Source organism: Ideonella sp., assembly GCF_035254525.1.
Lineage (GTDB): Bacteria > Pseudomonadota > Gammaproteobacteria > Burkholderiales > Burkholderiaceae_C > Ideonella.
In genome coordinates this window covers 1-54065 of record NZ_DATFAN010000183.1, presented here as the reverse complement: position 1 = coordinate 54065, position 54065 = coordinate 1, and the positions used below count along the sequence as shown (strand labels likewise).

Below are 54065 nucleotides of genomic sequence, written 5' to 3'. Positions count from 1 at the left end.
GTCCCAGTTGCCGTTCAGGATCGCGCCGCCGGGCAGCTGCTGGGTGCTGTGGTCATAGGCGACCTTCTCGTAGGTGCCGTAGTCGCTTACGTTGGTGGCCGACAGGCCGCCGCCGTAGAGCCAGCCGGCCTGCTTGTAGAGCGTGCCGATCGCGAGCACGTCGGGGATGTAGACGTTCTTGTTGAACTCGATCATCTCGTCGATGCGCGACTTGATGAAGTTCAGTCGCTCCATGTTGATCGGCGCCCCGGCGGCGCCGTCGCCATCGAGGTTGATCGCGCAGGCCGCGCCGCCCACGAGGTAGTTCGGATGCGGGTTCTTGCCGCCGAGGATGGTGTGCACCTTGACCCAGTCCTTCTGCAGGTCCAGCGCCTCGAGGTAGTGGGTCACCGCCATCAGGTTGGCCTCGGGCGGCAGCACATAGGCCTTGCTGCCCCAGTAGCCGTTCATGAAAGGCCCGAGCTGGCCGCTCTCGACGAACTTCTTGAGCCGGTTCTGCACGTCGCGGAAGTAGCCCGGGGAGGACAAGGGGTGCGAAGGCGACACGAGCTGCTGCAGCTCGGAGGTCTTCTTCGGGTCGGCCTTCAGTGCCGAGACCACGTCGACCCAGTCCAGCGCGTGCAGGTGGTAGAAGTGGACGGCGTGGTCGTGCACCTGCAGTGTCTTGGCCATGATCTCGCGGATCAGGTGCGCGTTCTTCGGGATCTTGATGCCGAGCGCGTCTTCCACCGCGCGCACCGACGTCAGCGCGTGGCAGCCGGTGCACACGCCGCAGATGCGCTCGACGAAGGCCCAGGCATCGCGCGGGTCTCGGCCCTTGAGGATCACCTCGAGCCCGCGCCACATCGTGCCGGTGGAGACGGCGTTGCGGATCACGTTGTTCGCATCGAGGTTCACCTCGCAGCGCATGTGGCCCTCGATGCGGGTCACCGGGTCGACGACGATGCGGCGGCCGCTGTCGTCGAGGTTGAAGCCTTGGGTGGCGTAGGCGGTCATGAAGCTGGTCCCCTCTTCCCGAGATGTCTCGATGGTTCAGCGGCCGGAATGGGCCGACGTGTCGTTCTTGCCTGGGTGCGTGGTTGTTCGCTTGATCGCCGAGACGGCCGCGTGGGCGGCGACGGCAGCGCCCACCACGCCGGCGGAGGCAAGGCCCACCTTGTCCGCATTGGCTTCAACGCCGAACTGCGGGATGTTGGTCAGCCGCTCGTAGAACGAGCCCTTGTCCCAGAAGCCGTCTTCCGAGCAGCCGATACAGCCGTGGCCGGCCTGGATGGGGAAGCTCGTGCCCTCGTTCCAGCGCGTGGTCGAGCAGGCGTTGTAGGTGGTCGGGCCCTTGCAGCCCATCTTGTAGAGGCAGTAGCCGCGGCGCGCGGAATCGTCGTCCCAGGCCTCGACGAACTGGCCCGCATCGAAGTGCGGCCGGCGGTAGCACTTGTCGTGGATGCGCTGGCTGTAGAACATCTTCGGCCGGCCCTGGCGATCGAGCTCGGGGATGCGGTCGAAGGTCAGCATGTAGGTGATCACGCCCGTCATCACCTCGGCGATCGGCGGGCAGCCCGGCACCTTGATGATGGGCTTGTCGGTAATCACCTTGTGCACCGGCGTGGCCTGCGTCGGGTTCGGCTTGGCCGCCTGCACGCAGCCCCAGCTCGCGCAGGAGCCCCAGCTGATGATGGCCTTGGCGTCCTTGGCCGTGCGCCGGAGCTGCTCGATGAAGGGCCGGCCGCCGATGATGCAGCTCATGCCGTCCTGGTTCAGCGGCGGGTTGCCCTCCACGGCCAGGATGTAGTTGCCCTTGTACTTGGCCATGATCTCTTCGACGATGGCCTCGGCCTGGTGGCCGGCGGCGGCCATGATGGTGTCGTCGTAGTCGAGCGAGATCATCGACAGCACGGCATCCTTGGCCAGCGGGTGCGCCGAGCGGATGAACGACTCCGAGCAGCAGGTGCACTCGAGCCCGTGCAGCCACAGCACGGGCGTGCGCGGCTTGGTCTCCATCGCATGTGCGATCTGCGGCACGAACGAGGGGGCCAGCCCCAGCGACGTGGCGGTCAGCGAGCAGTACTTCATGAAGCTGCGCCGCGAGATGCCCTGCCGCCGCATGACCTCGTAGAAGGTTTCCATCGTCCGTGTCTCCTCAGCATGTTGGATGCGTGTGGCATGACCTGTCTCAAGAGCCATGCCCGGCGCGCACCAGCCGAGGGAAAACCACAAGGGGCACTCGCAAGTGCTTGTCGGCAAAGGGCTTGTGACGCGGCGGCGGCGCCGCGGCAGGCCACCACGGCGGCGCGCTGGTCAGCGCGCTATCAGCGGCACGGGCGAACCGCCAAGTGGCTTTGCGGCGCGGGCGCCGTCGCGCCTGCCGTCGGTTGCTCTCGATCAACGCGCGCCTCGCTGTGGCGCCCACACTGCCCGCCAAACCGCCAGGCGCCGGTCATGCGCCTGATCACCCAAGGAGGATTGCCATGATCGAACGCCGTTCTGTCGTCCGCTTGCTGGGCGGTCTGCTGGTCGCAGCGTCGAGCGCCATGTCGCTCGCAGCATCACCCACCAGGCCGGTCTCGAACCGCTCCGCCGACCCCGACGCGCCGTACGGGCGCTGCCATGAGGCCGGATCCGCTCTGGGCAGCAAGTGGACGCTCGTGGCCTATGCCGGCGAGACCGCCGAGAACGTGATCGCACTGCAGGTGCTGCACTGCCGGCAGTGGACCGGCGGCCCCAACGGCAAGGTCAACTGCGACAGCGTCAACGCGGGCGGCGTGCCTTACGCCTATTGCGCTCGCTTCTTCAACGACGGTGCCGGCAATGACATTGCCATTGGCGTGCTGCGGCGAGATGCCGTCACCGACGCGCTAGGCAACTACACCGGTTGCCCGAAGAACCAGACGCCGCAGTCGAAGCTGGCGCTCGCGCAAGCCGCCGGCGTGGACCCGCGCAGCATCGACGGCATCGTCACGCTGGGCTGTGCGCCGTCGGTCGGCACGACCGCGCAGGTGCCCGTGCGCGTGGCCTGCCCGGCCGAGCCGAGCCCCTATGCGCTGTGCCTGGGCACCCGCAACGACGGTCACGGCAACGCCGTCGTCGTCGGTATCGTGCGTGCCAACGCCCCGGGCGACCCGAATACGCTGTACGGCGAGTGCAACAGCGCCACCGACATCCAGCCGGGCTTCTTCTACAAGGCCGACGCGCTTCGGCAGGCCGGCGTGTCGATGCAGGACGTGCGCAGCGTCGACGTGGCCGCCTGCCAGGTGCCTTGGGGCATGGGCAGCTGGCTGCCCGACCACCTCGAGAGATGGGACTGCCGCGCCATTCCCGGCATCCTGCCGCTGATAGAGCGTCGCTACGACTTCTGCGTCGTCGGCACTGACGCCCACGGCAATGGCCTGGTCTTCGGCGTGCACAGCCGCTGAGGGGAACGCCGGGTGAGCCTGGTCGGGTCTCACCCAGCGGCTTCTTCGCTCTCGAACTCGATCGGCCGCGAAAACAGCTCCGACGCGGCGCGGGCGACCTGCGCCGTGTCGTAGTAAGCGTAGGCCGCGACGCCGATCGCGCCGACCACCGGCAGCCAGCGCGACGCGGCCTTCGACACGCCCTGCTGGCTCAGGCGCATGCCGATGCGCCGCGCCACCGCCTGCAGCGCGGCGCCGCTGGCCGTCTTGACCAGCCAACGCTCGCCGGCGCGCACGACCAGATCGCGCACCGCCTGCGAGGCCGTGTGCTTGAACAGGCAATACAGCATCTGCTCGCGCGTGACGGCCCCCTGCTTGCCGTAAATGGCCGCGATGTCGGCCACGAGCTGGGCCTGGATGCGCCACACGGCCAACAGCTCGGGCAACACCGTCAACCAGCCCAGCGGCCCGGGCGGCAGTGCGAGCGCGCCGGCGGCCGTGGCCGCCTTGGCAGCCGCAGCTGCGGTAGCGCGACGCACCGCTTCGCTGGGGTGCGGGCTGCTGGGCTGGGCGGAAGTGGGCGCGGAGCCGAGCATGTCCAGCACGGCGGTCGCGAGCCGGCTCGCCACCATGCTCGAGGAAGGTTCGTCGCCGCTGCTCACGGCGCGGGAAGTGCTGGGGGGCTTGGGCATGGTCTGGGGATGCTAGCGCCGCCGTCGCTTGCCCCTGCCGCTACGCCCCACCCGCCGCCGTGACCAGGCACCCGCGCCCCGCCGCCTTGGCATCGTAGAGCGCCCTGTCGGCCCGGCGGATCACCTGCTCGAGGCCGGCGTCTTCCCCGCTCAGCAAGGCCAGGCCGCTGCTGAAGTCCAGAACGATGTCCGGCCCGAACGCCGGGTGCTCGTGCAATGAGCGGCGAAGGCGCCGGTCGACCTCCTGCGCGGCCGGCACGCCGCCGCGGGTCACCAGCACGCAGAACTCCTCGCCGCCGTAGCGGCACACGATGTCGCCGCGGCGCACGGTATCCATGAGCACCCTGGCGACCAGCTGCAGCGCGCGGTCGCCGGCCTCGTGCCCGCCGTGGTCGTTGATGCGCTTGAAGTGGTCGATGTCCAGCAGCAGGACCGCGAGCGGCTCACTGTGCCGACGCGCCAGCGCAAACATGTGGCCGGCCCGCTCGTGCCAGGCACGGCGGTTCAGCAGGCCCGTCAGGCCATCCGTGTCGGCCTGGATGCGCAGCGCCCGCTCCGCCTCCTCGTGCCAGCCGGCGAGCAGGCCGATGGTCGTCAAGGTCAGCGCGATGTGGTTGAGCGCGGCGCCGAACACGTTGACCGGGTGCGGCGTGCGCAGGCTCGGGTACAGCTCGGTGTAGAAGCCGCCGAGAACGCCGCGCGCGAAGGTGACGATGGCCAGCGCCCCCAGGCACACGATGATGAGGCCGCGCCACCGGCGGTTCGCGCCGGGCGCCGGCCAGGCACAGGCCAGGCAGACCATGCCCATGAGCAGGCCCAGGCCGAAGTTCGACCAGGCGACCCGGAACGCGTAGTTGCCGAAGCCGATGCCGTAGCCGATGGGCAACAGGGTGCAGACCACGAGCAGCACCGGGCCGCCGGGCCGGGGCCCCAGCCAGCCGCGCACGGCCAGCCACATCAGGACGAAGCTCGCCCCGAGAAGCCCGATCCACAGCGTCGAGAAGGCGCGGTCGTGCACCGGCAGCGCAAGCAGGAAGCTGCCCCACGCCAGGGCCTGCATCACCGCGCTGCCGACGACGAAACGCGCCGACGAACTGACGCGCCAACCCATCACCACGGGCACGGCCACGGCCATGGCGAAGACGTTGACCAGCATCAGGGTCAACAGCGTGTTGACGTCGAGGTTCAATTCAGTCTGCGGCGGCTTGTGCCACGTGATGCAGCCGGCGGATGCCCAGCCACACGCCGAACGCGATCAGCGGAATGGCAATCGCCACGGCGAGGTCCGGCGACACGCCCAGGCCGGCCGACTTGGCGCCCTTCGCGAGATAGCCGACGAGACCCGCGCCGTAGTAGGTGACGGCAAAGACCGACAGGCCCTCGACGGCGCCCTGCAGCATCAGCTGCACCTTCTGCCGGCGGTTCATCGCATCCAGCAGCTCGCGGCTGGACTGCTGCTGCTCGATCTCGACGCGCGTGCGCAGCAGGTTCGACACGCGCGAGATGCGCTCGGACAGCGCCTGCTGGCGGCGCGCCGCCCAGGCACAGGTCTGCATCGCGGGCTGCAGGCGACGGTCCATGAACTCGCGCAGCGTCTGCAGGTTGTGCACCCGTTCCTCGCGCAGCTCCTCGATGCGCCGCTGCACCAGCTCGAAATAGGCGGCGCTGGCCGAGAAGCGCGCATGGGTGCGCGCGTACAGGCCCTCGACCTCGGCGGCGAGCTCGGTGAGCCGCCGCAGCAACTCGGGCTCCTCGCTCGGCTGCGCGTGGCGGATGCGCTCGGCCACCTCGGCCAGGGCCTTCTCCGCGCCGACCAGCGCGGCGCCGACCTCGCGTGCCACCGGCAGGCCGAGCAGCGCCATCATCCGGTAGGTCTCGACCTCGAGCAGCCGCTGCACGAGCCGGCCGAGGCGGCGCGGCGTCGACACGTCGTGCACGATCACGACCCAGCGCGCGAAGCCGTCGCCTTGCAGCCGGAAATCGGTGTAGACCTCGGCGGCACCCTCCATCACGCGCGCGCCGACCAGTGTCTCGTCGTCCAGGCTCTGGCGCACCAGCGGCGGCAGCTCGGCATGCTCGCCCATCGCGGGCTTGACCAGCACGTGCAGGCCGACCAGCCACTGGCCCGGCTGCGACATCAGCCAGTCGTGCGGCACATCGCGCAGCGGCGCATCGTCAAAGCCCGTGGGCATCTCGGGCAGCTGTTTCCAGAACGTGCAGGTCTGGAACTCGCCGTGCAGCTCCCAGCGCAGCTGCACGCCGCCGATGTCGGCGCTGACATGGTTCAGGTCGCCCGCCGGCACCGGCAGGTGGCGCTGCGCGAGCAGCGCGCTCAGGTGCTCTCGAGAGGCCCTGCCATCGCCATTGACCATGGCGACGTGCGACAGCACCAGCGGTGCGGCCAGGCGCTCGTAGGGGCGGGCATGGACTTCGTGGTGCAGCGCTTCGCGCAGGGGGTGGACGGCTTGCATGGCGGCTCGGGGGAGGAGCGGCAGATTATCGGCGGATGGCCTCACCGCCCACGCAGGCTCGGGCAGGCATGCGATGCTTGCCGCCATGCCACACGCCGGGATGCCACGCCGCCGATTCCTCGCGGGCTTCGTCGCGGGCGTGGCTGCGCCGCCCTGGGCGGCGCTGGCGGCCGGACCGCCCATGCCGACGCGCACCATTGCGTCGACCCGGCAGGCCATCCCCATCGTCGGCCTGGGCAGCTGGATCACCTTCAACGTCGGTCGCGACGAGGCCCTGCGGGCAGAGTGCACGCGCGTCGTCCAGGCCTTTCTCGACGGCGGCGGCCGGGTCATCGACTCGTCGCCGATGTACGGCTCCGCTCAGGAGGTCATCGGCCACGCGCTGCGCGCGCTCGACGCCACCGGGCCGGTCTTCGCCGCCGACAAGGTGTGGACCAGCGACGGCGCGCAGGGAGCCGCCCAGGCCGAGGCCTCGCGGCGGCTCTGGGGCGTGCCGCGCTTCGCGCTGCTGCAGGTGCACAACCTGCTGAACTGGCAGGCGCACCTGCCGATGCTGCTGCGGCAGAAGGCCGAGGGCCGCATCGGGCATGTCGGCATCACCACATCCGAAGGGCGGCGGCATGCGGAGTTCGAGCAGCTGATGCGAACGCAGCCGCTGGATTTCGTGCAGTTCACCTACAACCCGGTGGACCGTGAAGCCGAGCAGCGCCTGCTGCCGCTGGCCGCCGACCGCGGCATCGCGGTGCTCGTCAACCGGCCGTTCCGGCAGGGCGCGCTGACGCAGCGGCTCGCGCGCCACCCGCTGCCGCCCTGGGCCGCCGAAGCCGGCGCGGCGAGCTGGGCGCAACTGGTGCTGAGATTCATCGTCGCGCATCCGGCCGTCACCTGCGTGATCCCGGCGACCTCACAGGTCGCCCACGTGCGCGAGAACCTGGCGGCCGCGCACGGCCCGCTGCCCGATGCCGCGCTGCGCCGCCGCATCGCCGAGCATCTGCAGGCCCTGTGAGCGATGCCCGAGTGGTGGAGCTACGGCCTCGCCGACGCGCAGATCTTCTCCGCACGGGCCTACGACCACCTGGTCGAGCGCTGCATGCGGCAGGCCTGGCCTGCGCAGCCGCTGGCGACCGTGCTGGGCCTGATGGTGCTGGTGCTGTTGTGGCGGCGGCCGGTGTCCGGCACACGCGCGATGGCGGCCACCGCGGCGCTGGGCTGCGGGGCCGTGGCGGCGTGGTGGCTGCCGCACTGTTATGCCGAGCTCCATTGGGCCACCGGCTGGATGACCGCCGGCTTCGCGCTGCAGGCGCTGCTGCTCGCGGCGGCGGCTGCCTGGCCTGGTGCGCTGCAGCGCGCCGACTCGGCCGGCGCCCGCACCTGTGCCACGGTGATGCTCGCCTTCGCCCTGACCCTGTTGCCCTGGCTCTCGATGCCGGCGGGCAGCAGCGGCTGGCGCGCCGAGTTCATCGGCCTGATGCCGGCGCCCAGCATCGCGGCCAGCCTGGCGGTCGTGCCGCTGGTCGCGCCGCGCTGGCGGCTCCTGCTGCTACCGCTGCCGCTGGCCGGCACGCTGCTCGAGGCGGTGACGCTGGCCTCCATCGACCGCGCCCAGTGGATGCTGCTGCCGCTTCAGGCCATGGCGCTGGCCGCGATACTGCTGGCCCTGCGGTGCCGCCGGCCGTCTGGGCGCGCGCAGCCACGCCGCGGCTGAGAACTCAGTGGGCGACGCTGCCGCGAGCGGCCCAGACGCGCGCGGCCAGCAGCAGGCTGCCGTCGGCTTGCACCGGAATGCGCTCGCGGATGAGTTCGCGCAGGCGGGTTCGCTGATCCTCGTCCAGGCTCATCGCATGCCCCGGCGCGGGCCCCTGCCCGCCGAGGAAGGGTTGCCAGTAGTCGTCGAAGTCGGCAAAGCGCATCTCGATCTCGAGGCCCGAGACCTCCACCTGCTGCAGGCCGGCACCGGTGAAGGCGGACGCCAGTGCATCGGGCTGGCACAGCGGAAAACGTTCGCCTTGCACCTTCCCGGGCGGGACGAGGCCGAGTTCCTCCGCCGTGTCCCAGTAGTGGCGGATCAGCGCCATTTTCCCCGCGTAGTCCCACACGCAGGCGGCGACCTGCCCGCCCGGGCGCGTCACGCGGCTCATCTCGCGCAGCGCGGCATCGGTGTCGGGCACGAAGTTCAGCACCAGCGCGCTGACGGCCCGGTCGACGGCGGCGTCGGCCAGCGGCAGGCGGTCGGCCGCGGCGCAGTGCAGCGTCACCTCGGCCGGCAGGTGGCGCTGCGCCGTGGCCAGGAAGCCCGCCGAGGGGTCGACGCCGGTCACTTCCGCCGGCGCGCAATGCTCGAAGATGGCCGCGGTGAGCGCGCCGGTGCCGCAGCCGACATCGAGCCAACGGCTCGACGTCGGCGCCTGCAGCCACTGCAGGAAGGGCGGCGCGAGTTGGCGGCTCCAGCGGCCCATGTAGCGGTCGTAGGCATCACCCTGGTGCCAGGCTTGGGGCGTCGAGGTCTGATCCATGGTCGTTCCTCCGGCCGGCGCTGGGCCGCCGGCGTACCGAAGGGTACTCCCCGTGCATCGGCGTGGCGATACCCGAATGCGCCAGGCCGCCCGCTGCGCTGCGGCGCTACGGCGCTTGCAGTCGTCCCAGCAGGTCCAGGTCCGGATAGCCGTCGGCCGGCAGCCCGATGCTGCGCTGGTACCGGCGTATCGCGTCGCGCGTGGCCGGGCCCATCCGGCCGTCGGGCGTGCCGCTGTCGAAACCGCGCTCGTTCAGCGCCGTCTGCAGCGCCGTCAGCTGGCTGCGCGTGAGCGCCTGCAGCTCGCGCGGCCAGGGGGCCTGCACGCCGGGGCCGTCGTTCAGGGCCTGGGCGAGCAGGCCGACGGCCAGGGCATAACTTGTCGAGTTGTTGTAGCGCAGGATCGCGCGGAAGTTGGGGCCGACGAGGAAGGCCGGGCCGCGCGCGCCGGCCGGCAGCAGGAGGCTGCCGTCGGTGAACGCCGGCAGCGGCGTGCCGTCCATCGACTGCACCCCCTCGCCTTCCCACTGCGCCGTCGATTGCTTCAGCTTGTCGTCGGCACGGCCATGGTCGAAGCCCGCAGGCAGGCGGACCTCGGCACCCCAGGGCTGCCCCGGCTGCCACCCCGAGCGCGCCAGGAAGTTCGCCGTCGAGGCCATCACGTCGGCCATGCTGCCCCAGATGTCGCGCCGGCCGTCGCCGTCGGCATCTTCGGCGTAGGCGAGAAAGGCCGACGGCAGGAACTGGGTCTGGCCCATCGCGCCGGCCCAGGAGCCGATCATGTCGGCGCGGGCGATGTCGCCCGCCTGCAGGATCTTCAGCGCCGCCAGCAGCTGGCCGCGGGCCCAGGCCTCGCGCCGGCCCTCGAAGCCCAGCGTCGCGAGCGCATCGATGGTCGGGATGTCGCCGTAATTGCTGCCGTAGTTGCTCTCCATGCCCCAGATGGCGACGACGATGGCCGCCGGCACGCCATGGCGCGCGGCCGCCGCGTCGGCTTCGGCACGATGCTGCTGCAGCATGTCCTTGCCCTGCGCGACGCGCTGCGGCGACACCGCGCTGTCGAGGTAGGCCCAGACCGTGCGGGTGAACTCGGGCTGCGCCCGATCGCTGTCGACGACACGTGGCCGGTACTGCACCGCGTCGAACGCGGCGCTCAGCGTCGCCTCGTCGATGCCGGCGGCGCGCGCGCTGTCGCGGAAGTTCGCGATCCACTGGGCGAAGGCCCGCTGCACGGCCACCTCATCCGCTGCCGGCGCTGTTTCCGCGTTGACCGGGGCGGGCGCTTGCGCTTCAGGCGCCGTCGCGGGCGCGGCGGCGCAGCCCGCGATGACGGCGGCTGCCAGCGCGACGGGTGCCAGCTGCCGGCGGTACCGTCGTGCAGAGCGGATGGGTTGCGTGCTTTGGCTCATGAGGTGATCCCTTGCGGGTATCGCGGCGCCCGATCAGAGAGCCAGCGTCAGATCGATCTCCGAGTGTGCCAAACGATGCAGGCGCGGTTGGAGCACCTGGTTCTTGCCTTCGAGCGCGCACACCACGACGTGCACGGGCCACACGCCCGAGCCCGCCAGCCGGGTCACGATCTCGTCCGACGTCTCCAGCCGCGGCGGCGCGGGTTGGAGCTCCAGCGCGAGCACATAGGTGGCGACGCTGGAGTCAACCGGCAGCACGCGGCGTGCCAGGAAGGCCCGGGCAATGCCCGCGCGATGCGCACGCACCAGCGCCGCGATGGTCGCCGCCTGTTCGGCCGTCAGGTCGGGGCTTTGCAGTTCATGGCTCACATCGATCTTCCGAAGCTGCGGGGCCACCGTCTGCTCCCATTGGTCGCGCTCCTTCCAGCGTTGCTGGTAGCGCTCGGCGCGTGGGTCGTTCCGTTCCTGAAGGAATGCGTAGGCCCGCTCGCAGGCCGGCTTGATGGCGTCGGCGTCCAGGGCCATGGCACGCTCCAGGCCATCGAGCCCGCCGTCATCATCGTTCGACAGCCGCCACGTGCCTTCGAGATAGGGACCGAGCGCATTGCGCGGGTGCGCCGCACCGAAGGCCGCCACGTCGTCGGCGAAGTCGGCCGTGGCCTCGCAGGCCAGGCGCAGGCGCAGGCGCTCGGCGTGCTCATCCTCGGTCGGGCCGGCGATGGCGCTCAGTTCTTCAAGCCGCTGGCGCTGTTTCTGGGTCTGTTCGTACTGGCTCCTCCAGGGCTCGGCCACGCGCTCGCGCCATTGCGCCTGGATGGCCAGCCTCACGGCAAGGGCGCTCTGGCCAAGCCACGCGTCGGCTGCGCAGACCCCCTCGATGGGCGCAGGCACCTGCGCCACGCCCGGGGCCGTCTCGCCCTGCAGGGCGCGCAGTCGCTCGCGCAAGGGGGGATGCGTATCGCCCACTCCGCCCTGGGCCTCGAGCGCGCGCTGCAACCAGCGCTGCGCCTCGCCGGCCGGCACCTCCTGGGCCACCGTCGCCCAACGGGTCGCGAAGTCCTCCGGTGGTGCAGCCACCGCGCTGGCTTGCCGGAAGGTCCGCTGGACGAATTGGCCGTAGTGGGCGCCGCTCACGTCGACCCGCTTGAGCGCGCTCGCGGTCACCTCAGGCCCGACGAGCTCGGCCGCCGCCGCGTCCGCCTGGTATTCGTTGGCCCGCGCGAGCACGAAGGAATAGGCGTTGAAGTAAGGCGCATACCAGCCGATCAACCCCTGCAACAACCGGCCGACGGCGCCGGTCCACTGCTGCGAGATGAGATGGACCGTGCCCCAGGCGATGCGCAGGCGGTAGATGAACGCAGCAAAGTGGCTGTGCGAGCCAGCCAGGTGCCCGTATTCGTGCGCCACAACGGCCAGCGCCTCCTGCGGCGAAAGGCAGTCCAGAAGCGGCAGCCCCAGGATCAGGTAATTGCGTGGCGGCCCGAACAGGCCCAACAGCGGCCGCTGCACCACGGCCGCGTTGAGCTCCTCGCTGATCAGCACGTGGTGGAATCGCGGCCCTTTCATGCGGCGACGCATGTCGTCGATCGCCTCGAACAGCGCCGGCGCCTGCTGGCGGTGCAGCTCCAATCCCTGCGGCGTCGGGAATCGCGTCAGCAGGGCCGACACCGCCGACTTCACCAGCAGCCACAAAGGCAGCGCGAGCAGCAGCAGCAATTTGCCCAGCCCCGCGAGCAGGCCGATCGAGTGCAGGCCGCCCCACCACAGCGCGAAGGGCACGGCCACCAGGATCAACATGCCCACGCCCGCCATGCCGATGATGGACGCGAGGATCGCGAAGCCCAGCAAGGCCAGAAGGGCCACGTTCGCCTGGTACACCGCCGGAGACTGCCGACTCTTGTTTTCCAGCCGCGCCACCATGCGCTCGAATTCGGGCAATTCCATCGCCATCTCCCTCCCTGATTTCTTGACGATGGCGACATTGTCGAGCGCGCCGGCAAGGCGCTGCGTCAGGGCATCTGCGGAGCCACACTAAGCTCCCACCCAGCCCGCCCGTCAGTGCCAACGCCATGCCCGCCCTGCTCGACCTCGCCCCCACCGTCGCCGCCGCCCTCGCCGCCCGCCAGCCCGTCGTCGCGCTGGAATCGACCATCATCTCCCACGGGATGCCGTGGCCGCAGAACGTGGAAACGGCACTGGCGGTGGAAGCCGAGGTGCGCGCCCATGGCGCGGTGCCGGCCACGGTGGCCATCGTCGACGGGCGGCTGAAGGCCGGGCTGTCGGCCGGCGAAATCGAGCGGCTCGGCCGCGCCGGCACGGCGGTGGCCAAGGCGAGCCGGCGCGACGTGCCGGTGCTCGTCGCGCGCGGCGGCACCGGGGCCACCACGGTCGCGGCCACGATGCTGATCGCGGCGCTGGCCGGCATCCGCGTCTTCGCCACCGGCGGCATCGGCGGTGTGCACCGCGGCGCCGAGACCAGCTTCGACGTCTCGGCCGATCTGCAGGAGCTGGCCCGCACGCCGGTGGCCGTGGTCTGCGCCGGGGTCAAGTCCATCCTCGACATCGGGCTGACGCTGGAGTACCTGGAGACGCACGGCGTGCCGGTGATCGGCTACGGCACCGATCGGCTGCCGGCCTTCTTCTGCCGAGACAGCGGCTTCAGCGTGGATGCCCGCTTCGACACCCCGGCCGAGATCGCCCGCGCGATGCAGGCGCAGTGGGCGCTCGGCTCGGGCGGCGGGATGGTCGTCGCGAACCCGATCCCGGCCGAACACGCGCTGCCGCGCGACGTGATGGACGGCGTCATCGAGCGGGCGCTGGCGGACGCGGCGGCGGCCGGTGTCAGCGGCAAGGCGGTCACGCCCTTCCTGCTGGCGCGGGTGAGCGCGCTGACCGGTGGCGAGAGCCTGGCCGGCAACATCCAGCTCGTGCTGAACAATGCGCGGCTGGCGGCGCAGTTGGCCGTGGCCTGCGCGGCCCTGGCCGCGTGAATGCTGCCGGCAACTGCGCTGCCGCTGCGGCAGCGCGGCTGGCAAGCACCCGCCCAGGGGTATTCCCGCGCCTGGCCGCGCGGCCTGCTGCGGGCCGGTGCGTCCACCCGGGCAGGCACGCATCTTGAGTGGCCCATCCCATGCACGACCTTCCGACCGACTGGAGCACGCTGTGCGCGCTGGTCTTCCTGCTCGGCCTGCGCCACGGGCTGGACGCCGACCACCTCGCCGCGATCGACGGCATGACGCGGGTCGCCGCCCGCGCCGGCCGGCCCCATGCGCGCTATTGCGGCGCCCTCTTCTCGCTCGGGCACGGCCTGGTCGTCGTGTCGATCGCGCTGCTGGCCGGGGCGCTCGGCACGCGCTGGGCGCCGCCGGCGTGGTTCGAGCCGGTGGGCAGCGTGGTGTCGATCGCCTTCCTGGCGCTGGTGGGCGTGGTGAACCTGCGCGCCGTGTGGCAGGCGCCGGCCGATGCGGTGGTGCCGCCGGTCGGCGTGCGCGGCCGGCTGGTCGGCCGCCTGCTGGGTGAGCACCGCCCCGGCCGCGGCCCGGCCGGCGTGATGGGGGTCGGCCTGCTGTTCGCGCTGTCGTTCGACACGCTGAGCCAGTCCGCGCTGTTCGCCGTGCTGGGCCTGCAGTTCGGCGGGGTGGCGCAAGCGCTGATGCTGGGGCTGCTGTTCGTCGCGGGCATGCTGACCAGCGACGGCGCCAACGGCTGGTGGATCTCGCACCTGATCGACCGCACCGACCGCCTGGCCGCCGTGGCCTCACGCACGATGACGCTGGCCGTCGCCTGCGTGAGCCTGCTGGTCGCGGCGATGGGCGGCGCGCGCCTGGCCTCGGCCGGCTTCGCCGGCTGGTCCGAAGGCAAGGAGCTCTACGTGGCCGGCGCGGTGATCGCGCTGATCGCGCTGAGCTACGCCGCCGCCGTCAAGCATGCGGCCTGGCGGCGCCGCATCGCCTAGCTGACCAGGCTAGCGCCTCGTCAGCACGACGTGCGTCGCCAGCGGCATGGCGGCATGCTCGGTGCACTCGAAGCCCATCGCGGCCAGGTCCAGCCCCGCGAAGAGCGCTTCGCCGCGGCCCAGCAGGATCGGGGCGATCGCGAGGTGCATCTCGTCGATCAGCCCGGCCTGCAGGTACTGGCGCACGGTGGCGACACCGCCGCCGATGCGGATGTCCTTGCCGGCCGCCGCCTCGCGCGCACGCTCGAGTGCGGCGTAGATGCCGTCGGTGACGAAATGGAAGGTCGTGCCGCCTTCCATCTCCAGCGGCGCGCGGGCGTGGTGGCTCAGCACGAACACGGGCACGTGGTACGGCGGGTTCGGCCCCCACCAGCCTTTCCACCGGTCGTCGGGCCAGGGGCCGCGCACCGGGCCGAACATGTTGCGGCCCATGATCCAGGCGCCCAGGTTCACGAAGCTGCGCTGCGCGTAGTCCTCGTCGGGGCCGGTGGTTCCGTCCGCCTGGCCCTGCATGCGCCGGAAGGTGCGGGTCGGAAGGAACCACTCGTGCAGGCGCTCGCCGCCCCCGCCCAGCGGGTTGTCCAGGCTCTGGTCGGGCCCGGCGCCGAAACCTTCGATCGAGACCGTGAAGGCGGCCACCTTGACTTTGCCGGCCATGCGCGCGCCCCTCGTGTCAGCCCGCCGTGCCGGCGTGGGCGGCCTCGAGCGCGGCGATGTCGAACTTGATCATCTTCATCATCGCCTCGGCCGCTCGCCGGGCCTTCGCCGTGTCGGGGTCGGACATCAGCCTCCAGATCACCGTCGGCACGATTTGCCACGAGACGCCGTAACGGTCCTTCAGCCAGCCGCACGCCTCGGGCTGGCCGCCGCCTTGCAGCAAGCCATCCCAGTAGCGGTCCAGCTCCTTCTGGGTGTCGCAGTTGACGACCAGTGAGATCGCGTGGTTGAACGGGTCCATCCGGCCCGCGCTCATCGCGACGAACTGCTGGCCGAACAGCAGGAAATCGACGACCTTCACCGAGCCGGGCGGGCCGCTCGGCGACTCCGCCTGCATCGCGGAGACCTTGGTGACCCGCGAATCGGGGAAGATGGTGGCGTAGAACCGCGCAGCCTCTTCGGCCTCGGTCGCATACCAGAGGAAGGGAGTGATCTTCTGAATCGCCATGCCAGGCTCCTTGGGGTTGGGGTGGAATGGGCCGCGGGCCATTCGCGGCTGCCAACGGTACGACGAACGAGGCCGCCCGGGATCGACAACCCTTCGTGCAACAACCCATGGACCTGATCGTCCAGCGCCCTGAAGGCCTGTACTGCCCGCCGGGCGATTTCTTCATCGACCCTTGGCGGCCGGTCGCGCGCGCCGTGATCACGCATGCCCACGGCGACCATGCGCGCATCGGCCACGGGCATTACCTCGCTGCCGCCTCGTCAGCCGGCGTGCTGCGCGCGCGCCTGGGCAGCGAGATCGCGCTGCAGACGCTGGCCTACGGCGAGGCCCTGGTGCATGGCGGCGTGCGCGTGAGCCTGCACCCTGCCGGGCATGTGCTGGGCTCGGCGCAGGTCCGCATCGAGCATGGCGGCGAGGTGTGGGTGGCCTCGGGCGACTACTTCGTCTGCGGGGCGGGCGACGACAACACGACCTGCGCCCCCTTCGAGCCGGTCGCCTGCCATTGTTTCGTCACCGAATCGACCTTCGGGCTGCCGATCTACCGCTGGCCGGCGCAGCGCGCGGTGTTCGGCGAGATCGACCGCTGGTGGCGCGCCAATGCCGAGGCCGGCCGCGCCAGCCTGCTGATGGGCTACAGCTTCGGCAAGGCGCAGCGCATCCTGGCGGGGGTGGACGCGACGATCGGCCCGATCGTCGTGCACGGCGCGGTCGAGCCGCTGAACGCCGCCTACCGCGCCGCCGGCGTGGCGCTGCCGCCAACCCATCACGCCACCGAGCTCGACAAGGCTGCCCTGCCGCGCGCGCTGGTGATCGCCCCGCCCTCGGTGCAGGGCTCGCCATGGACCAGGCGTTTCGGCGACTACAGCGATGCCTTCGCCAGCGGCTGGATGCAGCTGCGCGGCGCCCGCCGTCGGCGCGCGGTGGACCGCGGCTTCGTGCTGAGCGACCACGCCGACTGGCCGGGCCTGCAGCAGGCGATTGCCGCCACCGGCGCCGAGCGCGTAATCGTGACCCACGGCTACGAGGCGATCATGGTGCGCTGGCTGCAGGAGCAGGGGTTGCAGGCAGGCGCGTTCCAGACCGAGTACGACGACGAGCGCAGCGATGTCCAGAAGCCGGCCGGCGACGTGGTGAGCAACGAGTGAAGCGCTTTTCCCAACTTTTCAACGAGCTCGACGCCAGCACCGCGACCCACGCCAAGGTCGATGCGCTGGTGCGCTACTTCGCCCAGGCGCCCGCGGCCGACGCGGCCTGGGCCGTGTACTTTCTCGCCGGCGGAAAGCCGCGCCAGGTGGTGCCCACCGGCGTGCTGGTGGCGCTGGCGCAGCAGCAGGCCGGCATCGCGCCATGGCTGTTCGACGAGTGCTACCAGGCGGTGGGCGACCTGGCCGAGACGATCGCCCACGTGCTGCCGCTGGCCGCCGAGGCCAGCCCCCTCGGCCTGGCCGATTGGGTGGAGCAGCGCCTGCTGCCGCTGCGCGGGGCGCCGCTGGAGGCCCAGGCCGAGCGCATTGCCGCCTGGTGGCGCGAGCTGGATGCGACCGGCCGCTTCCTGCTGACCAAGCTGATCGGCGGCGGTTTTCGCGTCGGCGTCAGCAAGCTGCTGGTGCAGCGTGCGCTGGCGCAGCATGCCGGCATCGACGCCAAGCTCGTCGCGCACCGCATGATGGGCTACACCGACAAGGCGGCGCGGCCCGGCGCCGCGGCCTACCGCGCGCTGATCGCCCCCGAGGCCCACGAAACCGCCGCCGACTCGGGCCAGCCCTACCCCTTCTTCCTGGCCCACCCGGTCGATGTGGCGCCGGCCGATTTCGAGGCCTGCCTCGGCCCGCCGGCCGACTGGCTGGTCGAGTGGAAGTACGACGGCATCCGCGCGCAGATCGTCCGCCGCGCCGGGCAGATCTGGGTCTGGTCGCGCGGCGAGGAGCTGGTCACCGAGCGCTTCCCGGAGCTCGTCGCCCTGGCCGGCCAGTGGCCCGACGGCACCGTGCTCGACGGCGAGATCCTGGTGTGGAAGGACGACAAGCCGGCCCCCTTCAACCTGCTGCAGCAGCGCATTGGCCGCAAGACGCTGACCAAGAAGGTGCTGGCCGACGCGCCGGTGACATTCATCGCCTACGACCTGATCGAGTGGGCCGGCGAAGATTGGCGCGGCCGGCCGCAGCGCGAGCGGCGCGCGGCGCTCGATGCGCTGGCCGCGCGGGCGCCGGGCCTGATGGTGTCGCCGCTGGTGGCCGGCCAGAGCTGGCCCGAACTGGGCGCGCTGCGCGAGCAGTCGCGCAAGCGGGGCGTCGAGGGTTTCATGCTCAAGCACCACGCGGCGCGCTACGGCAGCGGCCGCACCAAGACCGACGGCACCTGGTGGAAGTGGAAGATCGCGCCGCTGTCGGTCGACGCGGTGCTGATCTACGCCCAGGCCGGCCACGGCCGGCGCGCGAGCGTCTACACCGATTACACCTTCGCGGTGTGGAGCCGCACCCCGCGCGACGCGGCCGAGGCGCGGGCCGTCGTCGAGGCCATCGCGCGGCGCGAGCCGGCGCAGGCCGGCGCATTGCAGCTCGTGCCCTTCGCCAAAGCCTACTCAGGGTTGACCGACGAGGAGTTCCGCGAGGTGGACCGCGTGATCCGCGCGACCACGCTGGAGAAGTTCGGCCCGGTGCGCAGCGTGAAACCCACGCTGGTCTTCGAGCTCGGCTTCGAAGGCATCAACCGCAGCACACGGCACAAGAGCGGCATCGCGGTGCGCTTTCCGCGCATGCTGCGCATTCGCCACGACAAGCCGCTGCACGAAGCCGACACGCTGGCCGGCCTGGAAGCGCTGATGTCGCCGGGCGCCTGAGCGGCCGGCAGGGCCGACTCGGCCGCCCGCTCAACCGCGAGCCAGCTGCGGCGGCGCGGTGGCCTCGTCGTCGAGGCCCGCCACGCGGTGGCGCCCGCGCGCCTTGGCCAGGTACAGCGCATGGTCGGCATCGGCCAGCAGGTCGTCCGGGCCGGGCATGGTGGCGGCGGGCCCACGCTGGACCGCGACGCCGATGCTCAGCGTGACGTGCGGGCCGACCGGGGAATCGCCGTGCACGATGGCCGCCTCGTCGACCGCCGCGAGGCAGCGCTCGGCTATCAGGCGGGCCTCGCGCAAGGTCGTGTGCGGCAGCAGCAGCGTGAACTCCTCGCCGCCGTAGCGGGCCGCCAGGTCGCCCGTCCGCTGGGCGCAGCCGTGCAGGACCGCGGCCACGCGCCGCAGGCATTCGTCGCCAGCCGGGTGGCCGTGCAGGTCGTTGTATCGCTTGAAGTGGTCCACGTCGACCATCAGCAGCGCCAGAGGCCAGCGGTGGCGGCGGGCGCGCGCACACTCCTCGCGCAGCCGGCGGTCGAACTGCCGCCGGTTGGCGATGCCCGTCAACGCATCGGTCTCGGACAGCGCCTCGAGCCGCTCGTTGGCCTGGCCCAGAGCCTCGGCGAGGCTGTCGCGCTGCGCCACCATCTGCTCGAGTTCGCGCTCGCGCTGCACGAGCTCGGTCACGTCGGTGCTGAAGGCCAGCAGGCTGCCATCGGGCAGGCGCTGCTCGATGATGCGGCGCCAGCGGCCGCCGGGCAGCTCGCGCTGCATCGGCGCGTGCGGCGCCGCATGCTCGGCCAGCCGCTCGCGGATCCAGGCCTCCTCGCGGCCGGCAGCCTCGGGCACCAGGCCCGCCTGGACGGCATGGCGCAGCAGCTCCTCGAAGCGCATGCCCGGCTGCAGCAGCGGGGCAATCGGGCCGTAGAGCTTGCGGAAGTCGTCGTTGCACAGCACCAGCCGGTCGCCGGCGTCGTAGAGCACGATGCCCGCGTCCATCGCGTCGAGCGTGGTGCGGTGCAGGCGCTCGGAACGTTCGATCGCCTGTTTCTGGCGGCTGAGCTGGCGCGACAGGCGGTATGTCGCCAGGCCGATCGTCAACGGGTAGGCCACCAGGAACGGCAGACAGGCCAGGATGGTGGGCAAGGTGGCCGCCGGTTCGAGCGCCGAGCCCAGCAGCAGCGCGCCGAGACCGGCACCGGCCGCCAGCGCGAGCAGCCCGCGCGCGAACAGGCGCTGCCCGCCGACGGCCAGGTTGTTCATCGCCAGCATCGTGGCGATGAGCACCGAGGGCAGTACGTTGAAGCCCATGGCCGGCAGCCAGAAGCCGCCCCAGGCCGAATCGATCAACAGGTTGCGGCGCTCGGCCTCGGAAGGCCGGGGGCTGCGCAAGGCCAGCCACAGCGCCAGGTGCGGCCACAGCAGGCCGTCGAAGGCCAGCGCCGACCAGACCCACGCCGACGCGGCGCCGTGCTGCCGCAGTGCCGCCCCGACTGCGATGCCGCCCAGGCCCAGCCCGATCGTGCGCGGCAAGTGGATGCGCCGCGGCAGGCTGCTGCGTGTGGAAGGCCTCGGCGTCATCAGCGCCCCTCGGTGAAGCCGCCGACTGTAGGCCCAGCCGGGCGACGAGGCGAGCGCCGTTACGGGTTGCCCGCGACCTTCAGGTCGGCGCTGGGCAGCGGCGCAGCCCGTTCGTCGTCGGGCAGGATGTAGACCACGCCGCGCTCGTGCCCGAGCGTGGGGGCCACGACCTGGTCGAAGAAGCTGGGCGGGACGACCACGCAGCCTTGCGAGATGCGGTTGTCGTCGGGCGACTCGGAGGCCAGGCGGTCCGGACGGCGCTCGGCCGCCGGCGCCGGGCGCAGGCGGTGGATGGCCAGCGCCGCGTCGTAGTCGATCCAGACGATGGCCTCGCCCTTGTTGTTGCGGCCGGGCTCCGAATCGAAGCGGCCTGCCGGGGTGGTGCGCATGCCGGCCGGAATGTAACCGCCGGCCAGCTCGCCCACGCCGGGCGCGCTGTTGTCGCCGCGGGCCAGGCCCAGCAGCACCGGCGTCGTGCCGCGCAGGCGGCCATCGGCGCCGAAAACGTAGATGCGTGCGTTCTTCTTGTCGACCACGGCCACCGGGCGGCCCTGGGCGTCGCGACTGTCGAAGGCCCACTCGGCCACGCGGCGCGCGCCGAGCGACGGCTGTGCATCGCGGAAATCAACCTTCGGCTGGGGCGGCGCCACTGGCACCATCGCGGCCTGAGAGACCGCTGCCGCCAGCCACAAACCGACCCCCAGGCACGCGGCACGCGTACCGACCCAAGCTGCCCGAACCATCTGCCTTCAGCCCTTCCGCCCGACCACACGGAGCCGGGCGCGAAGCCGGGCTCGGAATGGGCGTCATGCTAAAGGCAACGGACGTAAGCAGTCTTGACAAAAGTCCGGTAACCCCACCGCTTTTCCCCGAATCGGGGCGGCTTCACACGCCAGAAACGTGGGGGCCCGATACGCCTGGTTTTCGCGCGAGCTGCAGCGGCCGCGCCACCCCCGGAAAGACCTCGGCCAGGGGCTTGACCTCGGGCAGCACGTAGACCACACCGGTGCGCTGCTCGAAGCGCGGCCAGAGGACCTTCTCGAAGAAGCTCGGCGGCAGGTTGATGCAGCCGTAGCTGATGCGGTTGTCGCGCGAGGTCGGCGACGCCAGCCGCTGCAGCCGCCGCTCGACCGGGTTGGTGGTCAGCACCCGGTGCATCGACACCGCGGCGTCGTAGTCGACCCAAACCACGTCTTCGTCGCGCGCGTTGCGGCCGCGCTCGGCCACGAAACGGCCGGCCGGCGTGGTGCGCTCTTGCGGGCGCACGTCCTCGATCGGCCGTTCGCCGATACCGGGCACGGTGTCGTCCCCGGCGGCGTAGCCCAGCAGCACCGGGCTCGCGCCGGCGAGCTTGCCGCTGGGCTCGAACACGTAGACGCGCGCATTGCGCTTGTCGAGGATGACGAACTGCCGATCGCCGTTGTCGGCCGCGTCGACCACCCACTGGGCCACGCGGCGCACATCGCGCGAGGCGCGTTCACGACCCAGCTCGAGCCGGCGCTGCAGCGGCGGTGCCGGCGTGGCCTGGGTGCCGTCCGGCGGCGAGCCGGCTTCGGGCGCCGGCGCCTGCAGGGCGGAAGCAACCGTCGGCGACATACCGGCAGGCGCCCGCCACGCGTGCTGGCGCACCTGCGGCAACACCAGCACCAGCACGGCGGCGCCCACCAGCACCCCCTGTTTCAGGCCGTCGACGACCTCTCGGCTTGCGATCATGCTGCGCTCCCCTCACCTGCGGGCGGGCCCGGCGCTCGACTTCCCACGGTGCGCCGGGCCCTTGGGCCACCCTGCTGGCATGCGGATGGCGTCAGTTGCGGTCGGCGCGCGGAGCGCGTTGGCCGCTGGCGGCGTCGCCGGAGGCGCCGCCCGACGCGCCGTTGACGATGGCGTCGTTGCGCTGGCGCAGGCGATTGCTCTCGAGGTTGTAGGGCTGCTCGTTCGGCGAGTTCAGGTCGACATAGGTGCCGGTCGAGCTGGTGTCGGCGGCGCTGCCAGTCGACGGCGCGGTGGCCGCGCTGCTCGTCGTGCTGCTGCTCATGCCGCTGCCGGTCGTGTCGGTGCGCGTCACGTCACCGGTGGGCGAGGCCGTCGGGCTGTTGCTCATGTCGGTGTTGTTCTGCGTCGTGCCCGGTGTCGGGTTGGCGACGTTCGGGTCGGTCGCGCTGGGGCTCGTGCTCGGGCCCATCGTGTCGCTGCTGGGCGCGCGCTCGTCGGCCGCTGCCACGCTGCCGTACTGCTCGCTGGTCTGCGCCACCGACTGATCCGCGGCGGTGGTGCTGGTCGCCTCGGTGCCACCCGGCACGGCGGCGGCGGCCGCGGCCGGCATCGCCGGCGGGCCGTTCAGCGTGGAGTCGGCCGAGTTCTGCGCACCGTTGAAGTTGCTGTTGGCCAGCGCGCTGTCGTCACTGCTTTGCGCGAAGGCATAGCTGATGGTTGCCACCAGCGCCGCAGCGGACAGGCCGGTGATCACGGATTTCGTACGTGTGGGCATCTGGAACTCCTGAAGTGGTGAAAAGAGCGAACCGGAGGGTTGCCGGCCGTGTTCACTCTAGGCGTGCGGCCGCGGGTGGCGAGTCCGCCTCCAGCGGGTCCGCGTGTAGGAAAACATCCCGCAAGACGGGGTCATCGCCGGCTCCCGCCCCCGGCGCGCTCGACGTGGCCGACGACGAAGTCGCGCCAGGCGGCGACCCAGCGTTCGATGAACGGGCGCACCTTGTCGTCGGTGATGTGGCCGGCCGCATCGACCAGGCCCTCGCGGTAGTGGATGTAGGCCTCCGGCTGCCCGAGCACGGGCACGTCGAGGTAGGCCAGCACCCCGCGCAGGTGCGATTGCGCGACGGCCGTGCCGATCGCGCCGATCGAGGTGCCGATCACGCCGGCCGGCTTGCCGGCGAAGGAGTTCTTGCCGTAGGGGCGCGAGGCGATGTCGATCGCGTTCTTCAGCACGCCGGGGATCGAGCGGTTGTACTCGGGCGTGACGAACAGCAGCCCGTCGGCCGATTCGATGCGCTGCTTCAGCCGCAGTGCCACGGGCGGCATCGCGCCGTCGTGATCCTGGTTGTAGAGCGGCAGCTCGTGGATGTCGATGTGCTCGTACACCCAGTCCGGCGGGCCGAGCTGGGCGATCGCGCGGGCGAGTTGCAGGTTGAACGAGTCGGCGCGGATGCTGCCGACGAGGATGGCAATTCTCATGTCGAGGAACCTCCAGGCAAGGAATCGAGCGCCGCGCCGGGGTCTTCCTCGCCGGCCGCCGATTCCTCGGCGACCGACGCGGGCATGGGCACGGCACGGGGTGTCGGAACAGCCGGCAAGGCCGGCTCGTCCGTGGCGACGCGGCCGCTCCACCATTGGCGGGCGGCGGCCACCACGGTGGCGATGCCCTCGCGGTCGCCCCGGAGCAGCGCCGCGGCGCAGGCGCGCAGCTGCTGGCCGCGCAGGTGCGGCGGCGCGGGCGGCACGTTCGGGTCGGTCACCATTTCCAGCAGCACCGGCCGGTCGGCGGCGAGGGCCGCGTCCCAGGCCGTGCCGACGCCGTCCGGCGCGTCGATGCGCACGCCCACCAGCCCCAGCAGCTGGGCATGTTCCGCATACGGGACGTCGCCGCTGCGCAGCAGCATCACCACCAGCCGCGGATCGGCCCACTGGCGCCAGGTGTGGGCGATGGTGATCAGCGCGTTCAGGCCGTTCATCTGCATCGCGCCGTCGCCGAGCAGCGCGATCACCGGCCGCGCGGGGTGCGCCAGCTTGGCGGCGATCGCATAGGGCAGCGCCGCCCCCACCGAGGCCAGCCCGCCCGACAGCGAGGCCATCATCCCGCGCCGCAGCTTCAGGCCGTGCGCAAACCAGAAGGCGGCCGCGCCGGCATCGCAGGTCACGACGCACTGCTCGGGCAGGCGGGAAGAGAGCTCCCAGAACACGCGCTGCGGGTGGATCGGCTCGGCCGGCGCCATTGCCTGCGCCTGCGTCACCCGCCACCAGTGCGCCACGTTGTGCTCGACGCGCTCGCGCCAGCGCCGGTCCGTCTGCACCCGCAGCCGCGGCAGCAGCGCACGCAGCACCTCGCGGCTGTCGCCGACCAGGTTCACCTCCATCGGGTAGTGCAGCGCCAGGCGGCGGCCGTCGACGTCGATCTGCACGCCGCGCGCCTGGCCCTCCGGCGGCAGGAACTCGGGGTACGGGAAGTTCGAGCCGACCACCAGCAGCGTGTCGCAGTGGGCCATCAGGTCCCAGCTCGGCTGGGTGCCCAGCAGGCCGATCGCGCCAGTCACGCCGGGCAGGTCGTCGGGCAGGCAGGCCTTGCCGAGCAAGGCCTTGGCGACGCCGGCGCCGAGCCGCTCGGCCACCTCGGCCAGCTCGTCGCCCGCCTGCAGCGCGCCCGCGCCGGCGAGGATGGCCACGCGCCGGCCGCTGTTGAGCAGCTCGGCCGCGTGCGTGAGCTCGGCATCGGCCGGCAACGCCACGCGCGGGCCGTGGCCGGCGCCGCCGTGCGGCGTGCCATGCTCGCTCGGCGGCTCGTCCGGCGCGGGCAGCTCCTGCACGTCGCTCGGCAGCATGATGCAGCTCACCGAGCGGCGCTCGATCGCCATGCGGAACGCCTGGTCGACCACATGGCGCAGCTGCGCCGGCACGGTGACGGTCTGCAGACAGTCGCTGGCGACATCCCGGAACAGCGCGGCAAGGTCGAGCTCCGGCCGGTCATCGCCGCCCAGTGCCGAGCGCGCCTGCAGGCCGACCAGGGCGACCACCGGCTGGTGGTCGAGCCTGGCGTCGTACAAGCCGTTGAGCAGATGGATCGCCCCGGGGCCCGGGGCGGCCAGGCACACGCCGACCTCGCCGGTGAACTTGGCGTGCGCGCAGGCCATGAAGGCGGCCAGCTCCTCGTGGCGCGTGGGGACGAACTGCACGCCCGCGCCCGCTCCGACCTCGCCGGATGCGCGCCGCAGCGCGCGGACGAGGCCGTCGCTGCCGTCACCCGGGTGGCCGAAGACGCGCTGCACCTGCCACTGGTGCAAGCGCTCGACCAGATGGTCCGCGACCGTCTTCGACATGCGGCTGCGGCGGCAAGCGGCGTGCCCGTTCCGCGCGCGCCGGGGCCTGCACCCGGGGGCCCCGGGCACGCCCCGTGCCCGTCCGACAGTCCCATCCCTTCTTTCTTCCCTGACGACAGAGAGGCCACCATGGAACACAAGGACCTGATCGATACGCTGAACAAGCTGGTATCCACCTGCAAGGACGGCGAGTACGGTTTTCTCAGCTGCGCCGAACATGTCAACGCCGATGACCTGCGCCGGACCTTCAATGCCCGCGCCGAGGAGTGCCGACAGGCGGCGGCCGAGTTGCAGTCGTTGATCCGCCAGAACGGCGGCACGCCCGACGAGGGCGGCACCGCGACGGGCGCCGTGCATCGCGGCTGGGTCGCGGTGAAGGGCACGCTGTCGGGCTACAGCGATCTCGCGATGCTGGAAGAGTGCGAGCGCGGCGAGGACACCGCGGTGGCGCGCTACCGCAGCGCCCTGGAAGAGTCGCTGCCGGCCGACGTGCGCCCGGTGATCGAGCGCCAGTTCGACGGCCTCAAGCGCAACCACCTGCAGGTGCGCACGCTGCGCGACCAGCTGCGCGCAGCACAACACTGACCCTGGTGCTACCCCGGCCCTGACGGCGGCGCCGGCTCGGGCTGGGGGATCTCGGGCGGCAGGTCGCCGGGCTGCGCTGGCAGCTCGGGCGGCGGCGGGGGCGGCATCGTGTCCGGCGGCGGCGGCTCGACGTGCGCCGCCACGATGCCGGGGCCGTTCACTGGCTCGCCGCCGAGGCGGGCGGCATCGCGCCGGCCGGGGCCGTGTCCGTGGTCGCCGGCGAGCTCGTCGTGCCGCCGGTCGCGGTGTCGGTCGTCGTGCGGCGCTCGCAGCCGGCCAGGCCGAGGGTGGCGGCGGCCACCACGGTGGCGGTAAAGAAGGCGGTCGCGAGGCGCGGCCAGGTCATCGGGCTCATGAGGTGCTCCTGTTCGAGGGGTGGAAAGGCACGCGGCCCGTGGGGCAACTTTCGTGCGCGGGTCACGCGGGCGCCGGGCCAGGCGCGGCCGGCGTGCGACGGGTCGGCCAGCGACCGCGGTCATCAGGCAACCATCTGCGGCATCGGCGGCTGCGCCGGCGGATCCTGCACGGGCGCGATCGGCTGCCACGGATCGGGGTCGTGGATGTGGCGGTGCGGCGGCTCGGGCGGGGGCACCGGATGCGGCGGCACTTCGGGGTTCGGGGTGGTGGGCACGGGCATGGTGATGCCGACCAGCAAGCCATGTTCCCACCCCGGCTTCACCCCGCCGGCGGGCGGCGGCGAGAACGCGAGCGCCGGTACGAGCGCATCACCGGCGTGGCCGAGGTGCCGTGCAGCAGCACCGACAGCGTGATCGTGACCAGCACCGCGTCGGCCACCCAACCCAGCTGCGGCCCGCCCGCGCCATGCGCCGCGGCGAAGGCCAGGTAGTACATCGAGCCCACGCCGCGGATGCCGAACCACGCGGCCAGGCCGCGCTGCGAGCGGCCCAGCGTGAGCCGCCAGGTCGTCGCGTAGACCGCCAGCGGCCGCACCACGAAGAACACCACCAGGGCCGCACCGATCGTCTGCGCCGTGAACGCCTCGCGCGTCAGCAGCGCGCCGACGACGATCATCACCACCAGCTCGGCCAGCTTCTCGAGATCGAGCGTGAAGTCGAGCACCGCCCTGGCCATGTAGGCGGCGTCCTCGGCGGGCAGCTCGCGCCGCTCGACCTGGCGCATCGCCAGGCCGGCGGCGAACACCGCGAGAAAGCCGCCGACCTGCAGCAGCAGCGCGAGGCCGTAGGTCAGCGCGATCAGCCCGAGCGTGAGAAAGCTTTCCATGCCCAGTGCCTGCTCGCGCTCGCGCCGCAGCCACACGACCAGCCGGCTGAACGCGAAGCCCAGCGCCCAGCCCACGGACAGCCCGCCGGCCGCGCCCCACAGCAGGTCCACCAGACCCCAGCGCCAGCCGCCGGCGCCGAGCTCGTGCAGGCCCATCAGGCCCAGCGCCAGCAGCACCATCGGCAACGCGGTGCCGTCGTTGAGCCCGGCCTCGGCGCTGAGCGAGAAGCGCAGCCGGTCGCGGTCGCGTTCGTGGTCGACCTGCACGTCGGAAGCGAGCACCGGGTCGGTCGGCGCCAGCGCGGCGCCCAGCAGCAGGGCCGGCCCGATCGCCAGGCCGAGCGTGAGCCCGGCGGCGCACAGCAGCGCCACGCTGGCCAGCATCGTCGCGGTGGCCATCACCAGCGGCGTACGCCAGATCGGGTCGGCCAGCGGTGCGCGCAGGCGCAGGCCGACGGCGAACAGCGAGATCAGCAGCGCAACCTCGGCCAGGTGCTCGAGCAGCACCGCGTCGCGCGCGAGGCCGAGGTCGATGAAGCCGGCGAATTCCGGCCCGAGCAGGTGGCCGGCGATGAGGTAGATCGCCGCCGCGGTCACCGGCAACTCGCGCCGCCAGGTGTCCGTCAGCCCGATCAGGATCAGCAGCAGCCCGACGACGACGAACCAGCGGGTGGCCAAGGTGCGCTCCCCAAGGCGCTCCGCAGGAGCCGCCGCCCTTCAAGCGGCGCGCGCGGATCCGGCTCTGCCGGTCCGCTGCGCGAGCCCCCCCGGGGGGCCGAGCCCGGACATGAACAGTCCAGTGGACTGTTCGTGCCTGGCGAGGGGCCGGGGTGAACGCGGACACAGACAGTCCAGTGGACTGGCTGTGCCAGTGAACGGCCCGGCGCGGCCTGCAAGGCGCCCCCCGGAAGGGGGCGTGGGGGCCTCATTTCCGCCGCCGCTCGATCGGGTCGATGCGAAGGAGCTGGCGGTACTTGGTGACGGTGCGGCGCGCGAGGCGCACACCCTGCTGCGCGAGCTGGCGCGCGATGTCGGCGTCCGACAGTGGCGCATTGGCCGATTCGGCCTCGATCATGTCCTTGATCAGGCTGCGCAGCGCGGTGCCCGAGCAGGTCTTGCCGCTGTCGGTGGTCAGCGCGCGGGAGAAGAAGTGCTTGAGCTCGAACACGCCCAGCGGGGTCATCATGAACTTGTTGTTCGTCACGCGCGAGACGGTCGATTCGTGCAGGCCGAGCTCGTCGGCGATCTCGCGCAGGCCCATCGGCCGCATCGCCATCGGGCCGTGCTCGAGGAAGCGCTGCTGGCGCGCGACGATGGCCTCGGCCACCTGCACGATGGTGGCGAAGCGCTGCTCGACGTTGCGCAGCGTCCAGCGCGCCTCCTTCAGGTGCTCGGCCAGCGCCTGGTCGTCCGCGCGGCGGTGGCGCTGGAACAGGTCGGCGTAGACGCGGTTCATGCGCACGCGCGGCACGATCGCGCTGTTGAGCTGCACCGCCCAGCGGCCGCGCACCTTGCGCACGATGACGTCGGGCACCACGTACTGCACCTGCGAGGGCCCGCAGCGCCAGCCGGGGCGCGGGTCGAGCCGGCGGATGCGCTCGCACACCGCCTCGATCTCCTGCTGCGGCCGGCGCAGCTCGCGCGCCAGGCGCGCGACATCGTGCCGCGCCAGCGCCTCCATGTGCTCGTTGACGATGCGGTGCGCCAGGCCGCGCATGTCGGGGCAGTCGATGGCGGGCAGCTGCAGCGTCAGGCACTCGGCCACGTTGCGCGCCGCCACGCCGGCCGGCTCGAGCGATTGCACGCGGCACAGCGCGATCTTCAGCTCGGGCAGCGTGGCCGGCGGCGTCAGCTCGGCCAGATCGACGATCTCGGCCAGCGCCAGGCGCAGGTAGCCGTCGTCGTCGAGCGATTCGACGATCGCGCGGGCCAGCGCGGCATCACGCTCGGGCAGCGACAGCAGGTCGAGCTGTGCGTGCAACTGGGAGGCCAGGGTCGGCTCGGCGGCCATCAGGTCGAGCGCGCCGATGTCGCCCTCTTCCGCGCGGCGCAGGCGCGTCAGGCCCTCGCCATGCCAGATGTCGCTGTCGAAGGGCTCGGGCCCGCCGTCGGCCATGGCGCCGAATTCGCCCAGCTCCGCCCCATCGGCCGTCGTGGCCGCGGCCGGCCCGTCGGCGGCCAGGCCGGACGCGAGCTCGGCGGCGGGGCCCGGCGCGGCGGTGATGCTGTCGAAGCTGTCCAGGCCCTCCAGGCCGTCCAGGGGGCCCGCGGACGTGCTGCCGTTGCTGCCATCGGCCCCGGCGACGCGGTCGGGCCCGAGCGCGGCGACGACGGGCGCCTCGGCGCCGCCTTCGGCCTCGTCGCCCTCGAGGAAGGGGTTGCGCCCGAGCACCGATTGCACCTCGTGCGCGAAGTCGGTCGACGACAGCTGCAGCAGCCAGACGGCGCGCTGCAGGCGCGGCGACAAGGTCTGCTGCTGGCGTTGTTCGGTGTGGCGCTGGATCGTGAGCATGCGGAGTCTCCTTGGGCCTGCCTTTCATGCATCGTTCGTGCCGATTCGGCGGCAGCGTTGCAGCCTGTCACAGGCTCGACGCCGCGCCTGGCCCCCTTCCTCGCGGGCCGCCGTCACGACTGGGAACAAAAGCTGCCCCCACCGGGCACGGCAGCGGCCGGCTGCGGGACGCCCCGCCGGCCGGCGGGTGGCCCTGCCGCGGTGTCGCCGGTTCTTTTTTCCGGCAAGTGGTCAGGTTTACCGACGCCGCATGCCGCTCAGCGCCCGCCCTGCCCGCCCGGCCGGCGAAACGCGTACAGCGTGGCGCCGGGGGCCGCCCGGCCCCGCGCGATCAGCTCGTCCAGCACCGTGGGGTCGATCGGCTTGAGCAGGTGCTCGTCGAAGCCGGCCTCGCGGCCGCGTTGGCGGTCGGCGGACTGGCCGTAGCCCGTCAGCGCGATCAGCAGCACCTCGCGCGTGGCCGGCAGCTCGCGCAGGCGGCGGGCGACCTCGTAGCCATCCATCACCGGCAGGCCGATGTCCAGCAGCACCACCTCGGGTTGGAAGGCCTCGGCCTGCGCCAGCGCCTCGGCCCCGTCGTGCGCGGTGCACAGCGTGTGGCCGGACAGGCCGAGGATGGCGGCCGTCGTGTCGGCCACGTCGACGTTGTCGTCGACGACGAGGATGCGCCGTCGCACCACCGGGCTGGCCGGCACCGGCTCGGCCGCGTGCGGGCTGTCGGCGGCCTGGGGCTGCAGGGGCAGGTAGACGCGAAACTCGGCCCCCTGCCCGGAGCCGGCGGACAGCGCCTCGACGCGGCCGCTGTGCAGCTTGACCAGCAGCTGCACCAGCGTCAGCCCGATGCCCAGGCCGCCCTGGCTGCGGTCCAGCGTGCGGTGGCCCTGCTCGAACAGGTCGAACACGCGCGGCAGCAGGTCGGGCTCGATGCCCATGCCGTTGTCGCGCACGCTGATCACCGCCTGGCCGTCGTCGGCGGTCACGGCCACGTGCAGGCTGCCCTCGTCGGGCGTGTACTTGATCGCATTGCTGAGCAGGTTGCTGACCACCTGCTGGATGCGCGCCGCGTCGGCATGCACCCACACCGGCTGCGGCGGCAGCGCCTGGGTCAGGGTCTGGCGCCGGCTGGTGATGAAGGGGCGCTGCGTCTCGACCCACTCGGCCATCGACGCGCACAGATCCAGCGCCGTGCGCTGCAGCACGATCTTGCCCTGGCTGATGCGCGCGACATCCAGCAGCTCGTCGACCAGGCGGGTGAGCTGGCGCACCTGGCGGTCGGTGATGTCGGTGGCCCATTGCAGCGTCGCGTCGCGCGGCGCCAGGCGGCGGATGACCTCCACCGCGTTGCGGATCGGCGCCAGCGGGCTTCTCAGCTCGTGCGACAGCATGGCGATGAATTCGTCCTTGCGCCGGCTCGCGTCCTCGAGCCGCGCCTCGGCCTGGCGGCGCTCGGCAATCTCGACCTGCAGGCTCTGGTGCAGCTGGGCGGCGGCGAAGGCCACGGCCGCGCGCGCGGCGACCTCGTCCAGCAGCACGTCGCCCAGCGCGGTGGGCTGGCCGCGGACGAGCAACGCGCCCAGCAGGCGGTCGCCGTGGCGCAGCGGGTAGGCGCGCACCGTCGCCGGCACGGGCACGGGCTCGGCCAACGGCGCCAGCGAGGCCAGCGCCGCAAGCTCGTCCCCGGCCAGGTCGTCGGGCGCCAGGTCCACCGTCCGCGCCGCCGCATCGCGCCGCTGCACCACCCGCCCGACCCGCAGGTGCTCGTCCAGCAGCACCGCACTGGCGGCCCCGCACAGCGCGGGCACCGTGTTCTCCAGCAAGGTGTGCAGGCCGGTGTGCACGTCGAGCAGGCCGGACAGCGCGTGGCTCAGCTCCGACAGCGTCGCCGAGCGGCGATTGGCTTCCTCGGCCACCTGCAGCGCGGCGGCCGAGGCGGCGAGCGCGACGCGCTCGTCGGCCTGGCGCGCGATGCGCTTTTGCAGGACGTGCAGCTCGACGAACACGCGCACCTTCGAGCGCAGCACCTCGGGCACGACGGGCGAGAGGATGTAGTCGACCGCACCGAGCGAGTAGCCGCGCGCGGTCTGCAGCTCATCGGCGTACGAGGTGATGAAGATGATCGGCGTGTGGGCCGAGCGCCGGTGGCGGCGGATCAGCGCAGCGGTCTCGAAGCCGTCGATGTCCGGCATGTTGACGTCGAGCAGGATCACCGCGAACTCGCGCGCGAGCACTTCGCGCAGCGCCTCGGTGCCCGACCGCACGAAGACCATGTTCTGCTGCAGATCCTCCAGCACGGTGCGGAAGACCAGCAGCTTCTCCGGCAGGTCGTCGACGACGAGGATGTTGACGCGATCGGTCGCCACGGCGTCGGCAGCAGGCTCGGGCAGTGCCACGGCGGTCACCTGCAGAGCCAGCCGCGCAGCGCGGCGAGCAGGTTGGTCGAGTCCACCGGCTTCGACAGGTAATCCCACGCGCCGGCCTCGATGCACTTGCGCCGGTCGCCCTTCATCGCCTTGGCGGTCACGGCGACCATCGGCAGCTCGCGCCCGCGCGGCAGCTTGCGGATCTGCTGCATCGTCGAGATGCCGTCGATCTCCGGCATCATGATGTCCATCAGCACCACGTCGATGGCCGGGTCGGCCTCGACCAGGCGGATCGCCTCGCGGCCGTTGTCCGCCGTGACGATGAGCATGCCGACTTCGTCCAGCACGGTGGCCAGCGCAAAGATGTTGCGCATGTCATCGTCGACGATCAGCGCCTTGCGGCCCTTGAGCCCGTGCTGCTCGGCCAACCTGAGCTCGAGGTCGCACAGCTCGTGGTCGGCCATCAGGTCCGGGCCGCGGTGCAGCCAGAAGGCGATCTCGTGGCGCAGGCCCGTGAGCGTGTCCGCCTCGCCCTGGCCGAAGCCGCCGCGGCCACGGCGCCAGGCCGGCCCGTTGCTGCCCGGCGCGCGCCTGACCACCACCGGCAGCTGGCAGACACCGCGCCGGTCGGCGACCGCGTCGAGGATGTCCTCCGGCCCGAAATCGGGCAGCCCCGCGTCGACCACCACGCAGTCGGCCCGCGCCAGGAGCTGGCGCGCCTGCACGGCGTCGTCGGCCACCAGCAGTTCGGTGTCGCCATCGAGCGCGGTCAGCAGCTGGGTGCGCAGCAGCGAGCGCGGCATCACCACCGCCAGCCGCTTGACGGCGCGGTCGGCGTAGGCGAGCAGCTCCTCGATCGCCGCGCGCGCCACGTCGGCCGATTGCAGCGGCTTGGCGAGGAAGCCCAGCGCACCGGCCTGCAGCGCCCGGTCGCGCGCATCGTCGGTCGACACGACGCAGATCGGGATGTGGCGGGTCGCCGTGTCGGCCTTGAGCCGGTCGAGCAGGCGCCAGCCGGCCATGTCGGGCAGGTGGATGTCCAGCGTGATCACGGCCGGGTGGAACTCGAGCGTCATCGTCAGCGCGCTCGCGCCGGTGCCGGTGACCAGGCCCTTGAAGCCGCTGGCGCGCGCCGCCTCGAGCATCACCTTGGCGAACCCGACCTCGTTCTCCACGATCAGCATCACGCGGTCGCCGGCCGCGATGTCGTCGCGGTCGTCGTCGGCATGGTTGGCGAACAGCACCGGCGCCGCGGCGGGCGGCGCCTCGGCCGACGCCAGGGCGTCCAGCGGGGGCGGCAGCGGCAGCGGCTCGACCACGGCGGCGGGCGGGGTGCGCCCGTGGCGCCCGCTGCGCACGGCGTTGTAGCTCTGCGGCAGGTACAGCGTGAAGACGCTGCCCTGGCCCGGCGCGCTGGCGAGGTGGATCTCGCCGCCCAGCAGCCGCGAGAGCTCGCGGCTGATCGCCAGGCCCAGGCCGGTGCCGCCGTACTTGCGCGAGGTCGAGCCGTCGGCCTGCTGGAAGGCCTCGAAGATGATCTGCTGCTTGTCGGGCGAGATGCCGATGCCGGTGTCGGCCACCGCGAAGGCGATCACCTGCCCTGCCCGGTTGAGCTCGTCGTTCTCGGTCGACCAGCCGCCGGCCGCCTGCGAGATGCTGAAGGTCACCTGGCCGACGTGGGTGAACTTGAACGCGTTGGACAGCAGGTTCTTGATGATCTGCTGCAGCCGCTTGACATCGGTGACGATGCTCTTGGGCAGCGGTGGCTCGATCTGCACGACGAAGTCGACGTGCTTGGACTCGGCGAAGTGGCGGAAGCCCCGCTCGATCGAGCGGTGCAGCTCGTCGATGCGCATCTCGCTGACATCCACCGCCACCGTGCCGGACTCGATCTTCGACAGGTCGAGGATGTCGTTGATCAGCATCAGCAGGTCGTTGCCCGAGGCGTGGATGGTCTTCGAGAACTCGACCTGCTTCGGGCTCAGGTTGCCATCCGGGTTCTTGCACAGCTGGTCCGACAGGATCAGCAGCGAGTTCAGCGGCGTGCGCAGCTCGTGGCTCATGTTGGCCAGGAACTCGCTCTTGTACTTGGAGGTCAGCGCGAGCTGCTCGGCCTTCTCCTCCAGCGCCTGGCGGGCCTGCTCGACCTCCTGGTTCTTGCGCTCGACCTCCTGGTTCTGGTGGGCCAGAAGGCGGGCCTTGTCCTGCAGCTCCTGGTTGGTCTGCTGCAGCTCTTCCTGCCGGCTCTGCAGCTCCTGCGCGAGCGACTGCGACTGCGTGAGCAGATCCTCGGTGCGGGAATTGGCCTCGATCGTGTTGATCACGATGCCGATCGATTCGGTGAGCTGGTCGAGGAAGGCCTCGTGCACCGGGTTGAAATGCTCGAGCGAGGCCAGCTCGAGCACGCCGCGCACCTGGCCCTCGAACACCACCGGCAGCACCAGCACGTCCATGGCCGCGTGCTCCGCCAGGCCCGAGGCGATGCGAAAGGCCTGGCTGGGCGTGTTGGTCAGCAAGATCCGTCGCTTGTCGATCGCGCACTGGCCCACCAGGCCCTGGCCCAGCTCGACCACCTTGCCGTGCGTGGCCTGCCCGCCCGAGGCGTAGCTGGCCAGCAGCTTCAGGCGCGGCAGCTCGCCGGCGCCGCTCATCACGTAGAACTCGGCCTGCTGCGCGCTGACCACCGGCGCCAGCTCCGACAGGATGAGCTGGCCGACCGTGACCAGGTCTTTCTGGCCCTGCAACATGCGGCTGAACTTCGCGAGGTTGGTCTTCAGCCAGTCCTGCTCGGTGTTCTTCTGCGTGGTGTCCTTCAGGTTGCGGATCATCTCGTTGATCGTGTCCTTCAGGGCCGCCACCTCGCCTTGCGTCTCGACGGTGATCGAGCGCGTCAGGTCGCCCTGCGTCACCGCGGTGGCGACCTCGGCGATGGCCCGCACCTGGGTCGTGAGGTTGGCCGCGAGCTCGTTCACGTTCTCGGTCAGGCCCTTCCAGGTGCCGGCCGCACCGGGCACCTTGGCCTGGCCGCCGAGCTTGCCCTCGACGCCGACCTCGCGCGCCACGGTCGTCACCTGGTCGGCGAAGGTGGCCAGCGTGTCGATCATCGAGTTGATGGTCTCGGCCAGCGCGGCGATCTCGCCTTCGGCCTCCACCGTCAGCTTGCGCTTGAGGTCGCCGTTGGCGACGGCCGTCACGACCTTGGCGATGCCGCGCACCTGGCTCGTCAGGTTGCCGGCCATGAAGTTCACGTTGTCGGTCAGGTCCTTCCAGGTGCCGGACACGCCCTTGACCTGCGCCTGGCCGCCCAAGCGCCCCTCGGTGCCGACCTCGCGCGCGACGCGGGTCACCTCGGCCGCGAACGACGAGAGCTGGTCGACCATGGTGTTGATCGTCGCCTTCAGCTCGAGGATCTCGCCCTTCACGTCGACGGTGATCTTCTTGCTCAGGTCGCCCGCCTGCACGGCCTTGGTGACGTCGGCGATGTTGCGCACCTGGCTCGTCAGGTTCGAGGCCATGAAGTTGACCGAGTCGGTCAGGTCCTTCCAGGTGCCGGCCACGCCCTGCACGTCGGCCTGGCCGCCGAGCTTGCCCTCGGTGCCGACCTCGCGCGCCACGCGCGTGACCTCGGCCGCGAACGAGCGCAGCTGGTCGACCATCGTGTTGATCGTGTTCTTCAGCTCGAGGATCTCGCCCTTGACGTCGACGGTGATCTTCTTCGACAGGTCGCCCTTGGCGACTGCGGTCGTCACCTCGGCGATGTTGCGCACTTGAGAAGTCAGGTTGCCGGCCATGAAGTTGACCGACTCGGTCAGGTCCTTCCAGGTGCCGGCCACGCCCTGCACGTCGGCCTGACCGCCGAGCTTGCCCTCGGTGCCGACCTCGCGCGCCACGCGCGTGACCTCGGCCGCGAACGAGCGAAGCTGGTCGACCATCGTGTTGACCGTGTTCTTCAGCTCGAGGATCTCGCCCTTCACGTCGACAGTGATCTTCTTGCTCAGGTCGCCGGCCTGCACGGCCTTGGTGACGTCGGCGATGTTGCGCACCTGGCTCGTCAGGTTCGAGGCCATCGAGTTGACCGATTCGGTCAAGTCCTTCCAGGTGCCGGACACGCCCTTGACGTCGGCCTGGCCGCCCAGGCGCCCGTCGGTGCCGACTTCGCGCGCCACGCGAGTAACTTCCGCCGCGAACGACGAGAGCTGGTCGACCATGGTGTTGATCGTCAGCTTCAGCTCCGAGATCTCGCCCTTCACGTCGACGGTGATCTTCTTGCTCAGGTCGCCAGCCGCCACGGCGGTGGTCACCTCGGCGATGTTGCGCACTTGAGAAGTCAGGTTGCCGGCCATGAAGTTGACCGACTCGGTCAGGTCCTTCCAGGTGCCGGCCACGCCCTGCACGTCGGCCTGGCCACCGAGCTTGCCCTCGGTGCCGACCTCGCGCGCCACGCGCGTGACCTCGGCCGCGAACGAGCGCAGCTGGTCGACCATCGTGTTGACCGTGTTCTTCAGCTCGAGGATCTCGCCCTTCACGTCGACGGTGATCTTCTTGCTCAGGTCGCCGGCCGCCACGGCCTTGGTCACGTCGGCGATGTTGCGCACCTGGCTGGTCAGGTTGCCGGCCATCGAGTTGACGCTGTCGGTCAGGTCCTTCCAGGTGCCCGACACGCCCTCGACGCGCGCCTGGCCGCCGAGCGAGCCTTCGGTGCCGACCTCGCGGGCAACGCGCGTCACCTCCGAGGCAAACGAGCGCAGCTGGTCGACCATCGTGTTGATCGTGTTCTTCAGCGTCAGGAACTCGCCCTTGACGTCGACCTCGATCTTCTTGCTCAGGTCGCCCTTGGCGACCGCGGTGGTCACATCGGCGATGTTGCGCACCTGGGCGGTCAGGTTGCCGGCCATCGAGTTGACGCTGTCGGTCAGGTCTTTCCAGGTGCCGGCCACGCCCTTGACGGTCGCCTGGCCGCCGAGCTTGCCTTCGGTGCCGACCTCGCGCGCCACGCGCGTGACCTCGGCCGAGAAGTTGCCGAGCTGGTCGACCATCTTGTTGATCGTCTGCGCGGTGTGCAGGAACTCGCCCTCGAGCGGCCGGCCGTCGACCTCGAGCGCCATGCTCTTGCTCAGGTCGCCCTGGGCCACCGCGCCGATCACCCGCGCCACCTCGGAGGTCGGGTGCACAAGGTCGTCGATCAGCGAGTTGATGCAGTCGATCGATTCGCCCCAGAAACCGCGCGACTCGCGCAGCGACGCGCGCTGCTTCAGCTTGCCCTGCTTGCCGACGACCTGGCGCAGCCGCGCCAGCTCCTTGGCCATCGTCGCGTTGCGCTCGACCACGTCGTTGAACGCGTCGGACACGCGCCCTGCGAGGCCGGACCAATGGTGCGGCAAGCGCACGCTGGCATCGCCGTCGCGCAGGGCGACGAGGGCCGCCAGCAAGACATGCAACTCCTGCGCCGGTTCATGCCTGACCGGGGTGTCGATGCCCTGCGTGCTCATGTCCACTCCTCGCACCTGTGCACTGGCCGATCCCGCGCGGCCGTAATGGGCCGTGACAGCAGCTTCCGTGCCCGCTGCCCACCGACGTGGGCATGCCGGCTGCCACCGGCGCTGGGCCAGGCCCCGTCGACGCACTGAGCGCCGGTGCGACGGGAAGACTTGCGCGATCCCGGTAAGCTTTACCGACGGATTGACGCCGCCCGCGTGGCCGGGCCGGCGGCCCTCAGGGGCTCGCCCGGCTCACGCGCCAGACGGTGTCGCCCACGTCGTCGGCCACCAGCAGCGCGCCGCGCTTGTCCAGCGCCACGCCCACCGGCCGGCCCCGGGCTTCCCCTTCGGGCCCCAGGAAGCCGGTCAACACCTCCACCGGCATCGCGCCGGCCGCGGGCTTCGGGCCATCGAAGGGCACGAAGATCACCTTGTAGCCGCTCGGCGGGTCACGGTTCCACGAGCCGTGCTGGCCCACGAACACGCCGTGCGTGTAGGCCGGGCCCAGGCTCGTGCCGGCCGAGAAGGTCAGCCCGAGCGACGCCGTGTGCGAGCCCAGCGCGTAGTCGGGCGGCACGGCGCGCGCCACCATGTCGGGCCGCGGCGGCGTGACCCGCTCGTCGACGTGGGCGCCGTAGTAGCTCCAGGGCCAGCCGTAGAAGCCGCCGTCGCGCACCGAGGTGAGAAAGTCCGGCACGAGGTTGTTGCCGAGTTCGTCGCGCTCGTTGACGACCGTCCACAGCACCTTGCTGCCGGGCTCCCAGGCCAGGCCGTTGGGGTTGCGCAGGCCGCTGGCGAACACGCGGTGCCGGCCCGTGGCGGTGTCGACCTCCCAGATCGCCGCGCGGCCATCCTCGGCCGCCAGCCCGCGCTCGCCCACGTTGCTGTTCGAGCCGATGGTCACGTAAAGCCGGGAGCCGTCGGCATTGGCGATCAGGTTCTTCGTCCAGTGGTGGTTGATCGGGCCGCCGGGCAGGTCGACCAGCTTGGTGCCCGCGTCGGCGATGCGTGTGTCGCCGGCCCGGTAGGGAAACCAGACCACCGCGTCGGTGTTGGCCACGTAGAGCCGGCCATCGACCAGCGCCATGCCGAACGGCGAGTTCAGGTTCGGCAGCAACACCTCGCGGGTCTCGGCGCGGCCATCGCCGTCGGCATCGCGCAGCAGCGTGATGCGGCTGGCGTTCGCCGCCGCGGCGCCGGCCTTCTTCATCTCGAGCTTCATCAGCGCGCCCTTCAGCCCCTTGCCGTCGTCGGGCCGGGCCGGCGCGTTCGTCTCGGCCACCAGCACGTCGCCGTTGGGCAGCACCAGCAGCCAGCGCGGATGCTGCAGCCCGGTGGCGAACGCATTCACCGCCAGGCCGGCCGCGGCCGCCGGCGCCGTGCCCGGGGGCCACGGCTTCGCCGGCGCGATACGCACCGTGGGGATCAGCTTCTTCTGCGGCGCCGGCAGCGTCGGCTCGGGGCCATAGCCCGGGTCGCGCGCCTCGGGCGCCGCGGTCGTCGCGGCATGGCTGCAGGCCGCCAGCACGATGGCGGCGGCGACCCAGGCCCAGCCCCGTTCCATCACCGGCTCCCCGTCAGTGGTGCCTGGCCGCGCTGCGCTTGGCCGGCACCTTGGCGCCCGCCTTGCGTGCCTCGGACAGGCCGATCGCCACGGCCTGCTTCGGGTTCGTCACCTTCTTGCCGCTGCGCCCGCTCTTCAGTTCGCCTTCCTTGTACTCGTGCATCACGCGCCCGACCTTCTCCTGCGCCTTGCTTCCGTAGCGTGCCATGACTGCTCCTCAAGTTGGTCCTGCCCTGGCCCGGCAAGCCCTGTACCCACACCCTGGATTGCCTGCGGGCGCGGAACGCCTCTTGCCAAGCGAGCTTTGTCCCGGTCGCCGCCCCGCGCGCCCAAGGAGCCGACATGATGACGAACACGAGCAGCCAAGCCGATCTGCAGCGCTGCATCGACGCCTGCAGCGCCTGCGCCGACGCCTGCGACCGCTGCGCCGTGGGCTGCCTGCGCGAAGGCGAGGTCAACGAGCTGGCCCGCTGCATCGCGCTGGACATCGACTGCGCCGCCGCCTGCCGCTTCGCGGCCGGCGTGCTGGCACGCGACAGCGCGATGCGCAACACCGTGTGCGCGATGTGCGCGATGGTCTGCCAGGCCTGCGCCGCGCAGTGCGAGATGCACCCGATGGACCACTGCGCCGCGTGCGCCAAGGCCTGCCGCCAGTGCGCGGCCGAGTGCGACCGCATGGGGCTCGCGGCCGTGCGGACGGCGCGGTCGGCGCCATGACGCCCGAGGGCGCGCGCGCCGAGGATTCGCTGGCCCTGTGCCTGGCCGATGCACTGCAGTTGCGCTGCGTCGCGCTCGAGGAGACGCTGCGCCTGCACGCCGGCCCGGCGCTGATGCTGGCGCTGGTGGTCGACATCCGCCGCCTGGCCGCCGAGTTGCGCAGCGCACTGGACGCCGAGGATGCGCTCGAGCGCATCCGGCACGGCGCGATCTGAGCCGGCCCCGCGGGGCCTCGCGGGGCCGGCGGGTGACGCGTCAGCGTTGGCCGCCGCGGTTCACGTCCTGCCCGCGCTGGCCTTCCTGGCCCTCGCGCTGGCCGGGTTGGCGAGGCGCGCCGCGGTCGCTGCGCTCCTGCCCGCCTTGCTGTCCGCCCTGGCCGCCACGCGAGCCCTGCTGGCTGCCGCGACCGGATTCGCCACGCTGCTGTTGCTGCTGTTGCGGATCACGGTCGGCCTCGTTGCGCTGATGCTGCGGGTCCTGGGGGCGGTTCTGTCCTGGTCCTTGCATGTCTTGACTCCAAGGTTGAATCGGCGGATCGCCGACAAGCGTCGAGGCGGCAACACGCATGCCTGTCACGGCGGCCCTTCGGGCCCCCTGCCGGGGCACACGCCTTGCCTGATGCGGGCCGACGCCGGCAAGTCTTGCCGGCCCCCTGCCCCCCACTGCGCCCCCGCTGCGCCCCACCCCTGAAGGAGTCCCCATGCCCACCACCGCGAAGACCGATGCGATCAAGATGTTGATGGACGACCACAAGGCCGTGAAAGCCCTGTTCGACGACTACGAGAAGCTCGTCGAGAACGACGCCGAGGGCGCCGACAGGCAGGCGCTGGCCACCCGCATCTGCACGATGCTGACGGTGCATGCGACGTTGGAGGAGGAGCTGTTCTACCCGTTGGCCCGCGAGGCCCTGGGCCGCGAGGCCGACCTGATCGACGAGGCGACGGTCGAGCACGCCACCGCCAAGGACCTGATCGCGCAGATCGAGGCCGCGTCGTCCCATGCGTCGCTGTACGACGCGAAGGTCACCGTGCTGGGCGAGTACATCCAGCACCACGTGAAGGAAGAGGAGCGAGAGATCTTCCCCAAGGTCAAGAAGACCGAACTCGACCTGCGCCTGCTCGGCGGCGAACTGGCGCGCCGCAAGGCGCAGTTGATGGCCACCACGGCAGCCAGTCGCGCGGCCACAGCCCCGGCCTGAGGCGCGCCCCGTAGCGGCCGGCCCGCTGCGCCGCGAGCTCGATCGTTTCTGCCCGGCGCGCTGAACAGCGACACCGCCGCGTCAACGCGCGCCCAGCCGCCCGATCAGCACGCCCAGCAGCAGCGCGGCGGCGATGCAGCTCAAGGGGTGCTCGCGCACGCGGCTGCGGCAGGCGTCGGCGCACTCGCGCTCGAAGTCGGTGAAGCGCTGGGCCTGGCTGCGCAGCCGCTCGGCCGCCTGCGCGACCGACTCCGCCGCGCTGTCGACCGCCTCGTGCGCGCCGCTGACGACGCGCTCGAAGCGCCGCTCGGCGGCCGCATCCATGCCGGCGGCATCGCCCGCCGACGCGCCGGCGCCCTGGCCCGCACCGGGCAGGTCGTTCGGGATGTTCGAGGGAGGCAGTTCAGTGGCCATGGCGGATCGCTCCAGTTGGTGGCGGGACCCCGCTCTCGGCAAGCCACGTACCGAGCTACCGCTGGCGCCGGCGCTCGACCGCCTCGATGTGCAGCATCTGGCGGTACTTGGTGACCGTGCGCCGCGCGACCGTCAGCCCCTGGTCGACCAGCTGGCGGCGGATCTCGGCGTCCGACAGCGCCTGCGCCGGGTCCTCCGCCTCGACGATGTCCTTGATCAGCCCGCGGATCGCGGTGCCCGAGCAGGCGCTGCCGTTGGCACTGACGATCGCCCGCGAGAAGAAATACTTGAGCTCGAACACGCCGCTGGGCGTGGCCATGTACTTGTTGTTCGTCACGCGCGAGACGGTGGATTCGTGGACACCGCATTCCTGGGCGATCTCGCGCAGCAGCAGCGGCTTCATCGCCATCGGGCCGTAATCGAGGAAGTGGCGCTGGCGCCGCACGATGGCGCCGGCTACCGACAGGATGGTCGCAAAGCGCTGCTCGACGTTGCGCAGCGTCCAGCGTGCGTCCTCCAGGTGGCCCGCCAGCTCGGCGTTCTCGGCCGGCTTGCGGTGACGCTGGAACAGCTCCGCATAGACCCGGTTCAGGCGGATCCTGGGCACGACGGCCGGGTTGAGCTGGACCGACCACTCGTTGCGGCGCTTCTTCACCACCACGTCGGGGATCACGTAGGCCACGTTGGCCGGGCCGTGGCGCCAGCCCGGCCGCGGGTCCAGCCGGCGGATGCGCTCGCACGCCGCCTTCACGCCATCAACGCTCTCGCCCAGGCGGGCAGCGAGCGCGTTCAGGTCCCTCGCCGCCAGTGCCGGCAGGTGCTCGGCCACGATGCGGACGGCCAGGGCGCGCATCTCGGGGCAGGTGATGGCCGGCAGCTGCAGCCTCAGGCACTCGGCGACGCTGCGCGCTCCGACGCCCGGCGGATCCAGCGATTGCACGCGCCGCAGCGCGATGAGCAGCTCGTCCGGCGTCGGCGCCGGCTCGACCGGCGCGATGTCGATCAACTCCTCGAGCGGCGTGCGCAGGTAGCCGTCGTCGTCGAGCGACTCGACGATGACGCGCGCCAGCAGCAGGTCGCGCGGGCTCAGCGGCAGCACGTTCAACTGGCCATGCAGGTGCATCGCCAGCGTGGTCTCGACGGCCATCAGCTCCATCGCCGAAACCTCGCCGTCCTCGGCCCGGCGCAGGCCCCCGCCGGCCTGGTCGCTCTGCCACAGGTCGCGGTCGTCGCCGCCGGGCGGCTCCATCGCCTCGCGGGCGTCGAAGGTCTCGGCCAGCGCCTCGGCGCCGATGCCCTCCGCATCGGACACGGCGGCGGCCGGCTCGGCAACGTCCTCGTCCTCGAGGAAGGGGTTCTCGCCAAGCTTGCTGCGCACGATGGCCGCGAAGTCCAGCGAGGACATCTGCAGCAGCTTGACCGCGTGTTGCAGGCGCGGTGACAGCGCCTGCGCCTGCCGATGCTCGGCACGGAGTTCCATGGCAGCCACGGCAGTTCTCCTTTGCGTGAGAGCCTCTCGAAGAGGCGGGCCCGCTCCGCGCGAATTACCGGGGTGGCACCGAAATTGCCGCAATCCGTGCCGGGCAAGGCCGCTGTGCGCCGCCATCCCGCGGAGCAGCGCATTCACCCCCGGCACAGCACTTGCCATGCCCGGGGTACAGGAGCACCCCATGCCCATCCACCACCCCAGCACCCGCGTGACGCGTGCCGCAACCGCCGCGCGCAGCCAGATCATCGACATGCTGAAGGACGACCATCGGCAGATCAAGCGTGCCTACCGCGAGTTCCTGCATCTCGATGCCGAGCGCAACGGCGACCTGTGCGAATCAATCGTGCGGCGCACGCTGGCGCTGCTGCGCGTGCATGCGACGCTGGAAGAGGAGCTCGTCTATCCGGTGATGCGGCCGATCGTCGGCGAGGCCGAGGCCGTCGACGAAGCCGAGGTCGAGCACGAGATCATTCGTTACCTGGGTGACCAGCTCGAGGCCGCGAGCGCGATCGACGAGAAGTTCTCGGCCCGCTTCGCGGTGATGTGCGAGTACCTCATGCACCACGTGAAGGAAGAGGAAGGCGAGCTGTTTCCGCAGCTGCGCCGCGCCAAGCTCGATTGGGAGGGCCTGGCCAGCCAGGTGATGGAGCGGCGCGAGGCGCTGCTGACTGCAGAGGGCCACGAAAGCCTGCTGACCTCGATGCATGGCGAGCCGCCGATCGACGAGACCGGCATGCTGCTGCGCGGCCCCGACGTGGGCCGCTACCCGCAGCGCGAGGCCGGCTCGATCAACAGCCGCAAGATCGCCGACTGACGGTGCCGGGCGCGCCGATTGCTCAGCCAGGGTACCGTTCACTTCACGGAGCTACCCCATGAACAAGTCATCATTGATCGTCGCCACGATGGTGGCCCTGGGCTCGCTGCTGGCGGCCAGCGGCTGCGCCGTCACCAGCGGCCAGAGCAGCGTCGGCCAGTACGTCGACGACAAGACCATCACCGCCCGCGTCAAGACGCGCATGGCCGCCGACCCCGACGTGAGCGCGATGCGCATCGACGTGACGACGCTCAACGGCACGGTGCAACTCTCGGGCTTCGCGACCAGCCAGGCCGAGAAGGACAAGGCAGGCTCGCTCGCCTCGGCTGTGCCTGACGTGAAGTCGGTGCGCAACGACATCGTCGTGCGTCCGCCGAGCAATTGACCGACCGCCGCTCGCGCGGCCCCGAGAGCGGCCCGCCTTCCATGGCGGGCCGTTTGTTTTGGCGTAAGGTCGGAACCGGCAGCGCCCACCCGGCATCGCACCGGATGCGCGTGCTGCACTAAAGTTCGCCCTCCCGCCGCTTGCGCCCCACCCTGGCGCTGCCGCCCGACCGATGCTGATCTCGACACGCTCCCGCCTGCTGCTGCTGGCCCCGGCGGTGCTGCTGCCGGCGCTGGCCGCCGCGCTGTGGTGGGCGCCGCCGGGCGCGTCGCCGTGGTTCGCCGGCGGCGTCTTGCTGCTGCTGGGCCTGGCCATCGGCGGTGCGCTGGGGCTGTCACGCGCTGTAGCGCGCGACATCAACGACGACGAAAACACGCAGCGCGAGGCCCGCGCCGAGCTCGAACGCCGACTCGAGGCCGCGACCCTGCGCAGCCGCGAGGCCGAGCAGCGTGCCTTGCATGGCCAGCGCTTCGAGGCGCTGGGCCGCCTGACCGGCGCCGTGGCGCACGACATGAACAACCTGCTCGGCGTGATCAGCAACAGCGCCTACCTGATCGAGCGGCACGGCCAGCAGCAGCCCGAGCTGCAGGCGCCGCTGGCGGCCACGATGCGCGCCGTCGAGGCCGGGCGGCGGCTGTCGCAGCACCTGCAGCGTTTCGCGAACCGCCACGCCGGCCGGGCCGAGCGCATCGACCTGGCCTCCAGCCTGCCCGAGATGGGCGAGCTGCTTGCGGTGGTGCTGGGCAAGCGCATCGCGATCGAGGTCGAGGTCGCGCCCGGCACCGGGGCCATCGTCGCCGACCCCGGCGGCCTCGAGCTGGCGCTGATCAACCTCGCGCTGAACGCACGCGATGCGCTGCAGGCCGCCGCGCCGGAAGGCGCCCACGTCAGGCTCGCCGCCGGCAACGCCGGGCCCGGCGAGCTCGATGGCCTGCCGCCCGGCCCGGGCGTGCTGATCCGCTTCAGCGATGACGGCCAAGGCATCGACGAGCACGCCGCCGCCCGCGCCTTCGACCCGTTCTTCACCACCCGGCCGGCCGGCCAGGCCAGCGGCCTCGGCCTGGCCCAGGTGCAGGCCTTTTGCGCCGGGGCCGGTGGCCGCGCCCGCATCAGCGGCGCGCCGGGCCGGGGCACGACCGTCTCGCTGATCCTGCCGGCGGCCCCCCCCACTCCGCAGGCTTGAAGGCGGCGGCCGCGCTTTAGTAGCATTCGACGGCCGCCCATGAAGAACACTGCGCCTGCCCTGCTCCTGCTGCTCTCGCTCGGCGTGCCGCCCGGCGCTGGCGCGGCGGTGGCGCTCGGCGAGGCTTCCGGCACCTACACCTGCAGCTACAAGCTCTTCAGCAGTTGCAGCAGCGGCTCGGCCACCGTCAAGCTGCTGAACGGCAAGCTGCAGCAGGTGAGCTTCGAGAGCCTGTTCTGCGCCACGCCCGCCAAGCCCGCCAACCGCTGCAGCCTGGAGTCGGCCCGCGGCGGGCCCGACAGGTGGAGCGAATCGGGCACGGCCGTGCGGATCGAGTTCACCCACCCCAAGTACCCCGAGATGGACGACGCCCTCGCCGTCACGGTGCAAGGGCAGGCCATCGTGATCGACTTTGGCGAATCACAGTCGCTGCCGCGCTGCGACCTCGGCGCCGACTTGCCGGAAAAGCTCACGCTCGATCCGGCGGACCAGAATTGCAGGGTCGAGTATTGAGCAGGTGATGAACGCCACGCTTGTCCGCCGGGGGATCGCCCCGGTGCTGGCGGCACTGGCGGCCGCGCTGGCGGCCGGGGCGCCGCGGGCCGAATCCCTGCGCTGCAACGGCAGCAGCACGGGCGAAGGCGATTCGCGCCTGTCGGTGCTCTACAAGTGCGGCGAGCCGCTGCTGAAGGACAGCCACTGCGCGCCGCTGGTCCACGCCGGCACGCTGCAGCCGGTGGCCGAGCCCTTCGCCAGCGCGCTCGTCGCCTGCCAGCCGATCGAGGAATGGGTCTACGACCGTGGGCCCGGCAACCTGATCGCCACCGTGCGCTTCAAGGCGGGTGTCGTTCAATCCATCAGTTATGGCCGCGCGCCGCAGTGACCCCCGGGCTGCGACACCACCAGCCGCTTGACCGGGAAGCCCTGCGCCCGCGCCATGCCGATCAGCAGCTGCAGCGTCTCGGGCTCGACGCGCGGGCGGCGCGCCAGCAGCCACAGGGTGCGGCGGCGGGGCTCGCCGACCACCGCGACGGTGTAGCCCTCGTCGACGTGCAGGATCCAGCAGTCGCTCCAGCCGCCCGGCAGCCAGCGCAGCCACGTCGGCAGGTAGCTCAGCTTCAGGCGCGCGCCGCCGCTGCCGGGCACGACGCGCGCTTCGCCCTCGGCCCGCCGGACCTGCCCGTCCGCCAGCGGGCAACGATGGGCGACCTCGATCCGGTCGTCGTGCAGCGTGTAGCTCACCTGCGGTTGCCCGCTGCAGGCCTCCTCGAAGGGCGAAGGCAGCCGGGCGATCTCGTGCCAGGTGCCGGCGTAGCGCCCGAGATCGACGTGCGCCACGGTGTGCAGCGGCGGCAGGGCCGATGCCGGTGCGTCGCGATCGAACAGATGCCTGGCCAGGTGGCCCCCCGCCAGGCTGCCGAGGTTGAAAAGCGCCGCGGTCGAGGTCGGGCCCCAGCGTGCACGCCAGGCTTCGGGCAGCAGCGGCCAGGCCAGGGTCAGCAATTGCAGCAGGCCGAGCCCACCGCCCGCGGCGCGCGCGCCCCGGCGCCGCGGCGCGGCCGCGTCGGCCCGGGCCTGCGCAGCCCCGCGGCGCTGGACGCGCCGGGACAGCCACCAGCCGACCAGCAGCAGCGCCGCGCCGCCGGCCACCGGCAGGGCCCAGCGCCCCGGCTGGCGCGCGCGCTGAACCCGCTCGCCCAGCGTCGCCAGCCGAAGGCGCACGCGTTGGTCGCGCGCGATCAGGTCGAGCTCGGCGCGGCGGATGCGCGCCTCGAGGTCGTCATGGTCCGCCGTGTCACCACCGGGCGACGGGCGGTGCTGCGTCGGCGCCGGCATGGTGAGCACTCCCCGTTGGTGGCGCCGCCTCCGGCGCGCTCCATGCGTTGCCGAGCGTCAGGTGCCGCCGCGTGGCGGGCAGGCTCAGCTGCCGCGCCAGACGCCTCACCTGGTTCAGGCCGACCACGACCGCGAGCAGGTTCACCGCCAGCACCAGCAGCAAGGCCAGCGCCCAATGCAGGCCCAGGTGGACCAGCCCCACGCCGAGCCCGGCCCACAACGCCAGCCAGGCGGTGACGCCGACGACCGCGATCGAGACCAGCCAGGCCACGATGCGGCCCAGCGCAGCGCTGGCACGCGACAGCTCGAGCGTGAACAGCTCGACCCGGTCGCTGAACAGCCCGGGCAACTCGCGCAACAGGGCCTGGACGGTGTCGATCAACGACTCGGCGGCGGCATCACCGCCGCCGCCCGGCCCCGCTGGCGCGCCCCCGGTCATGGGCTGTCAGCGCGCTGTGCCGCGCCGGATGAGGTTGACGACGGCCAGCAGGATGATGGCGCCGACCAGCGACACCAGCAAGGCGCCGGCGCTGAACACACCCTGGTTGATCGTCGGCACACCGACCATCGGTGAGATGAACCAGCCGCCGAGCAGTGCGCCGACGACACCGACGATGACGTTCAGCAGAATGCCCTGTTGGGCATCGGTGCGCATGATCAGGCTGGCGATCCAGCCCACCAGGCCACCGATGACGAGCCAAACGATGAGGTTCATGGTGCGGACTCCTTAGCAACTGACGGGACAGCGGTCCTGTCGGAACGACGGGTGCAAGCGCCTTCGGTTTGGCAAGCGGTGTGCCCTGCGCCACGGTGGCCCTGGGCTCCGACGCAACGCTTGGTTTCCTCTGCGTCTTCGTGTGACGAGTGGGGATCACGGCCGGCTCGGGCAGGCCCCGTGCCAGCAAAACTTGCCGCAACGATGCGCCGTGCCTGCCCGGGCGCCACCCGCCGGCACCCCCAGGCATCGGCACGCTGATTGCCGAACGCCACCACGGCGCTTGGCGCGCCAGTCGGTCACCGGCACAGCGCGAGAAGCGGTTCCTCAACGCACCTTGGAGTCATTGGCATGAACACTCTCGTCACTCGTTTGACCAGCGCGGCTGCGGCCTGCCTGGTGGTCGCCGCCGGCGTCGCGGTTGCGCAAAGCACACCCGACACCGCAGGCGCGCCCGCGGCCCAACAGGGGTCGACCGGGCCCGACACGAGCTCCACGACCAGCACCACGACCACCACGACGACGCCGGCCGCGAGCCCGAGCGGCACCACCGGCTCGACCACCTACGACAGCAGCACGAGCACCAGCACCTCCACGCCGAGCAGCACGAGCCCGAGCAGCTCGACGATGGACAGCTCCAGCAGCAGCCCGAGCAGCGACTCGTCGATGTCGACCGACCGCGCGGCGCGCAGCGACCGCAACTGAGTGCCCGGGCCTCGGCGTGAGCCAGAGCCCAGACGAAGACCGGCCCGCCCCGTCTGACCCGACCGTGGCCATGACGGGGCCCCACCTGCTGGACGCGACGATGTTCTGGCCGCGTTCGGGTGTCGGCGGCGTGCGCCGGTTGATCACCACCAAGCGCGCCGCCCTGAGCGCGCGCGGCTGGCGCCACACGCTCGTCGCGCCGGGCGCCAGCGGCGCCGGCATGCTCGACTGCGGCGGCTGGCCGATCCCGTTCTCGGGCGGCTACCGCTTCGTGGCCGATCGCCGGCACGTGGCGCAGCTGATCGAGCGCGCCGAGCCGGACATCATCGAGGCCGCCGACCCCTACACCCTGGCCTGGGCCGCGCTGGATGCGGCGCGCGCCCTGCACCTGCCCTCGGTCGCGTTCTGCCACAGCAACCTGGCGGCGATGGCGCGGCGCTGGGTCGGCGAGCTTCCGGGCCAGCACACGCGCCGCGGCCGCTGGGCCGAACGCCAGGCGCGCCAGTACCTCGCCCGGCTCTATGGCGAATTCGAGCTCGTGCTCGCCCCGAGCCGCGCGATGACGGCCTTGCTGCACGATCTCGGCGTGCACCATGCCCAGCACCAGCCGCTGGGGGTGGACTGCCAGGTCTTTCACCCGGCCGCCGACGACCCGTCATGGCGACGCGCGCTGGAGCGGCGGCTGGGCCTCGAGCCCGGCACCCACCTGCTGATCTACGCCGGTCGCTTCGCCGCCGAGAAGAACCTCGGCCTGCTGGCGCGCGCCGTGTCGCTGCTGGGCCCCGGCCACGCCTTGCTGGCCGTCGGCCACGGCCCGCGACCACCCGGCGGGCGCCACGTGCACGTGCTGCCGCCGCCGCCGAACAGCGCGCAGCTGGCCCGCCTGCTGGCGAGCTGCGATGCCTTCGTTCACGCCGGCGACCAGGAAACCTTCGGCCTGGGCGCACTCGAGGCGATGGCCTGCGGCACGCCGGTGGTGGCCAATGCCTCGGGCGGGCTGGGCGAGCTGGTCTACGGCGCGGGCATCACGCTGCGATCGCAGCGGCCGGAGGACTGGGCCGACGCGATCCTCGGGGCCTTGCAGCACGGCGACACCCAGCGCCGCCGCACCGCGCTCGAACGTGCGCGCGGCCTGGATTGGCCGGTCGTGCTGGACATGCTCGAGCGGCGCTACCAGCGCCTGCTGCAACCCGTCCGCCGCGCCGGTGACGAACCCGCATCGACGGCCCACGCGCATCCCCGCCATGCCTGAGCGAGCCCCCACCTCCCCCCACCGCTACCTGACCGTCGTGCTGCACGACGTGGCCCCGGCGAACTGGGCGGCCTGCCTGCGCGTGATGACGCAGATCCAGGCCCAGGCGCGCGCGGCCGGCGTGCGCGTGCCGATCACGCTGCTCGTCGTTCCCGCGCTGCACGGCAACCCGGCCACCCCGGCCTTCGTCAGGTGGCTGCACGAGCTCGCACACCGCGGGCACGAGCTGGCGTTGCACGGGCTGACGCACACCGACGACGCGCCGCTCACCGGCGGCTGGCGCGACCGCCTGCTGCGTCGCTGGTACACCGCCGGCGAAGGCGAGTTCGCCGCGCTCGGCGAGGACGAGGCCGCGCAGCGCCTGTCGCTCGCCCGGGCCTGGGCGCGGGCCCTGCACCTGCCGGTGCGGGGCTTCGTCGCGCCGGCCTGGCTGCTCAGCGGCGCGGCCTGGCGCGCGGTCGAGGCGGCCGGCTTCGCCTACACCTGCACGCTGGCCGAGCTGGTCGCCTGGCCGGGCCGGCGCCGCCTGCACGCGCGCAGCATCGTCTTCAGCACACGCTCGCGCTGGCGCCGCCTGCTGTCGATCGTGTGGAACACGCTGCTCGCCAGGACGCTGGCGCGCAGCCGGCTGCTGCGGCTGGAGCTGCACCCGGCCGACGTCGACCACCCCGCCGTGCGGCGCTGCTGGACGCGCATCCTCGCGCAGGCGCTGTGCGAGCAGCACCGCAAGCCGCTGCGGCTGGACGAGGCAGCCGGCCGGCTGCGGCCGCACCCGCCACCCTATTTGCCCGGGCGCGCCCCGGCATCGTCGGCGGCGTATTCCCTCAAGCGGTTGTAGAGCGTCTTCAGGCTGATGCCCAGCACCGACGCGACGCGTTCCTTCTGGTTCTTGTAGTGGCGCAGCGTGGCGAGGATCAGCGCGCGCTCGGCCTCGGCCATCGACGCGCCGATCGGCACCACCACGCCCTCGGCGGCGCTGGCGTGCCGGGCGCCGTTGGCCGGCTTCACGCTCGCCGCCGGCGGCGCATCGGCATCGTCCACCGCCGCCACTGGCGCCGCCGGGGCCGCACCTGGCAGCCACTGGCCGTCGACCGTGTCGTCGTCGGCCATCACATAGGCGCGCTGGACCGCATTGCGCAACTCGCGCACGTTGCCCGGCCAGGGCTGCCCCTGCAGCTGGCGCAGCGCCGCGGGCGTGAAGCGCCTGGCGCGCCCCTCCTGGATGCCGACGGCCTTCAGGAAGTGCTCGGCCAGCAGCGGAATGTCGGACGGCCGATCGCGCAGCGGCGGCACCTCGATCGGGAAGACGTTCAGGCGGTACAGCAGGTCTTCGCGCAGCTTGCCGTCGGCCACGGCCTGCTGCGGCGAGCGGTTGGTGGCAGCCACGAGGCGCACGTCGGCATCCTGGCTCTGGGTCGAGCCCACGCGCATGAAGCGGCCGGTCTCCAGCACCCGCAGCAACTTGACCTGCAGATCGAGCGGCATCTCGGTGATCTCGTCGAGGAACAGCGTGCCACCGCTGGCGCGCTCGAAGAAGCCCAGGTGCTGCCGCTCGGCACCGGTGAAGCTGCCTTTCTCGTGGCCGAAGATCTCGCTCTCGATCAGGTTGGGCGAGATCGCGCCGCAGTTGACCGCCAGGAAGGGCTGGGTGCGGCGGCGCGACAGCTCATGCACCGTCTGCGCGACGAGCTCCTTGCCGGTGCCGCTTTCGCCGGTGATGAAGACCGCGACCGAGGTGCCGGCCACGCGCGAGATCTGCTCGTACACGCGCAGCATCGGCACCGACTGGCCCCACAGCGGGCCGAAGTGGCCCTGCGCCGCGAGGCCGGCGGCCAGGTCGGCCACCTCGGCGTTGAGCGCCGCGGGTTTCATCAGGCGCGACAGCACGCCGTTCAGGTGCCGAGGCGAGACCGGCTTGACGAGGTAGTCGGCCGCGCCCAGGCGCAGCGCCTGCACCGAGGTCTCGAGGCTCGCATGGCCGGTGATCAGCACGACCTCGGAGTTCGCCAGCAATTCGCCGTCGCCGAACAGATCCATCCCGCTGCCGTCGGGCAGTTGCAGGTCGAGCAGCACGACGTCGGGCTGCTGCAGCGCGATCTGCCGCCGCGCGTCGCGCAGCGTGTGGGCCACCGCGACGGTGTAGTCGGTCCCCGCGACCAGTTCCCGCAGCGTCGCGGCCGAGTCGGCATCGTCGTCGACGATCAAGGCGTGGTTCATGGTGGCCTCACGTGCGCCGGGGCCCCAAAGAAGGCAAACGACGTGCCCGGCGCCCTCACCGGACCTCGGTGCGGCCCGCGCGCAGGCCGGCTGGGCCCGTGGATTGCCGCCCTGGAAGCTGCCCTTCCCGCCCAACCCAGTCAGGAGCCGTCATGAGCAAGATCAGCGAGATCATGTCCCCCAACCCGCAGGTCGTCACGCCGGAGGAAAGCCTCAAGCGCGCCGCCGCGCTGATGCGCCAGCTCGACATCGGCGTGCTGCCGGTGTGCAGCGGCAGTCAGGTGCTCGGCATCGTCACCGACCGCGACATCGCCGTGCGCGGCGTGGCCGCCGGCCTGGGGCCCGATTCAGGCTGCGTGTCCGACGTCATGACACGCGACGTCATGTGCGCCAGCGAGAGCCAGGACAGCGACGAATTGATGCACCTGATGAGCGATTGCCAGGTGCGGCGCATCCCGGTGGTCAACAAGAAGAAGGAACTGGTCGGCATCGTCTCGCTCGGCGACCTGGCGACGCACCACGTCAAGCACACCGAGGAGACCTTGCGCGAGATCTCCGAGCCCTCGCGCGCCTGAACCTCAGGCCAGCGCGGTCTTGTAGAGCGACAGCAGCGCGGCCCACGCGCGCTCGGCCTCGGCCTGGTTGTAGATCGCCTGGCCGCCTTCGACCGGCATGTCGGGCACGCACCAGCCGTGCAGCGCCGGATAGACCTCGACCTGCGCGGCGAACCGGCCATCGGCGAAGGCCGACTTCAGCTTGTCCTTCGCGTCGGGCTGCTTCTCGTCGTCGTTGCGCGCGATGGCGAGCAGCACCCGGGCCTGGATCTTCGGCGCCAGCAGGTGCGGGCTGTCGGGCTTGTCGGTCACGAGGCCCCCACCATGGAACGAGGCCCCGGCGCCGACCCGGCCCGGCACCGCCGCCGCGGTGCGCAGCACCAGCGCGCCGCCCATGCAGTAGCCCTGGGTGCCGATCTTCTTTTTCTTGTCGACCTGCGGCTGCGCATCGAGGAAGGCCACGAACGCCGCGGCATCACGCTCCGCGGCGCCGGCCGCCTGCACCGAGCCCATCAGCGGCTTGAGCTTTTCCCAGAGCGCGGGATCCTTGAAGTTGGCGTTGGCCGCCGTCTCGAACACCGGCGCCTTCGCCACCCGGTAGAACGGGTTGGGCACCAGCACGGCATAACCCTCGGCCGCCAGGCGCTTGCCCATCTCGCGCATCGACGGGCGCAGGCCGAAGGCGTCTGGCCAGAGCACCACCGCCGCATGTGCGCCGCTGGCCGGGTGGATGAAGGCCGCGTCGCAGCTGCCTTCTGGCGTCTTGATCATCACTTCGTCCGTGGTCACCGGCAACGCGGCGGCCGCGCCGGTGGCCGTGCCGCCGGCCAGGCCGGCCGCCACCGAGATGGCGACGAAGTCGCGCCGCGACAGGTCCTGCGAAGCCTGCGCTTCGGCGTGCAGTTTCAGCTGTTCATTCATCGTCAACGCTCCTGTGCCGGTTTTGCCTGAGGCGCGCAGCATACGCGGCCGCGGCAAAGCCTGCACCGCCGTCGGAAGCTGCCGGGGTCGTCCGGCGGCACACTGCATTCCTCACCGAACCCAAGGATCCCCATGCCCGCCTCATCGACCGACACGCCCGCCCGGCTGCTCGGCATCTCCGGCAGCCTGCGCCGCGCCTCCAATTGCACCGCCGTGCTGCGTGCGCTGCCTGCCCTGCTGGACGGCCGCGCGTCGCTCGACGTGATGACGCTGCACGACGTGCCGCCCTACAACGCCGACCTCGAAGGCGAGGCCCTGCCCGAGGGCGTGCGCCGCCTGAGGCAAGCGATCACCGAGGCCGACGCCCTGGTCATCTGCTCGCCCGAATACAACTACAGCATCCCCGGCGTGCTGAAGAACGCCATCGACTGGGCTTCGCGGCCCAGCTTCGCGTCACCGCTCAAGGGCAAGCCGGCGCTGATCGTCACGGCCTCGCCGGGCCTGTTCGGCGGCGTGCGGGCGCAGGCGCAGATCCGCGACCTGCTGGCCGCCACGCTGGCGCGGCCGGTGGCCCGGCAGCATGTGGCCATCCCGGCGGTCGACAAGAAGATCGTCGACGGGCGCATCGCCGACGAGCCCACCGCCCTGCTGCTGGGCGCGGCGCTGGACGACCTGCTCGCCGAGCTCGCGCTCGTCAACGCGGGGCGGCCCTGAGGGCGAGGGCCGCTAGCCTGAATTCACCTGATCGAGCCACAACAGGGCATCGACATACGTCATGAAGTGGTCGAGGTATTCCGGCGACAGGTCGCGCATCAAGGTCAGCGACCGGTGCACGAGTTGGTTCGAGTTCAGGGGGCCCGCGTTCTCGGGCAC

The 54065-nt window shown here is 71.7% G+C and carries 53 protein-coding genes and 1 pseudogene (1 of these 54 running past the window's edge); 20 read left to right on the top strand and 34 right to left on the bottom strand.

All coding sequences use genetic code 11. The features are described from left to right. Positions 1-996, bottom strand: the 5' portion of a protein-coding gene (locus VJ693_RS19560; RefSeq protein ID WP_324156922.1) for a nickel-dependent hydrogenase large subunit. 861 nt of this gene lie to the left of the window's left edge; 996 of the gene's 1857 nt are visible here — the first part of the coding sequence; its start codon is at positions 994-996; its stop codon lies beyond the left edge, outside the window. A 36-nt stretch (positions 997-1032) separates the two neighbouring features. Beyond that, a complete protein-coding gene (locus VJ693_RS19555; RefSeq protein ID WP_324156921.1) occupies positions 1033-2124 on the bottom strand; it encodes a hydrogenase small subunit in 1092 nt (363 codons plus the stop codon). A 341-nt stretch (positions 2125-2465) separates the two neighbouring features. Here VJ693_RS19555 and VJ693_RS19550 point away from each other — a divergent pair, with 341 nt between their 5' ends. Beyond that, positions 2466-3410 (top strand): hypothetical protein, encoded by a 945-nt coding sequence (locus tag VJ693_RS19550; protein WP_324156919.1) that lies wholly within the window; start codon positions 2466-2468, stop codon positions 3408-3410. 29 nt (positions 3411-3439) lie between these two features. On the opposite strand, the gene VJ693_RS19545 is transcribed toward VJ693_RS19550, so the two are convergent. The 3 genes from VJ693_RS19545 to VJ693_RS19535 are packed head-to-tail and all read right to left on the bottom strand — an operon-like array spanning position 3440 to position 6552. Further along, the gene (locus VJ693_RS19545; protein WP_324156917.1) at positions 3440-4081 is read right to left on the bottom strand and encodes an EcsC family protein; all 642 of its coding nucleotides are present in this window, start codon (positions 4079-4081) and stop codon (positions 3440-3442) included. 40 nt (positions 4082-4121) lie between these two features. Then, complete coding sequence (locus VJ693_RS19540; protein ID WP_324156915.1) at positions 4122-5270, bottom strand: GGDEF domain-containing protein; 1149 nt, start codon at positions 5268-5270, stop codon at positions 4122-4124. A gap of 1 nt (position 5271) precedes the next feature. Next, the gene (locus VJ693_RS19535) at positions 5272-6552 is read right to left on the bottom strand and encodes a DUF3422 domain-containing protein (RefSeq protein WP_324156913.1); all 1281 of its coding nucleotides are present in this window, start codon (positions 6550-6552) and stop codon (positions 5272-5274) included. Positions 6553-6733: 181 nt separating this feature from the next. Here VJ693_RS19535 and VJ693_RS19530 point away from each other — a divergent pair, with 181 nt between their 5' ends. Further along, positions 6734-7558: an aldo/keto reductase gene (locus VJ693_RS19530; RefSeq protein ID WP_414652317.1), complete on the top strand. Its 825-nt coding sequence runs from the start codon at positions 6734-6736 to the stop codon at positions 7556-7558. Between the two features lie 3 nt (positions 7559-7561). Further along, entirely contained in the window at positions 7562-8257 is a 696-nt protein-coding gene (locus tag VJ693_RS19525) for a hypothetical protein (RefSeq protein ID WP_324156909.1), read from the top strand. Positions 8258-8261: 4 nt separating this feature from the next. Here VJ693_RS19525 and VJ693_RS19520 read toward each other — a convergent pair whose 3' ends face one another. The 3 genes from VJ693_RS19520 to VJ693_RS19510 all read right to left on the bottom strand — a co-directional run bounded on the left by VJ693_RS19520 (position 8262) and on the right by VJ693_RS19510 (position 12417). Then, on the bottom strand, positions 8262-9065 hold the full coding sequence (locus VJ693_RS19520; protein ID WP_324156908.1) for a class I SAM-dependent methyltransferase: 804 nt from the start codon (positions 9063-9065) through the stop codon (positions 8262-8264). A gap of 106 nt (positions 9066-9171) precedes the next feature. Continuing rightward, positions 9172-10473: a lytic murein transglycosylase gene (locus tag VJ693_RS19515; RefSeq protein WP_324156907.1), complete on the bottom strand. Its 1302-nt coding sequence runs from the start codon at positions 10471-10473 to the stop codon at positions 9172-9174. 33 nt (positions 10474-10506) lie between these two features. After that, positions 10507-12417 (bottom strand): M48 family metallopeptidase, encoded by a 1911-nt coding sequence (locus VJ693_RS19510; protein ID WP_324156906.1) that lies wholly within the window; start codon positions 12415-12417, stop codon positions 10507-10509. Between the two features lie 125 nt (positions 12418-12542). On the opposite strand from VJ693_RS19510, the gene VJ693_RS19505 reads away from it, so the two are divergent. Both VJ693_RS19505 and VJ693_RS19500 read left to right on the top strand, forming a co-directional pair. Next, complete coding sequence (locus VJ693_RS19505) at positions 12543-13463, top strand: pseudouridine-5'-phosphate glycosidase (RefSeq protein ID WP_324156905.1); 921 nt, start codon at positions 12543-12545, stop codon at positions 13461-13463. A 140-nt stretch (positions 13464-13603) separates the two neighbouring features. Continuing rightward, positions 13604-14428: a nickel transporter gene (locus tag VJ693_RS19500; protein WP_324156903.1), complete on the top strand. Its 825-nt coding sequence runs from the start codon at positions 13604-13606 to the stop codon at positions 14426-14428. Between the two features lie 9 nt (positions 14429-14437). Here VJ693_RS19500 and VJ693_RS19495 read toward each other — a convergent pair whose 3' ends face one another. Further along, on the bottom strand, positions 14438-15085 hold the full coding sequence (locus tag VJ693_RS19495; RefSeq protein ID WP_324156901.1) for a dihydrofolate reductase family protein: 648 nt from the start codon (positions 15083-15085) through the stop codon (positions 14438-14440). A gap of 16 nt (positions 15086-15101) precedes the next feature. Further along, positions 15102-15593, bottom strand: a complete 492-nt coding sequence (locus VJ693_RS19490) for a VOC family protein (protein ID WP_324156899.1) — start codon at positions 15591-15593, stop codon at positions 15102-15104. 107 nt (positions 15594-15700) lie between these two features. On the opposite strand from VJ693_RS19490, the gene VJ693_RS19485 reads away from it, so the two are divergent. Together VJ693_RS19485 and VJ693_RS19480 are read left to right on the top strand one after the other, a co-directional pair. Then, positions 15701-16738, top strand: a complete 1038-nt coding sequence (locus VJ693_RS19485; protein WP_324156898.1) for a ligase-associated DNA damage response exonuclease — start codon at positions 15701-15703, stop codon at positions 16736-16738. Continuing rightward, positions 16735-18432 carry an ATP-dependent DNA ligase gene (locus tag VJ693_RS19480; RefSeq protein ID WP_324156896.1) on the top strand — a complete coding sequence of 566 codons (1698 nt, stop codon included), beginning with the start codon at positions 16735-16737 and terminating at the stop codon, positions 18430-18432. The genes VJ693_RS19485 and VJ693_RS19480 overlap by 4 nt, the downstream gene beginning before the upstream one ends. A 30-nt stretch (positions 18433-18462) precedes the next feature. On the opposite strand, the gene VJ693_RS19475 is transcribed toward VJ693_RS19480, so the two are convergent. The 6 genes from VJ693_RS19475 to VJ693_RS19450 form a co-directional block, all read right to left on the bottom strand. Next, positions 18463-20007 (bottom strand): sensor domain-containing diguanylate cyclase, encoded by a 1545-nt coding sequence (locus tag VJ693_RS19475; protein WP_324156895.1) that lies wholly within the window; start codon positions 20005-20007, stop codon positions 18463-18465. Positions 20008-20066: 59 nt separating this feature from the next. Next, on the bottom strand, positions 20067-20666 hold the full coding sequence (locus tag VJ693_RS19470) for a L,D-transpeptidase (RefSeq protein ID WP_324156893.1): 600 nt from the start codon (positions 20664-20666) through the stop codon (positions 20067-20069). Between the two features lie 226 nt (positions 20667-20892). Then, positions 20893-21720, bottom strand: coding sequence for a hypothetical protein (locus tag VJ693_RS19465; protein WP_324156891.1), 828 nt, complete (start codon positions 21718-21720; stop codon positions 20893-20895). A gap of 91 nt (positions 21721-21811) precedes the next feature. Beyond that, on the bottom strand, positions 21812-22495 hold the full coding sequence (locus tag VJ693_RS19460) for a hypothetical protein (protein ID WP_324156890.1): 684 nt from the start codon (positions 22493-22495) through the stop codon (positions 21812-21814). Between the two features lie 131 nt (positions 22496-22626). Beyond that, positions 22627-23196, bottom strand: a complete 570-nt coding sequence (locus VJ693_RS19455; protein WP_324156888.1) for an NAD(P)H-dependent oxidoreductase — start codon at positions 23194-23196, stop codon at positions 22627-22629. Next, on the bottom strand, positions 23193-25052 hold the full coding sequence (locus tag VJ693_RS19450; RefSeq protein WP_324156887.1) for a thiamine pyrophosphate-requiring protein: 1860 nt from the start codon (positions 25050-25052) through the stop codon (positions 23193-23195). The genes VJ693_RS19455 and VJ693_RS19450 overlap by 4 nt, the downstream gene beginning before the upstream one ends. 129 nt (positions 25053-25181) lie before the next feature. Between VJ693_RS19450 and VJ693_RS19445 the strand changes: the two genes are divergently transcribed. Then, a complete protein-coding gene (locus tag VJ693_RS19445; RefSeq protein WP_324156885.1) occupies positions 25182-25637 on the top strand; it encodes a PA2169 family four-helix-bundle protein in 456 nt (151 codons plus the stop codon). Between the two features lie 157 nt (positions 25638-25794). On the opposite strand, the gene VJ693_RS19440 is transcribed toward VJ693_RS19445, so the two are convergent. The 8 genes from VJ693_RS19440 to VJ693_RS19405 all read right to left on the bottom strand — a co-directional run bounded on the left by VJ693_RS19440 (position 25795) and on the right by VJ693_RS19405 (position 39000). Further along, positions 25795-25992, bottom strand: a complete 198-nt coding sequence (locus tag VJ693_RS19440) for a hypothetical protein (protein ID WP_324156883.1) — start codon at positions 25990-25992, stop codon at positions 25795-25797. A gap of 123 nt (positions 25993-26115) precedes the next feature. Further along, on the bottom strand, positions 26116-26292 hold the full coding sequence (locus tag VJ693_RS19435) for a hypothetical protein (protein WP_324156881.1): 177 nt from the start codon (positions 26290-26292) through the stop codon (positions 26116-26118). Positions 26293-26312: 20 nt separating this feature from the next. Beyond that, positions 26313-27557, bottom strand: coding sequence for a cation:proton antiporter (locus VJ693_RS19430; RefSeq protein WP_324156879.1), 1245 nt, complete (start codon positions 27555-27557; stop codon positions 26313-26315). A gap of 247 nt (positions 27558-27804) precedes the next feature. After that, positions 27805-29391 carry an RNA polymerase factor sigma-54 gene (gene rpoN, locus VJ693_RS19425; protein ID WP_324156877.1) on the bottom strand — a complete coding sequence of 529 codons (1587 nt, stop codon included), beginning with the start codon at positions 29389-29391 and terminating at the stop codon, positions 27805-27807. A gap of 257 nt (positions 29392-29648) precedes the next feature. Then, a complete protein-coding gene (locus VJ693_RS19420; RefSeq protein ID WP_324156876.1) occupies positions 29649-31781 on the bottom strand; it encodes a hybrid sensor histidine kinase/response regulator in 2133 nt (710 codons plus the stop codon). 5 nt (positions 31782-31786) lie between these two features. Continuing rightward, positions 31787-37240 (bottom strand): HAMP domain-containing protein, encoded by a 5454-nt coding sequence (locus VJ693_RS19415; RefSeq protein WP_324156874.1) that lies wholly within the window; start codon positions 37238-37240, stop codon positions 31787-31789. A 223-nt stretch (positions 37241-37463) separates the two neighbouring features. After that, positions 37464-38792: a sorbosone dehydrogenase family protein gene (locus tag VJ693_RS19410; protein ID WP_324156873.1), complete on the bottom strand. Its 1329-nt coding sequence runs from the start codon at positions 38790-38792 to the stop codon at positions 37464-37466. Positions 38793-38805: 13 nt separating this feature from the next. Further along, on the bottom strand, positions 38806-39000 hold the full coding sequence (locus VJ693_RS19405; protein WP_324156871.1) for a DUF6496 domain-containing protein: 195 nt from the start codon (positions 38998-39000) through the stop codon (positions 38806-38808). 137 nt (positions 39001-39137) lie between these two features. Between VJ693_RS19405 and VJ693_RS19400 the strand changes: the two genes are divergently transcribed. Next, positions 39138-39509: a four-helix bundle copper-binding protein gene (locus VJ693_RS19400; protein WP_324156869.1), complete on the top strand. Its 372-nt coding sequence runs from the start codon at positions 39138-39140 to the stop codon at positions 39507-39509. Next, positions 39506-39724: a hypothetical protein gene (locus tag VJ693_RS19395; RefSeq protein WP_324156867.1), complete on the top strand. Its 219-nt coding sequence runs from the start codon at positions 39506-39508 to the stop codon at positions 39722-39724. The genes VJ693_RS19400 and VJ693_RS19395 overlap by 4 nt, the downstream gene beginning before the upstream one ends. A gap of 40 nt (positions 39725-39764) precedes the next feature. On the opposite strand, the gene VJ693_RS19390 is transcribed toward VJ693_RS19395, so the two are convergent. Further along, complete coding sequence (locus tag VJ693_RS19390; protein WP_324156866.1) at positions 39765-40016, bottom strand: hypothetical protein; 252 nt, start codon at positions 40014-40016, stop codon at positions 39765-39767. Positions 40017-40209: 193 nt separating this feature from the next. Between VJ693_RS19390 and VJ693_RS19385 the strand changes: the two genes are divergently transcribed. Next, positions 40210-40707: a hemerythrin domain-containing protein gene (locus tag VJ693_RS19385; RefSeq protein ID WP_324156865.1), complete on the top strand. Its 498-nt coding sequence runs from the start codon at positions 40210-40212 to the stop codon at positions 40705-40707. Between the two features lie 81 nt (positions 40708-40788). On the opposite strand, the gene VJ693_RS19380 is transcribed toward VJ693_RS19385, so the two are convergent. Together VJ693_RS19380 and rpoN (VJ693_RS19375) are read right to left on the bottom strand one after the other, a co-directional pair. Further along, positions 40789-41121: a hypothetical protein gene (locus tag VJ693_RS19380; RefSeq protein ID WP_324156863.1), complete on the bottom strand. Its 333-nt coding sequence runs from the start codon at positions 41119-41121 to the stop codon at positions 40789-40791. A 55-nt stretch (positions 41122-41176) separates the two neighbouring features. Continuing rightward, positions 41177-42610, bottom strand: a complete 1434-nt coding sequence (gene rpoN / locus VJ693_RS19375; protein WP_324156862.1) for an RNA polymerase factor sigma-54 — start codon at positions 42608-42610, stop codon at positions 41177-41179. 181 nt (positions 42611-42791) lie between these two features. Between rpoN (VJ693_RS19375) and VJ693_RS19370 the strand changes: the two genes are divergently transcribed. The 5 genes from VJ693_RS19370 (at position 42792) to VJ693_RS19350 (ending at position 45875) form a co-directional block, all read left to right on the top strand. Then, positions 42792-43424, top strand: coding sequence for a hemerythrin domain-containing protein (locus VJ693_RS19370; RefSeq protein ID WP_324156860.1), 633 nt, complete (start codon positions 42792-42794; stop codon positions 43422-43424). Positions 43425-43482: 58 nt separating this feature from the next. Beyond that, on the top strand, positions 43483-43809 hold the full coding sequence (locus VJ693_RS19365; protein ID WP_324156859.1) for a BON domain-containing protein: 327 nt from the start codon (positions 43483-43485) through the stop codon (positions 43807-43809). A gap of 172 nt (positions 43810-43981) precedes the next feature. Then, positions 43982-44992: a sensor histidine kinase gene (locus VJ693_RS19360; RefSeq protein WP_324156857.1), complete on the top strand. Its 1011-nt coding sequence runs from the start codon at positions 43982-43984 to the stop codon at positions 44990-44992. A 39-nt stretch (positions 44993-45031) separates the two neighbouring features. Then, positions 45032-45505, top strand: a complete 474-nt coding sequence (locus tag VJ693_RS19355) for a hypothetical protein (protein ID WP_324156855.1) — start codon at positions 45032-45034, stop codon at positions 45503-45505. Between the two features lie 7 nt (positions 45506-45512). Then, entirely contained in the window at positions 45513-45875 is a 363-nt protein-coding gene (locus VJ693_RS19350) for a DUF2845 domain-containing protein (RefSeq protein WP_324156853.1), read from the top strand. Here the strand turns inward: VJ693_RS19350 and VJ693_RS19345 are convergent. From VJ693_RS19345 to VJ693_RS19330, 4 genes are all read right to left on the bottom strand, one after another. Next, positions 45854-46828: a lipocalin family protein gene (locus VJ693_RS19345; protein WP_324156851.1), complete on the bottom strand. Its 975-nt coding sequence runs from the start codon at positions 46826-46828 to the stop codon at positions 45854-45856. The two genes, VJ693_RS19350 and VJ693_RS19345, sit on opposite strands and share 22 nt — an antisense overlap. Next, on the bottom strand, positions 46788-47267 hold the full coding sequence (locus VJ693_RS19340) for a phage holin family protein (protein ID WP_324156849.1): 480 nt from the start codon (positions 47265-47267) through the stop codon (positions 46788-46790). The genes VJ693_RS19345 and VJ693_RS19340 overlap by 41 nt, the downstream gene beginning before the upstream one ends. 6 nt (positions 47268-47273) lie before the next feature. Further along, entirely contained in the window at positions 47274-47543 is a 270-nt protein-coding gene (locus VJ693_RS19335; RefSeq protein WP_324156848.1) for a GlsB/YeaQ/YmgE family stress response membrane protein, read from the bottom strand. Between the two features lie 563 nt (positions 47544-48106). Further along, complete coding sequence (locus VJ693_RS19330) at positions 48107-48244, bottom strand: hypothetical protein (protein ID WP_324156846.1); 138 nt, start codon at positions 48242-48244, stop codon at positions 48107-48109. Between the two features lie 74 nt (positions 48245-48318). On the opposite strand from VJ693_RS19330, the gene VJ693_RS19325 reads away from it, so the two are divergent. After that, the gene (locus VJ693_RS19325) at positions 48319-49500 is read left to right on the top strand and encodes a glycosyltransferase (RefSeq protein WP_324156845.1); all 1182 of its coding nucleotides are present in this window, start codon (positions 48319-48321) and stop codon (positions 49498-49500) included. Further along, entirely contained in the window at positions 49493-50338 is an 846-nt protein-coding gene (locus VJ693_RS19320) for a polysaccharide deacetylase family protein (protein WP_324156843.1), read from the top strand. The genes VJ693_RS19325 and VJ693_RS19320 overlap by 8 nt, the downstream gene beginning before the upstream one ends. Here the strand turns inward: VJ693_RS19320 and VJ693_RS19315 are convergent. After that, on the bottom strand, positions 50281-51717 hold the full coding sequence (locus VJ693_RS19315) for a sigma-54 dependent transcriptional regulator (protein WP_324156841.1): 1437 nt from the start codon (positions 51715-51717) through the stop codon (positions 50281-50283). The two genes, VJ693_RS19320 and VJ693_RS19315, sit on opposite strands and share 58 nt — an antisense overlap. Before the next feature lie 152 nt (positions 51718-51869). Here VJ693_RS19315 and VJ693_RS19310 point away from each other — a divergent pair, with 152 nt between their 5' ends. Then, on the top strand, positions 51870-52292 hold the full coding sequence (locus VJ693_RS19310; RefSeq protein ID WP_324156839.1) for a CBS domain-containing protein: 423 nt from the start codon (positions 51870-51872) through the stop codon (positions 52290-52292). Positions 52293-52295: 3 nt separating this feature from the next. Here VJ693_RS19310 and VJ693_RS19305 read toward each other — a convergent pair whose 3' ends face one another. Further along, positions 52296-53192, bottom strand: coding sequence for a dienelactone hydrolase family protein (locus VJ693_RS19305; RefSeq protein WP_324156837.1), 897 nt, complete (start codon positions 53190-53192; stop codon positions 52296-52298). A 132-nt stretch (positions 53193-53324) separates the two neighbouring features. On the opposite strand from VJ693_RS19305, the gene VJ693_RS19300 reads away from it, so the two are divergent. Continuing rightward, positions 53325-53906: an NADPH-dependent FMN reductase gene (locus tag VJ693_RS19300; RefSeq protein ID WP_324156835.1), complete on the top strand. Its 582-nt coding sequence runs from the start codon at positions 53325-53327 to the stop codon at positions 53904-53906. A 21-nt stretch (positions 53907-53927) separates the two neighbouring features. Here VJ693_RS19300 and VJ693_RS19295 read toward each other — a convergent pair. Next, positions 53928-54065: pseudogene (locus VJ693_RS19295) on the bottom strand (DUF2894 domain-containing protein); the annotation flags it as partial.

Excerpts from the sequence above, each read along its gene's own strand:
- VJ693_RS19555 (WP_324156921.1), bottom strand. The coding sequence starts at position 2,124 with ATGGAAACCTTCTACGAGGTCATGCGGCGGCAGGGCATCTCGCGGCGC.
- VJ693_RS19550 (WP_324156919.1), top strand. The coding sequence starts at position 2,466 with ATGATCGAACGCCGTTCTGTCGTCCGCTTGCTGGGCGGTCTGCTGGTC.
- VJ693_RS19545 (WP_324156917.1), bottom strand. The coding sequence starts at position 4,081 with ATGCCCAAGCCCCCCAGCACTTCCCGCGCCGTGAGCAGCGGCGACGAA.
- VJ693_RS19535 (WP_324156913.1), bottom strand. The coding sequence starts at position 6,552 with ATGCAAGCCGTCCACCCCCTGCGCGAAGCGCTGCACCACGAAGTCCAT.
- VJ693_RS19530 (WP_414652317.1), top strand. The coding sequence starts at position 6,734 with ATGCCGACGCGCACCATTGCGTCGACCCGGCAGGCCATCCCCATCGTC.
- VJ693_RS19525 (WP_324156909.1), top strand. The coding sequence starts at position 7,562 with ATGCCCGAGTGGTGGAGCTACGGCCTCGCCGACGCGCAGATCTTCTCC.
- VJ693_RS19520 (WP_324156908.1), bottom strand. The coding sequence starts at position 9,065 with ATGGATCAGACCTCGACGCCCCAAGCCTGGCACCAGGGTGATGCCTAC.
- VJ693_RS19515 (WP_324156907.1), bottom strand. The coding sequence starts at position 10,473 with ATGAGCCAAAGCACGCAACCCATCCGCTCTGCACGACGGTACCGCCGG.
- VJ693_RS19510 (WP_324156906.1), bottom strand. The coding sequence starts at position 12,417 with ATGGAATTGCCCGAATTCGAGCGCATGGTGGCGCGGCTGGAAAACAAG.
- VJ693_RS19505 (WP_324156905.1), top strand. The coding sequence starts at position 12,543 with ATGCCCGCCCTGCTCGACCTCGCCCCCACCGTCGCCGCCGCCCTCGCC.
- VJ693_RS19500 (WP_324156903.1), top strand. The coding sequence starts at position 13,604 with ATGCACGACCTTCCGACCGACTGGAGCACGCTGTGCGCGCTGGTCTTC.
- VJ693_RS19495 (WP_324156901.1), bottom strand. The coding sequence starts at position 15,085 with ATGGCCGGCAAAGTCAAGGTGGCCGCCTTCACGGTCTCGATCGAAGGT.
- VJ693_RS19490 (WP_324156899.1), bottom strand. The coding sequence starts at position 15,593 with ATGGCGATTCAGAAGATCACTCCCTTCCTCTGGTATGCGACCGAGGCC.
- VJ693_RS19485 (WP_324156898.1), top strand. The coding sequence starts at position 15,701 with ATGGACCTGATCGTCCAGCGCCCTGAAGGCCTGTACTGCCCGCCGGGC.
- VJ693_RS19475 (WP_324156895.1), bottom strand. The coding sequence starts at position 20,007 with ATGACGCCGAGGCCTTCCACACGCAGCAGCCTGCCGCGGCGCATCCAC.
- VJ693_RS19470 (WP_324156893.1), bottom strand. The coding sequence starts at position 20,666 with ATGGTGCCAGTGGCGCCGCCCCAGCCGAAGGTTGATTTCCGCGATGCA.
- VJ693_RS19465 (WP_324156891.1), bottom strand. The coding sequence starts at position 21,720 with ATGATCGCAAGCCGAGAGGTCGTCGACGGCCTGAAACAGGGGGTGCTG.
- VJ693_RS19460 (WP_324156890.1), bottom strand. The coding sequence starts at position 22,495 with ATGCCCACACGTACGAAATCCGTGATCACCGGCCTGTCCGCTGCGGCG.
- VJ693_RS19455 (WP_324156888.1), bottom strand. The coding sequence starts at position 23,196 with ATGAGAATTGCCATCCTCGTCGGCAGCATCCGCGCCGACTCGTTCAAC.
- VJ693_RS19450 (WP_324156887.1), bottom strand. The coding sequence starts at position 25,052 with ATGTCGAAGACGGTCGCGGACCATCTGGTCGAGCGCTTGCACCAGTGG.
- VJ693_RS19445 (WP_324156885.1), top strand. The coding sequence starts at position 25,182 with ATGGAACACAAGGACCTGATCGATACGCTGAACAAGCTGGTATCCACC.
- VJ693_RS19440 (WP_324156883.1), bottom strand. The coding sequence starts at position 25,992 with ATGAGCCCGATGACCTGGCCGCGCCTCGCGACCGCCTTCTTTACCGCC.
- rpoN (WP_324156877.1), bottom strand. The coding sequence starts at position 29,391 with ATGCTCACGATCCAGCGCCACACCGAACAACGCCAGCAGCAGACCTTG.
- VJ693_RS19415 (WP_324156874.1), bottom strand. The coding sequence starts at position 37,240 with ATGAGCACGCAGGGCATCGACACCCCGGTCAGGCATGAACCGGCGCAG.
- VJ693_RS19410 (WP_324156873.1), bottom strand. The coding sequence starts at position 38,792 with ATGGAACGGGGCTGGGCCTGGGTCGCCGCCGCCATCGTGCTGGCGGCC.
- VJ693_RS19405 (WP_324156871.1), bottom strand. The coding sequence starts at position 39,000 with ATGGCACGCTACGGAAGCAAGGCGCAGGAGAAGGTCGGGCGCGTGATG.
- VJ693_RS19400 (WP_324156869.1), top strand. The coding sequence starts at position 39,138 with ATGACGAACACGAGCAGCCAAGCCGATCTGCAGCGCTGCATCGACGCC.
- VJ693_RS19395 (WP_324156867.1), top strand. The coding sequence starts at position 39,506 with ATGACGCCCGAGGGCGCGCGCGCCGAGGATTCGCTGGCCCTGTGCCTG.
- VJ693_RS19390 (WP_324156866.1), bottom strand. The coding sequence starts at position 40,016 with ATGCAAGGACCAGGACAGAACCGCCCCCAGGACCCGCAGCATCAGCGC.
- VJ693_RS19385 (WP_324156865.1), top strand. The coding sequence starts at position 40,210 with ATGCCCACCACCGCGAAGACCGATGCGATCAAGATGTTGATGGACGAC.
- VJ693_RS19380 (WP_324156863.1), bottom strand. The coding sequence starts at position 41,121 with ATGGCCACTGAACTGCCTCCCTCGAACATCCCGAACGACCTGCCCGGT.
- VJ693_RS19370 (WP_324156860.1), top strand. The coding sequence starts at position 42,792 with ATGCCCATCCACCACCCCAGCACCCGCGTGACGCGTGCCGCAACCGCC.
- VJ693_RS19365 (WP_324156859.1), top strand. The coding sequence starts at position 43,483 with ATGAACAAGTCATCATTGATCGTCGCCACGATGGTGGCCCTGGGCTCG.
- VJ693_RS19360 (WP_324156857.1), top strand. The coding sequence starts at position 43,982 with ATGCTGATCTCGACACGCTCCCGCCTGCTGCTGCTGGCCCCGGCGGTG.
- VJ693_RS19355 (WP_324156855.1), top strand. The coding sequence starts at position 45,032 with ATGAAGAACACTGCGCCTGCCCTGCTCCTGCTGCTCTCGCTCGGCGTG.
- VJ693_RS19350 (WP_324156853.1), top strand. The coding sequence starts at position 45,513 with ATGAACGCCACGCTTGTCCGCCGGGGGATCGCCCCGGTGCTGGCGGCA.
- VJ693_RS19345 (WP_324156851.1), bottom strand. The coding sequence starts at position 46,828 with ATGCCGGCGCCGACGCAGCACCGCCCGTCGCCCGGTGGTGACACGGCG.
- VJ693_RS19340 (WP_324156849.1), bottom strand. The coding sequence starts at position 47,267 with ATGACCGGGGGCGCGCCAGCGGGGCCGGGCGGCGGCGGTGATGCCGCC.
- VJ693_RS19335 (WP_324156848.1), bottom strand. The coding sequence starts at position 47,543 with ATGAACCTCATCGTTTGGCTCGTCATCGGTGGCCTGGTGGGCTGGATC.
- VJ693_RS19325 (WP_324156845.1), top strand. The coding sequence starts at position 48,319 with ATGACGGGGCCCCACCTGCTGGACGCGACGATGTTCTGGCCGCGTTCG.
- VJ693_RS19320 (WP_324156843.1), top strand. The coding sequence starts at position 49,493 with ATGCCTGAGCGAGCCCCCACCTCCCCCCACCGCTACCTGACCGTCGTG.
- VJ693_RS19315 (WP_324156841.1), bottom strand. The coding sequence starts at position 51,717 with ATGAACCACGCCTTGATCGTCGACGACGATGCCGACTCGGCCGCGACG.
- VJ693_RS19310 (WP_324156839.1), top strand. The coding sequence starts at position 51,870 with ATGAGCAAGATCAGCGAGATCATGTCCCCCAACCCGCAGGTCGTCACG.
- VJ693_RS19305 (WP_324156837.1), bottom strand. The coding sequence starts at position 53,192 with ATGAATGAACAGCTGAAACTGCACGCCGAAGCGCAGGCTTCGCAGGAC.
- VJ693_RS19300 (WP_324156835.1), top strand. The coding sequence starts at position 53,325 with ATGCCCGCCTCATCGACCGACACGCCCGCCCGGCTGCTCGGCATCTCC.